The sequence below is a fragment of the Candidatus Kurthia intestinigallinarum genome (assembly GCF_003991225.1).
Classification (GTDB): Bacteria; Bacillota; Bacilli; order Bacillales_A; family Planococcaceae; genus Kurthia; species Kurthia populi.
The window spans coordinates 57480-113931 of the sequence record NZ_JTFC01000041.1; the positions used below are offsets into that span (position 1 = coordinate 57480).

The 56452-nt window shown below is 41.1% G+C and carries 62 protein-coding genes and 2 riboswitches (1 of these 64 running past the window's edge); of the genes, 34 read left to right on the forward strand and 28 right to left on the reverse strand.

All coding sequences use genetic code 11. The features are described 5' to 3' along the window. Window positions 1–76 precede the first annotated feature (76 nt). On the reverse strand, window positions 77–1495 hold the full coding sequence (locus QI30_RS15980; protein ID WP_126991581.1) for a PLP-dependent aminotransferase family protein: 1419 nt from the start codon (window positions 1493–1495) through the stop codon (window positions 77–79). Window positions 1496–1602: 107 nt separating this feature from the next. Here QI30_RS15980 and QI30_RS15985 point away from each other — a divergent pair, with 107 nt between their 5' ends. Then, window positions 1603–2205 carry a LysE/ArgO family amino acid transporter gene (locus QI30_RS15985; protein ID WP_126991582.1) on the forward strand — a complete coding sequence of 201 codons (603 nt, stop codon included), beginning with the start codon at window positions 1603–1605 and terminating at the stop codon, window positions 2203–2205. Between the two features lie 53 nt (window positions 2206–2258). Here QI30_RS15985 and QI30_RS15990 read toward each other — a convergent pair whose 3' ends face one another. Both QI30_RS15990 and QI30_RS15995 read right to left on the reverse strand, forming a co-directional pair. Then, on the reverse strand, window positions 2259–2471 hold the full coding sequence (locus QI30_RS15990; RefSeq protein ID WP_126991583.1) for a helix-turn-helix transcriptional regulator: 213 nt from the start codon (window positions 2469–2471) through the stop codon (window positions 2259–2261). Between the two features lie 77 nt (window positions 2472–2548). Beyond that, window positions 2549–2899, reverse strand: coding sequence for an RNA-guided endonuclease InsQ/TnpB family protein (locus tag QI30_RS15995; protein WP_126991584.1), 351 nt, complete (start codon window positions 2897–2899; stop codon window positions 2549–2551). A gap of 184 nt (window positions 2900–3083) precedes the next feature. Here QI30_RS15995 and QI30_RS16000 point away from each other — a divergent pair, with 184 nt between their 5' ends. Further along, window positions 3084–3593 (forward strand): SH3 domain-containing protein, encoded by a 510-nt coding sequence (locus QI30_RS16000; protein ID WP_126991585.1) that lies wholly within the window; start codon window positions 3084–3086, stop codon window positions 3591–3593. An 88-nt stretch (window positions 3594–3681) separates the two neighbouring features. Here the strand turns inward: QI30_RS16000 and QI30_RS21265 are convergent, their stop codons facing one another. From QI30_RS21265 to QI30_RS16015, 3 genes are read right to left on the reverse strand one after another with little or no spacing between them, the layout of a single operon-like run. Then, window positions 3682–3822, reverse strand: a complete 141-nt coding sequence (locus tag QI30_RS21265; protein ID WP_126991668.1) for an RNHCP domain-containing protein — start codon at window positions 3820–3822, stop codon at window positions 3682–3684. After that, window positions 3806–4042 (reverse strand): DUF362 domain-containing protein, encoded by a 237-nt coding sequence (locus QI30_RS16010; protein ID WP_126991586.1) that lies wholly within the window; start codon window positions 4040–4042, stop codon window positions 3806–3808. Before QI30_RS16010 ends, QI30_RS21265 begins: the two co-directional genes overlap by 17 nt. A 1-nt stretch (window position 4043) precedes the next feature. After that, entirely contained in the window at window positions 4044–4553 is a 510-nt protein-coding gene (locus QI30_RS16015) for a YwhD family protein (RefSeq protein WP_126991587.1), read from the reverse strand. Between the two features lie 272 nt (window positions 4554–4825). Here QI30_RS16015 and QI30_RS16020 point away from each other — a divergent pair, with 272 nt between their 5' ends. Further along, complete coding sequence (locus QI30_RS16020) at window positions 4826–5308, forward strand: DedA family protein (RefSeq protein WP_126991588.1); 483 nt, start codon at window positions 4826–4828, stop codon at window positions 5306–5308. Between the two features lie 101 nt (window positions 5309–5409). Here the strand turns inward: QI30_RS16020 and QI30_RS16025 are convergent, their stop codons facing one another. The 3 genes from QI30_RS16025 to QI30_RS16035 form a co-directional block, all read right to left on the reverse strand. After that, window positions 5410–5823 carry a GNAT family N-acetyltransferase gene (locus tag QI30_RS16025; RefSeq protein WP_126991589.1) on the reverse strand — a complete coding sequence of 138 codons (414 nt, stop codon included), beginning with the start codon at window positions 5821–5823 and terminating at the stop codon, window positions 5410–5412. Between the two features lie 115 nt (window positions 5824–5938). After that, on the reverse strand, window positions 5939–6601 hold the full coding sequence (locus tag QI30_RS16030) for an HAD family hydrolase (protein WP_126991590.1): 663 nt from the start codon (window positions 6599–6601) through the stop codon (window positions 5939–5941). Window positions 6602–6677: 76 nt separating this feature from the next. Then, complete coding sequence (locus QI30_RS16035) at window positions 6678–7502, reverse strand: pirin family protein (RefSeq protein WP_126991591.1); 825 nt, start codon at window positions 7500–7502, stop codon at window positions 6678–6680. Between the two features lie 176 nt (window positions 7503–7678). On the opposite strand from QI30_RS16035, the gene QI30_RS16040 reads away from it, so the two are divergent. The 5 genes from QI30_RS16040 to QI30_RS16060 all read left to right on the forward strand — a co-directional run bounded on the left by QI30_RS16040 (window position 7679) and on the right by QI30_RS16060 (window position 13295). Continuing rightward, a complete protein-coding gene (locus QI30_RS16040; protein ID WP_126991592.1) occupies window positions 7679–8296 on the forward strand; it encodes an alpha/beta hydrolase in 618 nt (205 codons plus the stop codon). A gap of 3 nt (window positions 8297–8299) precedes the next feature. After that, entirely contained in the window at window positions 8300–9118 is an 819-nt protein-coding gene (locus QI30_RS16045; RefSeq protein ID WP_126991593.1) for an aminoglycoside 6-adenylyltransferase, read from the forward strand. Between the two features lie 278 nt (window positions 9119–9396). Beyond that, window positions 9397–10671 carry an HNH endonuclease gene (locus tag QI30_RS16050; protein WP_126991594.1) on the forward strand — a complete coding sequence of 425 codons (1275 nt, stop codon included), beginning with the start codon at window positions 9397–9399 and terminating at the stop codon, window positions 10669–10671. A gap of 99 nt (window positions 10672–10770) precedes the next feature. Beyond that, window positions 10771–11475, forward strand: a complete 705-nt coding sequence (locus QI30_RS16055) for a class I SAM-dependent methyltransferase (RefSeq protein WP_126991595.1) — start codon at window positions 10771–10773, stop codon at window positions 11473–11475. Window positions 11476–12449: 974 nt separating this feature from the next. Continuing rightward, the gene (locus tag QI30_RS16060) at window positions 12450–13295 is read left to right on the forward strand and encodes a DegV family protein (RefSeq protein WP_126991596.1); all 846 of its coding nucleotides are present in this window, start codon (window positions 12450–12452) and stop codon (window positions 13293–13295) included. Between the two features lie 330 nt (window positions 13296–13625). Here the strand turns inward: QI30_RS16060 and QI30_RS16065 are convergent, their stop codons facing one another. Genes QI30_RS16065 through QI30_RS16085 form a run of 5 tightly spaced genes read right to left on the reverse strand, consistent with a single transcriptional unit; the run spans window position 13626 to window position 16819 of the window. After that, window positions 13626–14123 (reverse strand): hypothetical protein, encoded by a 498-nt coding sequence (locus QI30_RS16065; RefSeq protein WP_126991597.1) that lies wholly within the window; start codon window positions 14121–14123, stop codon window positions 13626–13628. A gap of 33 nt (window positions 14124–14156) precedes the next feature. Continuing rightward, the gene (locus tag QI30_RS16070; protein ID WP_126991598.1) at window positions 14157–15002 is read right to left on the reverse strand and encodes an energy-coupling factor ABC transporter ATP-binding protein; all 846 of its coding nucleotides are present in this window, start codon (window positions 15000–15002) and stop codon (window positions 14157–14159) included. Further along, a complete protein-coding gene (cbiQ, locus tag QI30_RS16075) occupies window positions 14999–15787 on the reverse strand; it encodes a cobalt ECF transporter T component CbiQ (RefSeq protein WP_126991599.1) in 789 nt (262 codons plus the stop codon). Before cbiQ ends, QI30_RS16070 begins: the two co-directional genes overlap by 4 nt. Further along, entirely contained in the window at window positions 15774–16073 is a 300-nt protein-coding gene (locus QI30_RS16080) for an energy-coupling factor ABC transporter substrate-binding protein (RefSeq protein WP_126991600.1), read from the reverse strand. Before QI30_RS16080 ends, cbiQ begins: the two co-directional genes overlap by 14 nt. Further along, window positions 16073–16819 carry an energy-coupling factor ABC transporter permease gene (locus QI30_RS16085; RefSeq protein WP_126991601.1) on the reverse strand — a complete coding sequence of 249 codons (747 nt, stop codon included), beginning with the start codon at window positions 16817–16819 and terminating at the stop codon, window positions 16073–16075. The genes QI30_RS16080 and QI30_RS16085 overlap by 1 nt, the downstream gene beginning before the upstream one ends. A gap of 118 nt (window positions 16820–16937) precedes the next feature. Then, window positions 16938–17122, reverse strand: a riboswitch (cobalamin riboswitch). Window positions 17123–17350: 228 nt separating this feature from the next. Then, window positions 17351–17527: riboswitch (cobalamin riboswitch) on the forward strand. Between the two features lie 164 nt (window positions 17528–17691). On the opposite strand from QI30_RS16085, the gene cobJ reads away from it, so the two are divergent. The 16 genes from cobJ (at window position 17692) to QI30_RS16165 (ending at window position 31758) form a co-directional block, all read left to right on the forward strand. Next, window positions 17692–19329, forward strand: a complete 1638-nt coding sequence (gene cobJ, locus QI30_RS16090; RefSeq protein ID WP_126991602.1) for a precorrin-3B C(17)-methyltransferase — start codon at window positions 17692–17694, stop codon at window positions 19327–19329. Window positions 19330–19341: 12 nt separating this feature from the next. Further along, window positions 19342–20106 (forward strand): precorrin-6A reductase, encoded by a 765-nt coding sequence (cobK, locus tag QI30_RS16095; RefSeq protein WP_126991603.1) that lies wholly within the window; start codon window positions 19342–19344, stop codon window positions 20104–20106. Further along, window positions 20096–20791, forward strand: a complete 696-nt coding sequence (locus QI30_RS16100) for a precorrin-8X methylmutase (RefSeq protein ID WP_233600619.1) — start codon at window positions 20096–20098, stop codon at window positions 20789–20791. Before cobK ends, QI30_RS16100 begins: the two co-directional genes overlap by 11 nt. 1 nt (window position 20792) lies before the next feature. Then, a complete protein-coding gene (locus QI30_RS16105) occupies window positions 20793–21926 on the forward strand; it encodes a cobalt-precorrin-5B (C(1))-methyltransferase (RefSeq protein ID WP_126991604.1) in 1134 nt (377 codons plus the stop codon). Then, window positions 21889–23094, forward strand: coding sequence for a precorrin-6y C5,15-methyltransferase (decarboxylating) subunit CbiE (gene cbiE, locus QI30_RS16110; protein ID WP_126991605.1), 1206 nt, complete (start codon window positions 21889–21891; stop codon window positions 23092–23094). The genes QI30_RS16105 and cbiE overlap by 38 nt, the downstream gene beginning before the upstream one ends. Before the next feature lies 1 nt (window position 23095). Further along, window positions 23096–23794, forward strand: a complete 699-nt coding sequence (gene cobI / locus QI30_RS16115) for a precorrin-2 C(20)-methyltransferase (RefSeq protein WP_126991606.1) — start codon at window positions 23096–23098, stop codon at window positions 23792–23794. Beyond that, on the forward strand, window positions 23794–24570 hold the full coding sequence (cobM, locus tag QI30_RS16120) for a precorrin-4 C(11)-methyltransferase (protein WP_126991607.1): 777 nt from the start codon (window positions 23794–23796) through the stop codon (window positions 24568–24570). The genes cobI and cobM overlap by 1 nt, the downstream gene beginning before the upstream one ends. After that, complete coding sequence (locus QI30_RS16125; RefSeq protein ID WP_126991608.1) at window positions 24570–25688, forward strand: cobalt-precorrin 5A hydrolase; 1119 nt, start codon at window positions 24570–24572, stop codon at window positions 25686–25688. Before cobM ends, QI30_RS16125 begins: the two co-directional genes overlap by 1 nt. Window positions 25689–25700: 12 nt before the next feature. Next, complete coding sequence (locus QI30_RS16130; RefSeq protein ID WP_126991609.1) at window positions 25701–27053, forward strand: cobyrinate a,c-diamide synthase; 1353 nt, start codon at window positions 25701–25703, stop codon at window positions 27051–27053. Window positions 27054–27056: 3 nt separating this feature from the next. Further along, window positions 27057–27833 carry a uroporphyrinogen-III C-methyltransferase gene (cobA, locus tag QI30_RS16135; RefSeq protein WP_126991610.1) on the forward strand — a complete coding sequence of 259 codons (777 nt, stop codon included), beginning with the start codon at window positions 27057–27059 and terminating at the stop codon, window positions 27831–27833. Next, window positions 27811–28371 carry a nitroreductase family protein gene (locus QI30_RS16140; RefSeq protein WP_126991611.1) on the forward strand — a complete coding sequence of 187 codons (561 nt, stop codon included), beginning with the start codon at window positions 27811–27813 and terminating at the stop codon, window positions 28369–28371. The genes cobA and QI30_RS16140 overlap by 23 nt, the downstream gene beginning before the upstream one ends. Further along, window positions 28362–28901 (forward strand): cob(I)yrinic acid a,c-diamide adenosyltransferase, encoded by a 540-nt coding sequence (locus QI30_RS16145; RefSeq protein ID WP_126991612.1) that lies wholly within the window; start codon window positions 28362–28364, stop codon window positions 28899–28901. The genes QI30_RS16140 and QI30_RS16145 overlap by 10 nt, the downstream gene beginning before the upstream one ends. A gap of 30 nt (window positions 28902–28931) precedes the next feature. Beyond that, window positions 28932–30413 (forward strand): cobyric acid synthase, encoded by a 1482-nt coding sequence (locus QI30_RS16150; RefSeq protein WP_370323628.1) that lies wholly within the window; start codon window positions 28932–28934, stop codon window positions 30411–30413. A gap of 64 nt (window positions 30414–30477) precedes the next feature. After that, a complete protein-coding gene (locus QI30_RS16155) occupies window positions 30478–31047 on the forward strand; it encodes a hypothetical protein (RefSeq protein WP_126991614.1) in 570 nt (189 codons plus the stop codon). A gap of 4 nt (window positions 31048–31051) precedes the next feature. Next, window positions 31052–31453, forward strand: a complete 402-nt coding sequence (locus QI30_RS16160) for a hypothetical protein (protein WP_126991615.1) — start codon at window positions 31052–31054, stop codon at window positions 31451–31453. Between the two features lie 62 nt (window positions 31454–31515). After that, window positions 31516–31758 (forward strand): hypothetical protein, encoded by a 243-nt coding sequence (locus QI30_RS16165; protein ID WP_126991616.1) that lies wholly within the window; start codon window positions 31516–31518, stop codon window positions 31756–31758. A gap of 39 nt (window positions 31759–31797) precedes the next feature. Here the strand turns inward: QI30_RS16165 and QI30_RS16170 are convergent, their stop codons facing one another. Both QI30_RS16170 and QI30_RS16175 read right to left on the reverse strand, forming a co-directional pair. Continuing rightward, a complete protein-coding gene (locus QI30_RS16170; protein ID WP_126991617.1) occupies window positions 31798–34164 on the reverse strand; it encodes a hypothetical protein in 2367 nt (788 codons plus the stop codon). Window positions 34165–34316: 152 nt separating this feature from the next. Continuing rightward, entirely contained in the window at window positions 34317–35720 is a 1404-nt protein-coding gene (locus tag QI30_RS16175) for a DHA2 family efflux MFS transporter permease subunit (protein ID WP_126991618.1), read from the reverse strand. Window positions 35721–35883: 163 nt separating this feature from the next. Here QI30_RS16175 and QI30_RS16180 point away from each other — a divergent pair, with 163 nt between their 5' ends. After that, window positions 35884–36426 carry a TetR/AcrR family transcriptional regulator gene (locus tag QI30_RS16180; RefSeq protein WP_126991619.1) on the forward strand — a complete coding sequence of 181 codons (543 nt, stop codon included), beginning with the start codon at window positions 35884–35886 and terminating at the stop codon, window positions 36424–36426. Between the two features lie 66 nt (window positions 36427–36492). Next, window positions 36493–37164 carry a GNAT family N-acetyltransferase gene (locus QI30_RS16185; protein ID WP_126991620.1) on the forward strand — a complete coding sequence of 224 codons (672 nt, stop codon included), beginning with the start codon at window positions 36493–36495 and terminating at the stop codon, window positions 37162–37164. Here QI30_RS16185 and QI30_RS16190 read toward each other — a convergent pair. Continuing rightward, window positions 37151–37774 carry a TetR/AcrR family transcriptional regulator gene (locus tag QI30_RS16190; RefSeq protein ID WP_126991621.1) on the reverse strand — a complete coding sequence of 208 codons (624 nt, stop codon included), beginning with the start codon at window positions 37772–37774 and terminating at the stop codon, window positions 37151–37153. The two genes, QI30_RS16185 and QI30_RS16190, sit on opposite strands and share 14 nt — an antisense overlap. Before the next feature lie 88 nt (window positions 37775–37862). Between QI30_RS16190 and QI30_RS16195 the strand changes: the two genes are divergently transcribed. After that, a complete protein-coding gene (locus QI30_RS16195) occupies window positions 37863–39185 on the forward strand; it encodes an aldehyde dehydrogenase family protein (protein ID WP_126991622.1) in 1323 nt (440 codons plus the stop codon). 39 nt (window positions 39186–39224) lie between these two features. Here QI30_RS16195 and QI30_RS16200 read toward each other — a convergent pair whose 3' ends face one another. The 5 genes from QI30_RS16200 to cls form a co-directional block, all read right to left on the reverse strand. Continuing rightward, on the reverse strand, window positions 39225–39761 hold the full coding sequence (locus QI30_RS16200; RefSeq protein WP_126991623.1) for a chromate transporter: 537 nt from the start codon (window positions 39759–39761) through the stop codon (window positions 39225–39227). Continuing rightward, window positions 39758–40327, reverse strand: coding sequence for a chromate transporter (locus QI30_RS16205; RefSeq protein ID WP_126991624.1), 570 nt, complete (start codon window positions 40325–40327; stop codon window positions 39758–39760). Before QI30_RS16205 ends, QI30_RS16200 begins: the two co-directional genes overlap by 4 nt. Before the next feature lie 96 nt (window positions 40328–40423). After that, the gene (locus tag QI30_RS16210) at window positions 40424–41605 is read right to left on the reverse strand and encodes a NupC/NupG family nucleoside CNT transporter (RefSeq protein ID WP_126991625.1); all 1182 of its coding nucleotides are present in this window, start codon (window positions 41603–41605) and stop codon (window positions 40424–40426) included. A 175-nt stretch (window positions 41606–41780) separates the two neighbouring features. Beyond that, the gene (locus QI30_RS16215; RefSeq protein ID WP_126991626.1) at window positions 41781–42272 is read right to left on the reverse strand and encodes a pyridoxamine 5'-phosphate oxidase family protein; all 492 of its coding nucleotides are present in this window, start codon (window positions 42270–42272) and stop codon (window positions 41781–41783) included. Window positions 42273–42378: 106 nt separating this feature from the next. After that, window positions 42379–43842 carry a cardiolipin synthase gene (cls, locus tag QI30_RS16220; protein WP_126991627.1) on the reverse strand — a complete coding sequence of 488 codons (1464 nt, stop codon included), beginning with the start codon at window positions 43840–43842 and terminating at the stop codon, window positions 42379–42381. A 132-nt stretch (window positions 43843–43974) separates the two neighbouring features. Between cls and QI30_RS16225 the strand changes: the two genes are divergently transcribed. Next, window positions 43975–44244 carry a DUF7352 domain-containing protein gene (locus tag QI30_RS16225; RefSeq protein ID WP_126991628.1) on the forward strand — a complete coding sequence of 90 codons (270 nt, stop codon included), beginning with the start codon at window positions 43975–43977 and terminating at the stop codon, window positions 44242–44244. A gap of 244 nt (window positions 44245–44488) precedes the next feature. Here the strand turns inward: QI30_RS16225 and QI30_RS16230 are convergent, their stop codons facing one another. Together QI30_RS16230 and QI30_RS16235 are read right to left on the reverse strand one after the other, a co-directional pair. Next, window positions 44489–45955 (reverse strand): MFS transporter, encoded by a 1467-nt coding sequence (locus QI30_RS16230; RefSeq protein ID WP_126991629.1) that lies wholly within the window; start codon window positions 45953–45955, stop codon window positions 44489–44491. Between the two features lie 883 nt (window positions 45956–46838). Then, window positions 46839–47438: a TetR/AcrR family transcriptional regulator gene (locus QI30_RS16235; protein WP_126991630.1), complete on the reverse strand. Its 600-nt coding sequence runs from the start codon at window positions 47436–47438 to the stop codon at window positions 46839–46841. A 165-nt stretch (window positions 47439–47603) separates the two neighbouring features. Here QI30_RS16235 and QI30_RS16240 point away from each other — a divergent pair, with 165 nt between their 5' ends. From QI30_RS16240 to QI30_RS16250, 3 genes are read left to right on the forward strand one after another with little or no spacing between them, the layout of a single operon-like run. Then, window positions 47604–49118 (forward strand): CoA-acylating methylmalonate-semialdehyde dehydrogenase, encoded by a 1515-nt coding sequence (locus QI30_RS16240; protein WP_126991631.1) that lies wholly within the window; start codon window positions 47604–47606, stop codon window positions 49116–49118. A gap of 11 nt (window positions 49119–49129) precedes the next feature. Beyond that, the gene (locus tag QI30_RS16245) at window positions 49130–50290 is read left to right on the forward strand and encodes an iron-containing alcohol dehydrogenase (RefSeq protein ID WP_126991632.1); all 1161 of its coding nucleotides are present in this window, start codon (window positions 49130–49132) and stop codon (window positions 50288–50290) included. Between the two features lie 12 nt (window positions 50291–50302). Then, complete coding sequence (locus tag QI30_RS16250) at window positions 50303–50704, forward strand: DUF1801 domain-containing protein (RefSeq protein WP_126991633.1); 402 nt, start codon at window positions 50303–50305, stop codon at window positions 50702–50704. Window positions 50705–50745: 41 nt separating this feature from the next. Here QI30_RS16250 and QI30_RS16255 read toward each other — a convergent pair whose 3' ends face one another. Continuing rightward, a complete protein-coding gene (locus QI30_RS16255) occupies window positions 50746–51066 on the reverse strand; it encodes an SCP2 sterol-binding domain-containing protein (protein ID WP_126991634.1) in 321 nt (106 codons plus the stop codon). A 47-nt stretch (window positions 51067–51113) separates the two neighbouring features. After that, window positions 51114–51848 (reverse strand): alpha/beta hydrolase, encoded by a 735-nt coding sequence (locus tag QI30_RS16260; protein ID WP_126991635.1) that lies wholly within the window; start codon window positions 51846–51848, stop codon window positions 51114–51116. Between the two features lie 252 nt (window positions 51849–52100). Here QI30_RS16260 and QI30_RS16265 point away from each other — a divergent pair, with 252 nt between their 5' ends. Further along, window positions 52101–52991: a LysR family transcriptional regulator gene (locus tag QI30_RS16265; RefSeq protein ID WP_126991636.1), complete on the forward strand. Its 891-nt coding sequence runs from the start codon at window positions 52101–52103 to the stop codon at window positions 52989–52991. Window positions 52992–53146: 155 nt separating this feature from the next. Beyond that, window positions 53147–53332 carry a hypothetical protein gene (locus QI30_RS16270; protein WP_126991637.1) on the forward strand — a complete coding sequence of 62 codons (186 nt, stop codon included), beginning with the start codon at window positions 53147–53149 and terminating at the stop codon, window positions 53330–53332. A 157-nt stretch (window positions 53333–53489) separates the two neighbouring features. On the opposite strand, the gene QI30_RS16275 is transcribed toward QI30_RS16270, so the two are convergent. Together QI30_RS16275 and QI30_RS16280 are read right to left on the reverse strand one after the other, a co-directional pair. After that, the gene (locus QI30_RS16275) at window positions 53490–54998 is read right to left on the reverse strand and encodes a PAS domain-containing methyl-accepting chemotaxis protein (RefSeq protein ID WP_126991638.1); all 1509 of its coding nucleotides are present in this window, start codon (window positions 54996–54998) and stop codon (window positions 53490–53492) included. 68 nt (window positions 54999–55066) lie between these two features. Continuing rightward, window positions 55067–55909, reverse strand: a complete 843-nt coding sequence (locus QI30_RS16280) for a phosphotransferase family protein (protein WP_126991639.1) — start codon at window positions 55907–55909, stop codon at window positions 55067–55069. Window positions 55910–56372: 463 nt separating this feature from the next. Between QI30_RS16280 and QI30_RS16285 the strand changes: the two genes are divergently transcribed. Next, a protein-coding gene (locus QI30_RS16285) for a hypothetical protein (protein ID WP_126991640.1) crosses the window boundary here: on the forward strand, window positions 56373–56452 show its beginning. It continues 391 nt past the right edge of the window; 80 of the gene's 471 nt are visible here — the first part of the coding sequence; the start codon lies at window positions 56373–56375; the stop codon falls past the right edge of the window.

A 56452-nucleotide genomic window follows, 5' to 3' on the forward strand; every position in this document is an offset into this window, starting at 1 on the left:
TTGGTACCTTTTTTATATGGCAAATGGTTTAGAAAAAGGGAGCATATTAGGCAAGGAGTATGAGCCTTTTCATGCACTATATCGTCAGCATCGAAGCGAGTTTTTGAATACCTATTTCCATCTGCTCAAAAGTGGCATAGGCATAGGATAAGCGTAGATGATGAAAATCATTTGGCTGATAGACATATCCGGGGTGAATAATGATTTTTTGCTCGAGCATCGTCGTAAATAAAGCTTTTGTAATGACGGGCTCTGAAAATTTCAGCCAAATATAAAAGCCTCCTTTTGGAGATGTCCATGTGGCAATGTGATGGAAGTATTTCACAAGAAGCTGCTCGAGAAAATCAGCACGTATTTTTAATTGCTGTCGAAGGGTAACGAGTGATTTTTCGTATAGGCCCGTCGTTAGCCAATGAGTTAAAATTGCTTGTGAAATCGCACTTGAGCCATAATCCGTCTGCATTTTAATATCTGCCAAGCGTCGAATCACGGTTTTAGGACCGACAATCCAGCCAATACGTAGTCCGGGGCTGATCGTTTTCGAAACACTGCCCACATAAAGCACCTGCCCTGTCTGGTCGAGGGTTTTAATTGGGCGGCTTTTTGCTTCGTCAAATAGCAATTCACCATACACATCGTCTTCAAGTATCGGAATCGACAGCTTACTACATATATCATACACATCTCTTTTTTCTTTCTCTGTCCAGATGCGTCCCGTTGGATTTTCGAGCGTTGGAATCGCATAAAAAAGACCATGACGATTTCGTTTCAGCTTCGCCAATGTGTCGTGAAGATTCGACGGATTATCGACGCCGTACAGATGCATGCCCGCTGATTGAAATGGATGAATCGAATTTAAATAAGAAGCCTTTTGCTGGAAAACAAATGAGCCCGGCTCTAATAATCCAACAGCAGTTAGCTGGAATGCCTGCAGTGCACCGGAAATAATCAAAATATTATCAGCTGTTGTTTCAATACCTCTTTTTTTCAAATGAATACAAAGATTTTCACGTAGCTCCTGATTGCCCTGTGGCTCCGAATAACCGATTGCTTGCGGGGAAAGGGTGATGTTTTTTAGCGAGTTTTCGAGTGCCTGTGTTGGTAAAAGCTCTAATGCAAGTTCGCCTGTCCCTAAGCGTATCATGTCCTGTCTTTGCTCATAATCATTAATTAATTGAATGGTTTCGATGTTTGGCTTATGGATACTGGCGTTAATTTGCTGCTGCCATTTTGGCTGAGAAAGCAAATAAGGCCAAGGATTTTGGGCAATAAATGTACCAGAGCCAACAGCTGTTTCAAGCAAGCCGTTTGCCTTTAATTCCTCCATTGCGGTGTTGATGGTGCTACGATTAACGTCAAATTGTACAGCTAAGGCGCGCTGTGACGGACATTTCATACCGATTGGAAAATCACCACAGGCAATGCGTTCGGTAAACCAATTCACAATTTGTGTATGATACGTTTGATAGCTCTCTTTTGTAGGCTTCCACTCCATATAAGGTCAAGGTCTCCTTTTAAATTGGTTGGGTAAATAACCAACCAATTGGTCGTTTTCTACCAGTATAGCCTGCGATAAAGTAAAAGGGAAATGGAGTGAGAGAATTGGAAACGATTATACATGGATTTATTTTAGCATTGGGTCTTATTTTGCCATTAGGCGTACAAAATGTTTTTATTTTTACACAGGGCGCTACACAGCCGTCACTCATACGCGCATTACCTGCGAGTATTACTGCTTCAATTTGTGATACAATTTTGATTTTATTATCGGTAGGGGGGTTGTCTTTTTTAATTATGCAGCTTGAGTGGCTACGCATGGTGATGATGATTGGTGGCGTTTTGTTTCTACTCTATATGAATGTATCGATTTGGCGTTCAGCACCGAGTGGGGAAATGGATGGTACTGCCTTACCTATCAAAAAACAAATTTTATTTGCTTGCTCGGTGTCTTTTTTAAACCCGTCTGCATTAGTAGATATTATAGGAGTCATTGGTACAAGCTCCTTGCAGTATAGTGGCTCGGAGCTTGTGTTATTTACCGCGAGTTGCATCATCGTGTCATGGATTTGGTTTTTTGCGCTGATGTTGGTCGGCTCACGCATGAAATATTTACATAATCAGCGAAAAGTGATGATCATTTTTAATAAAAGCGCTGCGATTTTTATTTTTGCAATGGCCATTTATTTAATGGCTGGCTCTATATAGAACGCATTCTAAAAAGGGTGCTTGGTCATTGACCGAGCACCCTTTGATGTCATTTATTCGAAATAAAAAAGGTCTTCAAATTTCATCTCCAGTGCGATGCATAAAATTAAGGCTAATTTTGCGGTAGGGTTGAATTGCCCCGTTTCGAGTGAACTGATTGTATTTCTTGAGACGCCGATTAGTTCGGCGAGCTCTCGTTGAGACATTTTTCTCTTTTTTCGTGCAGCGCGAATATGATTTTTTAACAATAATTCCTCTTTATTCATTTCAATCAACTCCACTTATCAAGTTTGGAGGATGTACCCAACAATAAAAGTAATGCAAATGGCTGCATTTAAAATAGTCATATACAAATGACACCGTACTGACGAATGAATGCCGTCGTCAACTTGTGTAAGAAGTCCTCTCGCTGAAATGCCACTTTTTCACGCAAACGCGCCACTTTACGCCGTTGTTTTTGGTAGTTCATGCAGTCTCGTAAAACCCGGTTGTCTTTTTTCGCTTGTTCGTAACGGCGTGAAAGGTTTCGTTGCTCACGTTTTAACTTTTGTTCCATCTTAGCCGTAAAGCGTTGGTTATCCACTTTACGCCCATCCGAAAGAATCGCGAAATCGGTGATGCCTAAATCAATGCCAATTGCTTGATGTGTTTTTGGCAGGGGGTGAAATTTGGGGACCTCGCACGTAATGGACACCGAGAAACAACCACTCGTGTGATAATGATTCTAAAGACATATCATAATATTAATAAATTATTCATCTTTTATTTGAATAAGCATTTTTTATTATAAAAAAGGTTTTTAGGAGGAAAGATAGGGAAACAGAATACTGTAATTAGTTTCCAATAATTACAAAACAATTCTTTCTGGAGGGTATTACATGAAAAAACTAAGCAAGTGGGCAATTGCAACAGCACTCACAACTTCAGCATTTGGATTAAGCTATGCGGCAGCACCATCATCTGCAACACAAGCACAGGCAGCGACGGTGAAATATTCGCAGGTGGACCATCTAAATATCCGTACAAGTGCAAGTACGAAAGCAAAAGTAGTTGGGCAATATAAAAGAAATAGTAAGGTAACGGTTATTAAAAGCTTTAATTCAAAATGGTATCAAGTATCTTACAAAGGCGTAAAACGCTATGTAAGTAAAGCTTATGTGAAAAAACTTCCTGTGGCAGTAGCACTTGGCTACGTAAAAACAGGTGGTGCGAATTTAAATATTCGTTCAGGTCCGAGCACAAAATATAAAGTAATTGGAAGCTATAAAGACGGCAAATTAATTTCATTAACAAGCTATGATAATGCAAAATGGTATCAAGTTGTGTACAAAGGGAAAATCGGCTATGTGTCCGCTAAATATGTACATGGGCCATTTGACGCTCTGTAATAAAGTAGTAGGCCTTCAACAGTTGACTGTTGAAGGTCTTTTTTTGAGGAATGAAAAAAACCCTTTGCAAGAAAGGGGTGGAAATAATCTAGTGTTGATTGTGTGCGGTCAGAAAGTGCAAAATATTATCTTCCTGTACGGTGTTCACAGCGACTTTATTGTGCTGGATTTTCCCGCATCGGAGGCACTTATGGACAAGCTGATACCCTTTTTTACGGTTTAAAATAATTTCTTGCTAAATCAATGGCGCCAAGCTCATCAGCAGGTAGCTCTTCTTGTGGATAAATGGCTTCAACCGGGCACACCGTTTCGCAGGCGCCGCAGTCAATACACACATCTGGGTCAATGACATACTGCGTACCGGCAAGGACAATGCAATCAACCGGGCATGCAGCAAGGCAGGTGGCAGCTTTTTCATTTTGACAAGCACTCGTAATTACAAAAGCCATGTTACGCACCTCCTAAAGAATGTAGCACGTCATGCGGTGTATTGGCATAGTAGTCTGCATTTGTTTGCTGCAAGAAAGCGCGTAGTAATTCCTTGGAACGTGCATCCATATGCGCAATTATCGTTTTGCCTTTCATCGCGTGGTCTAAAAAATTTACTTGCTCCGGTAAGGATTTGTAACCAAGTTTAATGCGGCGCTCGGACTTGGCTACGCGGACTTCACTTGCTGTAATCGCATGATAATAAGGACCTTTGTCATTCAATTCCATTGCCATCCAAACAATCCAGTACGCATAATACTCTTCGGTGGCATGAGCTTTATCTGGTGAAAAGCGCACCTTTTTTTCAATCTGGCTACGACCATGTAAGGCGTCAATATCGATGTAAGCCTCGTCCTTATCACAGTCGATAATGATTGGTGTGATATTGTTTAAATCAATGACCCCAACACCAAAGCCGCCATCTCCATCCGTCGAATCGTTTTTTAAAATTGTAAATGCCATCTTTTTCATGTATCTTGCGCCTCCTTTAGCCTTCTGTTACTACCAACATAGCATGCTGTTAATATGCTTTCTTCGGTCATAGGAATGAAGGTTACAAAGTTCATTCAAAAGGCTGAAAGAGTGGAGCGGTGAGTGTACACTTGCACATTTCGTTGAAAAGAAATGCGAAAATTGTCATCGAAGTAAGTATGACGCTACTAGCTGTGGTACCATTAATAGAGGTAATGTTTATGTAGCTTGTCATGACATATAAAAGTTGCAGGCATTTGTGGAGGTAGAACATGGAGCTTGTTCATGAGTTAATTTCCCAATATGGGTATCTGATTGTTTTTGTTAATTTGATTTTAGGTCTTGTGGGCATCCCTGTGCCAGATGAAATACTGCTACTGGCGGTTGGCTATTTGACGAAGTTTGGATCACTTCATTATGGCTATGCACTGATTATTAGCTTTGCGGGCGCGTTTTCGGGAATGTTTATTAGTTTTGTTGTTGGCAAAAAGGCGGGGCAACCCCTTACAAGAAAGTTGTCAAAATGGCTTAGAGTAAAAGAAAAATCGAAAAAAAGAGTCAAGAAATTTATGGCAAAATATGGTCATCTATCGATTTTAATTGGTTGCTTTATTCCAGGCTTCCGTCAAATTATTAGTTATTTTTGCGGCACATCGAATATGAAAATGAGCGTTTATACAATGTATACGAGTATTGGTGCTTTTTCATGGTGCTTAGTTTTTATTACAGTGGGTCGTCTGATTGGTCACTTATGAGCTTCTGAGACTTTATTGGCGCTAGTAGATTATCGGTTCGTAACAAAAAGAAGGCATCATGTGAGCACATGATGCCTTCTTTTTTATGCCTATTTTTTCGCCTACGCATTCATTTTAGCAAAGGCAACTAGTTCGCCTTTATCACAAGATGTAAAGCCATTTTTTTCATAAAAATGACGTACATCTGGCGCTTCTTCTGTCAATAATACATGCTGGCGTACATGATTGTATTTTTCAAGCGTAAGCTGTAATAAATGCGTCGCGATGCCTTCGTTTTGATGGCTCGTTAACACTAAAATATCCTGAATGTAAAGAATTGTTAAGCCATCACCAATGACACGTACAAGGCCAATCAGTTTATCTTCTTGCCATGCTGAGAAGATGGCGAGTGATTGACGGCAAGCCTGCTGTAATAAGTCAAGGTCGCATGTGTAAGCTGTCCAGCCAACATCGCTGTATAAGGCTTCTAGCTGGTTAACTGGAATATTTTTGTCTTCTTTTACTATAAAATTCATTGATTTTCCTCCTCTTTCATTATGCTGTAGAGGAGTTAGCGTAATTTCACCATCAGTAAGACCACCTTTTTTAAAGTTGTCCTTAGTTTAATTGGAAAATTTAAACATGTCAATGCTAGTTAAACAACGCCGTTAGCATTGATGGCAAGGTCGCATAATCCGTTAGTACAGCGTCCGCTTCTATCGTTTTTTGCTGCGCGTCTGTTTTCAAAATGCCCTTCATACCTACCTGTTTTGCGGCCTGCACATCATTTAGCGGATGGTCGCCAATAAAAACACTTTCTAAAGGCGTGACATGTAGCTTTTCAAGCGCGCGTAAAAAAATGGCGGGATTCGGCTTTTTAATGCCTTGTGACTCTGATATGAGGATAACGTCAAAATAATGTGCAATACCGAGTGCCTGAATATTCGCTAGCTGAAAATCATGATAGCCGTTCGTAATAATACCGAGTGCGATTTGCTGTTGTGTGAGATGATACAGCATATCTTCAAGGTGAGGAAAGGCGATGCAGTGACGCGGAAAATTGGTTACATAATCTGCCAGTAACATCTGCCATGTAAGCGTAGAAGGGGGGAGTTCACTGAGAAGTTGCTGATATACGCGGTCTTTCCATACATAGCCGTAGTTGTCGAGCTCGATAAAACGCGTGCAATAGCGCTCCTTTGAAACAGCCTTTAATGCATCGAAGCGGTCATATTGGTCATCGATGAATGCTTTAAGAGAGGCCTCCCGGTTTAATAAAGTGCCATCTAAATCAAATAATACAGCTTTTAGCATGAGCAGTCCTCCAACAGAATTTTCGCCATTATAACATGAAAAAACCAGGAATTCGTGGATTCCTGGTTTTTATTTCTTAATACGGAGCGCCTTCTAAAAATGTACCATTACGATAGCTTGCGAAGGCTTCGTGTAATTCTTCTTTCGTATTCATAACGAATGGACCTTGTGCTTCAACAGGCTCTTTGATCGGTTCGCCACTGAAAATAACAAGTGTCATATCTTCTGCTGCATCAATTGAAATCGTTTCTGCATGGTCTACTGTATCAAATTGTACGGTATCAAAGGCTTTTAATGCTTCGCCGTTAATGTTGAAGGCACCATCTAAGCCGTAAAGATACGTGTTAAAGCCTGCTTGTACAGGGAAGTCATAGTGTGCGCCTTTTTCAAGCTGTACTTCTGCAAAAACGAATGGTGTTACTAATTCAAGTGGTGAAGTCGTACCATCTACGTCACCTGCAAATACTTTCACATGACCACCAGCGATGTCTTTTACAGGGACATCTGTGCTTGGTAAATCTTGATAATTTCCCGGTTGTTTTTTGTTTTCTGATGATAAATTAACCCATAATTGAAGGACACGTACTTCTTCGCCTACATCAGGATTTTCATTGTGAATAATCCCACGACCAGCCGTCATGATTTGGAAGTCGCCTTCTGTTAAGCGACCGCCGCCACCTGTTTTACTATCAAAGTGAGTTAAGCTACCTTCTAACACATACGTTACCGTTTGCATCCCTTTATGTGGATGATCCGCACATGTGTTATGTGCGAATTTATCATCCGCTAAAATGATAAATGGGTCACTTTTCATTGGGTCTTGAAGTTGTAATACGTAGCGTAAATTGCGTCCGTCACCACGTTGTAATGGGATTGATTGAATTGTATGAATACCTAACATTTGAATTCCTCCTCTAGTTTCTCGGACAGATGTTTTATAAGCAACACCTGTTGTATATCTATACTATCGTCGCTTTTGTAAAGGGTATCAACAGACAGCTACCGGTGTTTGTTGTTTAGGCAACACATTTTAAAAGATGTTGTGGAAAAATGGTATAATGAATTGGAGGTGAGGATATGCAATCAAAAACAGGAATTCACTATACATATGAGAAACGAGGCGCAAAGACACTTTGTGTGATGCTTTCAGGAACAAATTATACATACGACAAGCCATTAATGTATTACGGTTCTATGCTAATGAAAGAGAAAAACATCGATACCGTGCAGGTGCATTATGAGTATGATGACGCTTTTTTTACACAAGCTACAGCGACGATAACTGAGCGAATTACCGCAGATGTATCCTCTGTTATTGATGAGGTACTTGAAGCGGGGCAGTATGAGCGCATTTTATTTTACGGGAAATCGCTTGGTACGCTACCGCTAAGTTATGCATATGTGACAGCACAGTGGGATGTCGAAGTCGCTTTTATTATTTTAACGCCATTACTACAATTTGAAGGATTTACAGAGGGCTTACTTGCGAGCGACAAGCCCATGTTTGTGGTCATTGGAACGGAGGATGGGCATTACCGTGCGGATCATGTGAAGCGGTTAGCGCAAAAGGCGACGCTTTTAGAAATACCCGGGGCGAATCATTCGCTAGAACAGCGAGAGCCAAATGTCGACGTAGCGCTACAACATCTGCTCGACATTCAACAGAGGATTCAACAATTTATGAAGGAATGGTAAGGAATGCTCGATAAGGTTTTAAACTTTGCGAACGCGGATGAGCGCGTGCGTATGGTAGCGATGAATGGCTCGCGGACGAATGATAACGCGCCAAAGGATGCATTTCAGGATTATGATATTGCTTTTTTAGTGACGGATATGGCGAGTTTTTTAGCAGATGCGCAGTGGATCGATATTTTTGGTAAGCGCCTGATAATGCAAACGCCTGAAAATATGACGCTATTTCCTCCAGAGCTAGGTGGGCGCTTTAGCTATTTAATGCTTTTTGAAAATGGCGAGCGCCTTGATTTGATGCTCATTCCAATAGAGGAAAAACAGGCGTATTGTCACGAGGATAGCTTGACGCAGATTTTGCTGGATAAGGATGAAGAAATATCTTTAACAGCGCCTAGTGACCGCGACTACTGGGTGAAACAGCCGAGTGCGCTTGAGTTTGGAGATTGCTGCAATGAATTTTGGTGGCTGACGACCTATGTCGCAAAGGGCGAAGCGCGCGGTGAAGCGTTGTATGCGCTCGATCATCTAGCGAGCTGTCGTGAGATGCTTCGACTCATGATGACATGGCATGTTGGCATCGATACGAATTTTTCGTGCAGTGTTGGAAAAAATGAAAAATATTTGGCGCGCTATGTATCAAAGGAATGGTGGTCACGCCTCATAGCAACGTATAAGGACCCGCTTCATACGAAGGAAGCGCTTGAGATAATGATGACATTCTTTGAGGAAGTTGCTGCGCAGGTGGCGGAAAAATTAGCCTTTTCTTATGACGCACAGGAATTTTCTACGGTGCGATGTTATGTGATGGATGTTTTGAAAAGATAATGATGTTCGTAAAACGTTATATCGTCAATGGGACGTTTTTTATATTCATTTAATATGCATGTTATGTAACTAGTTACACGCGGGTTTTTTGCTGACAAAATTCGACTTCATTCTTCATTTTTACGCTATTTTGAACTATTAAGACGTAGTAAAAAGGGATTTTTATGCTATATATTTCAGAATAATATATGTGTAACATTGTATATATATAATTTATATATGATAAATATGTATTTAAGCGTATATGTGTTATAAATGAATGAATAAGGAGTTACAGCATGAAAGCAGAAAAACTATTTTTGATTCTGGGCATTCTTGGCTACGGCTTATTTATTGTATTATTCAATGGGCTTAGCATTACAAGCTTGACGATGCGTTTTGCATCAACACAGCCCGTGGAGAATTATGAGCTTTTCTTTTTTGGTATTAAAACCATTTTTATTTTTATTGTGCCGTTGATTTTAACAATCATTGCGATAAAGGGCTATAAAAAAGTAGATACAGAAGGTTTATCTAAAAAATGGGGAGTTTATTTTACAATCTCTGGCTTCTTAGGAAATCTATTTACGATGATTGCGGGCATTATCGTTCTTATGAAACAAGGAAATCAACCCGTATTAGCAGGTGTAGACGCTATGGAATCTATCAGTGAACAGCCAGAACCCGTGGAGCAAGCACATGAAAAAACAGAGGATACGACAGAAAAAACAGGTGTGACGTATAATCTTTTAGGCTTTCCGCATTTTGAAGGCGATGCAACAAAGTTTAGCGCACATCTACCAAAAGAGCTCTATCATGCGACCGATTTAATGCAAGCACAGGCCTGCGTTGAACAACTACAGCAAGCGCTTGATTCAGGTGAGCTATCAAAGGATATTTTTACTGCGCGTCAGTTAGCGGATATCCAACAAGGAAAATTGAAAATTCACGAATTAGTGTGGCATCATCATGAGGTCTCAGGAAAAATGGAGCTCGTTAGTTCCGCTTTTCATACAGTTCCACATGTCGGTGGACGTATTATATGGGGACATAAAGAACAGCCTGTTGAGCCGCAGTATTCTGATGAAACCGTGTCCTTTATTGATTCAAATGACGAAGTACCAATTGCGTCAGTTAGAGAGATTGAGCAGGACTTAGTTGTTCATTTACCAGAAATGTTTAAAGTAGTATTTTCAAAACATCATGGTTCCAATCTTTCTCTTTATCGCTTCCAGGTAAATGGCTATGAACGTGTATTTGGTAATTTTTTATCAGTCAAGGGAAATGAAAGCATCATGCTCTTTATGTATAGACTGGCAGGACCTCGTATCCTTCCGGCAGGGATTGTACCATTTGCGATTGACCCATTTGGTAATTTAATATGTTTCTGTTACACTTCAGAGGAGGATATACATCCACAGATTGTCTTTTGGCGACACGAGGAAGCAGTGCCAGAAGAGCATTTATTAGAAGACTTTGATAATGATCTAGAGGCAGTGGAATTATTTATGAGACGTAATAATTTATCATTTGTCGCAAAAGATTTTGATACGTTTATCAGTTTATTATATTAATAAAAACGAGCAACCATCACAAAATGGTTGCTCGTTTTTTATTGGAATAAACTATTGTTTCATTGTAAAATAATGGAGAAAAGAATGGGAGGCGACAAAATGATTCCGTTAGTATATGATGTGCTCAATCGCTGGGCAAAAGATGATGATTTTTTTAGTGGACTTGTAAAACGCTATGAACCAGAAACGATGGCTGACCTTGGTTGTGGGACAGGCCGGTTGACTTTACGCTTTGCAGAAGATTCGAAAGTGACTGGCATTGATCCAAACGAGGAGGCATTGGCTGTTGCACAAACAAAGCCACATGCAGAAAACGTCACATGGCGTGTGGGCGATAGTACGACGCTTGAAACAGCGGCATATGATTTGGTCGTAATGACAGCTAATGTATCGCAAGTATTTTTAACGGATGAAGCCTGGCAGCAGGTCGTAGAAGATGCATATCGTTCACTGAAGCCAGGTGGTCGCTTCGTATTTGATACGCGAAATCCTACTGTGCGTATATGGGAGCAGTGGATGCGTGATAGCTCACCAGATATCGCGCATGTAAATGACAAAACATATGAGGTTCATACAACATATGGCGGCTACAAAAATGAGATCTTTTCATTTAATGAAGCGGTATTTGATGGAGAGCAGGAAATTGAATCCGTTGATTTACACTTGCGGTTTCGTCCAATTGATGTGTGGCAAGCATCACTAGAGGAAGTAGGTTTTCATGTAGAAGTGTACGGTGATTTCACTTGGCGTACCGCAGATAGCCATTCAGAAAATGTTGTCTTTATTGCACAAAAAACGTTATAGCGTAAAAGGATTCCGTTTTGGAGTCCTTTTTTGTTTCCATTAAAGTGACTGCTAACAATTTGAATCGAGTGATTGCGAATGGCCGATCACCCCAAGGAGCGTGTTTTAGCTACGACATATTTTTAAATAAGTGCAAGGCATAAGTGAAATGACCTGTATTTGTGTTAGTCATTTGCTTTTAAGAATTAGTATCGCAAATCATTATTATATATTTGGCGATAGTTACAATTATTTTGTCTGAAGAGCTAGTAAAAAGCATCCTTTACGGCGTCTCTAGCGGGTGTTTTTTGCCCGTTTTTACGCTTTTAAGGGGCTTTTTCACACGAAGGATATGGCGATTAGCGGACGAAATTGTCTGATTGTCGTTTTTTCAATAAATTTTATTATGCGAGCGAATTTTGCTTTTTGAAGTGAAAAAAAGGGGCTGCTTTTTGCTCGAAATGGCCCCTTAGAGCCGCTGTTTTAGCATAAAAACCCCTTTTTCGGGAATCAAAAATAGTTATTATTTGCTTGCGTGTCGCGAAATGACTGTTTTTGTTGACGGATTATGCAAAATCATTAATAAAAGCTGCTCGTTTCATCAGACAATAGTTGTGCGTTGGCACTTATTTTTGAATATGTTGTATTCAAAACCCGCTTCTTGAGAGAATGAGCGATTTCTAATCATTCATTTGCTGCTATGTAATTTTGTCATACCAATAATGCTGAAAATTTTTAGAAAACGGATAGGCTGTCGCTTGACGAGTGAAATGGACTGAAATACTGCTTAAACGCATTAGAATTTGTTTTAAACGATGAAGTTGTTTGGGAATAGTGCTTTTTTTATTTAATAGAAATCGCAAATCGACTAATTAAAAATGTCTAAAAAATGACGGTAAAAATAGACAACTAACATGACATGACATTTGTCACTATAGGAAAACGCTTTCAGAAAATATCATGGAGTTATCTAGAGAATATGAGGAGTTACTGAAATGAAAATTGCTTGGATTACAGATACAGCTGCCTTCTTGAGCGCACAATTTATTAAAGATCACGCCATTCACGTCTTGCCACTGAACGTTGTTTTTGAAGAGGGCGCCTTGCGTGAAACCATTGATATGACGGAGCAGCAGTTTTATGAGAAATTACGTACAGCAGCAAAGCATCCGAAAACATCACAGCCGAGCTTTGGAGAACATGTGGCATTATACGAACAATTAAAGGCGGAGGGCTACGATTGTGCGATTGCGGTTCACACATCAGCGAAGCAATCAGGTACTTTTGCGAGCGCGACGATGGCTGCTGAGCAGGCTGGATTTAAAACATATCCAATCAATGCAAAAATTGGCTCGTACCCAATGCAGCGTATGCTTGAGTATGGTATAGAGCTTGCGGCAGCAGGTAAATCCCCTGAGGCCATTGTGTCATTGATTGAGGAAATGGTGACTCGCTCGGAGCTCGCGTTTATTCCAGCGAGCTTAGAAAATTTGCATAAGAGTGGTCGTGTGTCAGGGACAGCGATGTTTTTAAGCAATTTATTAAATATGAAATTAGTTATTGCGTATGATGATGAGGGTGTATGCAATGTTATCCATAAAGTACGTGCGACAAAGCGTGCGAAAAAAGCCGTTATGGAAAAATTAGATGCGGCGATTGCGAAGTCAGATGTAAAAGACGTAGCGATTATTCATTGCAACAATGATGAAGAAGTAACGAAATGGCAAAGTGAGCTTGAAGCGAGCTATCCAGCCATTCATTTTATGAAAACACCATTATCAGCAGCAGTAGGTGTTCATGCAGGCGAAGGTACGATTGGTCTTGCGTGGGTACGAGAATAGCGTTGTAAAACACTTTTGCTTAATAGGCAAAGGTGTTTTTTAATTCATTAAACTGAAAGGAACGAAATGGGGATGCAAAATCACCTACTAGACGGTCGTTAACTGAACGTATCATTCTACAAATGTAATTTAGTTAATATGTAATTTTGTTTATATGTTTACAAAAAATAACTCAGTCAAATTATTCGAAATCGATTGCATAATAGTGGGAACTTAATAATTCCATTTTAAGTGCTCTGTAGTAGTCTTATTTTAGGATACTTTAATGAGGTAAATGATAATCAATGAAATCGACTAGAATAAAAAAACGGCTCACAGGGAGCCGTTCTTTTATTTCACTTTTTTAATATGATAATACATACGTGTATCCATATCTACAGTAGGCCGGATTGAACGACCATTAATGACAACCGTTTTTTTATCCTTAGGCATAATCCCGATATACAGGCGATAATGCACACCTTCAGGGCTATGGAATGTCGTTTGACTATTGGCGGTCTGTCCGTCTGCAAAGCGAACGGTGAGCTTATTCGATACACGCGTCCACGCGAATTTTTCGTCGTTTTCTTGCTGCATCGCTGCGACGCCAATGCCTTCACCCTGTGTAGTTGTGGCGTGATAAATAATGAGTTGCTCATCGCCAAATTGCTTTGTCTCTAAAATATTTTCCTTCCGTGTGCCTTCTTTTTTTAAGCCTTTAAGGAGCGCTTCCTCGCGGCTATCATACCAAGTCAGCTTTTGGTTTGTTGGTGTGGGTGTTTCAGTTGGCGTGGTCGTACAGCCTGCGAGAATAGGAATCATCAGTGCAATTGCGAGTAGTTTTTTCATGCGGCCATCACCTCAGTATCCTATACCCCAATTTTAGATGAATTGCACTGCGCGCCCTGTTGGTAACAGCTCAAAAAGAGCCTCCTTTGAGCGCGGGAAGTGTTCGAGTGGCTTGATAATCTGTTTTTGAATTAAGGCCATCGTCGTTTCAAAAAGCCACGGTGTGTCGAGATGGGCCTTTTTTAAAATCGTATCATGCTTGAATAAATGAACTGGGTCCCCTTGATAAAGCAGCTGGCCATCACTGACGACAATAATTTCATCTGCCCATTCATAGGCAAAATTCACATCATGCGTCGATAAAATAATCGTGCGCTCAGGCGTGTGCAGTGTCGATAAAATCTGCATGATTTGCTGTGTATAATAGCCATCAAGTCCAGCAGAGGGCTCATCCAAAATCATCAATTCTGGCTCCATTGCTAGAACACCCGCAATGGCCACGCGTTTTTTCTGGCCGAGACTTAGAAAATGAAGGGGCTTTTTGCGCAAGGCTTCAATTTCAAGAAGATCAATAACAGCATCGACCTTTTGTTTAACGATTTTCTTATCCCAGCCAAGATTGGTCGGTCCAAAGGCGATATCCTGCTCAACCGTACCAGAAAAGAGCTGCGAGTCCGGGTCTTGAAAGACAATGCCCACTTTTTGGCGTAATGTTTGCAGGCCTTTACGTTTATAGTCTAGCGGCACGTCGTTGTATAAAACGGTGCCATTTGTTGGCTGTAAAAGGCCATTCATATGCTGAAAAAGAGTCGATTTCCCGGCACCGTTATTGCCAAGAAGGGCGATTTTTTTCCCCGTTGGAATGTCGAGGGATAAGTCATGTAATGCGGTCGTCCCGTCTCCGTATTGAAATGTGACGTGCTGAAAAGAAATCGTCATGTAAGAAGCCCTCCTAATGTGAAGTAAATAATAAATAAACCGCATAGACAAGCGGCAACACCGTACCAATTACGACGACATACACTATAGCCGTACAATGTATCGGTAATTGTATCATCATAGCAGCGCGCCTGCATCGCATTGTTGAGCTCATGTGCGCGCTTGAAGACATCCTTAAACATCGAAGTAATCAAAAAGCCAATTGACTGAATCCATCGCTTTTTATTTTGATAGCCAAGACGTGACTGCTGTGCCTGATAAATGCGCTGCATACTCGCTAAGAACACGAAAATAAAACGGTATGTTAATTCACATAAATCAACAAATACAATTGGGAATTTTAGTTTTCGCATCGCATAGGTAATGGCGGTAATGGGTGTCGTCAGCGTTAAAAAATACAAACAGCTAATGCTTGCGAGCACTGAAAAAAATAAATGATAGGCCGTATGAATACTTGCGGTGCCGATGAAAATCGTCACACCAAAGACGGTCCAATCCGCAACATGGCTCGGTAAATGAGTGGCGGTTGTAAAGGAAATTAAAATTCCTGCAAGGCTCGATAATAAGAAGAAGCCGGGTAGAAGGAGCAGTTTAAGATACGTTATTAGCGGAATTTTTGCGGCAATTAAAATGAAAACACTCATTACGAAAAACGTAATGAGTGAAATCAGCACATCTTTTGTTGAAATGGCAAATAATAAAAATACAAATGAAAAGGCCATTTTTTCAAGTGGATGCACCGTCGCTAAACGATTAACGTAGGCGTATTGATCAATGGGAATCATGCAGATCCTTGTCCACTTTTTTTGAGCGTCCGCGCATTAAACCGCAGAAGTAACCGATAAATCCTGCACCAATTGCCGCTTGTAGTGCAAATAATAAACTTTCAATTTCGCCACTTGGTGGTTCCCAAAGGCTTGAAAACCATGGCTCATAATCTTTGTTGATTTCAGTAATGGCCGCTTCCGCTTCACCATCAGCGCCGCCAAACTCAGCGCCTTTTTGAAGGAATAGTGGCACAATGGCTAAAATAATAACGATGGCGATTAATAAGAGATTTTTTTTGAACATTATGCCGCCTCCTTATTTTTTTTGAAAATATTTAATGCTTTTAATTCAGCAATATTGTATTTACGTAAGAAGTTCATGACAACAACGGTTAATAACCCTTCGCTAATCGCAAGTGGAATTTGTGTGAAAGCGAAAATGCTCGCAAATTTACCGAATGATGCGAAAATACCACCAGACTCAGCTGGGAAGGCAAGTGCTAATTGGAAGGATGTCACTACATATGTACCGAGGTCACCAAGCATCGCTGCTAAAAAGACCGCAACAGAGAACGACCAACCAACTTTTTGTGCGCCTTTAAAAACATACCACGCAATGATTGGACCAGCGACTGCCATTGAAAAAGCATTGGCGCCAAGTGTTGTCAGGCCACCATGCGCAAGTAAAAGTGCTTGGAATAGTAGAACGATAGAGCCGACAACACTCATCGCAAGCGGTCCGAATAATACCGTACCAAGGCCCACACCTGTTGGATGTGAACAACTTCCTGTCACAGATGGTATTTTTAGTGCAGATAAGACGAATGCAAACGCGCCAGATAAACCAAGCATCATTTTTGTTTCGGGATGCTCCTTAATCGTTTTCGTGATTGAACGAATCCCTAAAATAATGAATGGTAGCGCGAGTACCCACCAAAAGATGGCCCATTCGACTGGTAAAAAACCTTCCATAATGTGCATCGCATTCGCCCGCGTTGGTACGAGCAGTAAAATGGGCGCGAAGTACATTAATTTTAATAATTTTTTCATGCAAAATCCCCCTTATAAAAGTAGAGGAATGTACGAAAAAAGCCTATCTCCATAACGGAAATAGGCACAAAAAGACAGCATTCATCGTAAGTTTGTCTTTCGTACACCTATCCTCGTAGGCCGAATTGATTTTACGGCAGGTCTCCTGGCTTCGCGTCAACATTTCATTACACCTTCCCATCGTCTAGACAGTGGCATACGCAATGAAACTCAGCATCACAGTTGCGGGACAGCACTTGTTTTTCACAAGTTTCCCTTTTAAGCGAATAATTGATTATCCGCACCGTAAAATTGTATATAATTTTTCGACATTTCGTAAAATAGCTTATCATTGTCGTGGGAATTTGCCAATAACAATTTTTATTTCAATTTATTTGAAATCAAAAAAACTGTATCAATACAGAGAAAATGCTGTGATTTCAAGCGATTTATGCGAATTTTCTTTTGTACTATAACATCATAGTAAAAAAAGATTTGAAAAGTAAGATAATTACCGATATGATGAAAATAAGATTTTTTAAAAACTAAATACTAACGATACATTTTAGAAGTGCCTCGTTGTGAGGATAATAGGGAAAATGGTGAGAAGCCATTACAGCCCCCGCTACTGTAAGAGTGTTGAGGTCATCAAATCCATTGGCTAAAGCTGAGAAGGGATGACGTCATAGACACTTGAGTCAGGAAACCTGCTTTTAAAATCGGACAAAACTTTTCGGAGGGAGAAGCTTTTGGACAAACTTTATTTGCAGTATTTTTTAAATTTGCGAATTTTCAGTATGTTCAGCCTTTTATTCTCCGGAATAGAGGGCTTTTTTTGTTGTCTTCATTGTCCGAATGGGGAGTTGTGAGTGACAAGAAATGGAGGAAGTAGCATGGCACAGGGTAAATTATTCGTCGTCGGGTTTGGACCAGGGGACTTTCAACATATTACGAATCGTGCAGTCGATGTACTGAAAATGAGTGATGTGGTGATCGGGTACAAAACGTATGTCGATTTAATCAAAGATTTAATTACAGCAAAAGCAGTTGTCAGTACAGGGATGACGGAGGAAGTATCACGTGCACAGGAAGCGGTGAAGCAAGCAGAGGCCGGCGAAATCGTATCCGTTATTTCAAGTGGTGATGCGGGTGTATATGGTATGGCAGGGCTTGTGTATGAAGTGTTAATCGAAAAGGGCTGGACGGAAGAAACGGGTATACCGGTTGAAATCGTGCCAGGTATTTCGGCAATCAACTCATGTGCATCCTTACTTGGCGCACCGGTCATGCATGACTCATGTACGATTAGCTTGAGTGACCACTTAACACCATGGGATTTAATTTCAAAACGAATTGAAGCAGCCGCAATGGCGGATTTCGTTATTGCACTGTACAACCCGAAAAGTGGTCGTCGTACGCGCCAAATCGTTGAAGCACAGCGTATTTTACTTGAATATCGTCATCCAGATACACCAGTTGGCCTGGTAAAAAGTGCGTATCGTGATTCACAGCATATTACGATGACGACTTTATCGGAAATGCTAACGCATGACATTGGCATGTTGACAACCGTTGTTATCGGGAATTCATCAACATTTTTCTATGATAATAAAATGATTACGCCTCGTGGCTATCAAAAGAAATATACATTAGGCGAAGAAAAGCAACCGCTGAAGCCGCATCAGCGCTTGAAGAAGGAAGCAGAACCATGGGCAATGGATCAGGAGACAGGGCGTTCTTATGAGCCCGTAGCACCTGCACCAGAAAAAAAGCCTGAGCCATTAAAGCCTGCCGAGTCGGCCCTATCTTTAGCGGAGGAGGCACTTGGTTGCTTAGGTGTCGAGGTTTTTGAGCCAAAGCACTATGTGCATCAGAAAATGGAATCGATTTTTGAATTAGCCGTTAGTCCAGGTGTGGCTAATAAAAAAATTACGCCGCAGCAAATGATGACACTCGCAGATGTTGTCGGTGAAAAAGGCACGATGGAATATACGCCAGAGCATGAATTTATTTTGCGCATTCCAACGACGGCCCCTGAGCTTATTACGGACCGTTTGAAGGAATCAGGCTTACTTGTTTCACCATACGGCGACGTGGCACGTATTAAAGCGTGTGATTTCTGTGATGGTGAAAAGGCGGATTCAATTCCATATGCAGAGGAGCTACACAGCGTTCTTGGCGGTATGAATTTACCGAAGGAATTAAATATTGGCTTTAATGGCTGTGGGATGGCATGTTACCGCGCGGTGATGGATGACATTGGGATTGTCTACCGTAAAGGGGCCTTTGATGTCTTTATCGGCGCGAAGCCAGTAGGTCGCACCGCGCATCCTGGTCAGCCCGTTGTCGAAGGCTTATCAAAAGAGCAGCTTGTGCCAATGGTAGAAGGGCTTGTGGCGGAATATAAAGAGAATGCGCATCCAAATGAACGATTATTTAAATATTTCAAGCGCGTGAAGAAACTAGGCAACTTCGTCTATCAGGATATTGCACCAAAAATTAAAATTGCTCCTGCACCATGCGGAGATTAGGAGATAAAGCGTATGTTATTTTTAGCTGGAACAAGTGATGCTCGTGCACTCGCTGTTCGTCTAGCTGCACACTATGATGTGCTTGCAACCGTCGTAACCGATTCGGCAGCGAAAAGCTTAACAGATGAGGGCATTCCTACCTTTGTTGGGCGTTTAACAGCTGAGGAAATGGCTGCAAAGGTGAAAGAACGTGGTGACGACATGATCGTTGATGCGAGCCATCCATTTGCAGAAGAGGCGTCAAAAAATGCGCAGGAAGCTGCGAAGTTAGCGGGTGTACCGTATTGCCGCTATGAGCGTACATCAGAGGATTTTACAAATCCACTCATTACAGCGGTTGAAACGTATGAACAAGCGGCAGATGTCGCACTCGCTCGTAAGGGGAACGTTATGCTACTAACAGGCAGTAAGACGCTGCAAATTTTTGCAGATAAATTAGTTGGTGTTGACGGTATTCGCATGATTGCGCGTATGCTACCGCGTCTAGACAATATGGAAAAATGCGCCGCACTTGGCGTTGAACAAAAAAATATTATTGCGATGCAAGGACCGTTTTCTCGTGAACTGAATGAGGCGTTATATAAGCAGTTTGACACGACGCTAATGATTACGAAGGAAAGCGGAAAAGCTGGCTCCGTAGATGAAAAAATTACGGCGGCGCTTGATTTAGGCATCGAGGTTGTGCTCATTACACGACCAAAAATTCAATATGACAATGCATTCGACACATTTGAAGCAGTCGAACAATTTATAGGGGGAATTTTACATGACAAATGATACAGAGCAAAAAGAATTATTTATCAATACCGATAACTTCAATACGGATTTTACACCGCTTACAGTTGAGCCAAACCGTATTTATGACTATAGCTTTGAAACGATTTTAGAAGAGTATGGTCCACATGATTACAATGACGATGAATGGTCAATTATTCGCCGTATCGTCCATGCTTCAGCGGATTTTGAATTAGGAAAAAGTGTAATTTTACATCCAGATGCGATTCGTGCAGGTGTGGAATCAATTCGTGCAGGTCGTCCGGTTATTGCTGATGTGCAAATGATTCAAAGTGGCTCAGGACGTAAACGATTCCAAAAACATGGCGGCGACTTATTCTGTCATATCGCCGATGAGGACGTATCAAAAATGGCGAAAGAGCATAATACAACGCGTGCGATTATTTCGATGCAAAAAGCGGCTCGCTTACATGAAGGTGGTATTTATGCCATTGGGAATGCGCCAACTGCTTTACTTGAACTGATTCGTTTAATTCGTGAAGGCATCGCGAAGCCAGACTTAATTATTGGAATGCCGGTTGGTTTCGTATCAGCAGCTGAGTCAAAAGAGGAGCTTGCGAAAGTAACAGAAGTACCATTCATTACAAATGTAGGGCGTAAAGGCGGTAGTACGGTAACTGTTGCAGCGCTAAATGCGATTTCGATTCTGGCGGATCGTCAAGACTAGCGTGGAGAAACGAAAGAAAAAAGACCCGAAAGATATGCGCTCGGGGTATACGACCGGCGCCTGTGCAACGGCCACCACAAAGGCTGCACTTATTGCACTACTGACGGGCGAGGAGCAAGAAACGGTAACTATTTTTTTACCGGTCGGCAAGTATGCGACATTTACGATGGAACATACCGTACATGTTGGGGATGCGGTGCGATGCGGCACAATTAAAGATGCGGGCGATGACCCGGATGTGACGCATTTAGCACTTATCGAATCGACCGTATCGTTTATCGATGGGGAAGACGTTGTACTAGATGGTGGCATCGGTGTAGGGCGTGTCACAAAGCCTGGTTTACCGGTGCCTGTAGGGGAGGCAGCCATCAATCCAGTACCACGAAAGATGCTACATGAAGTCGTAAATGAAACACTTGCACAATTTGGTGTGAAGCGTGGGGTGAAGGTCGTCATTTCTGTTCCGACAGGAGAGGAATTGGCGAAGAAAACACTGAATGGACGTCTAGGAATTCTAGGCGGCATTTCGATTTTAGGCACGCGTGGCACCGTCGTACCATTTTCAAGCGCTGCGTATATGGCGAGTATTTCCGAAGCGGTCAGCGTGGCACATGCTGCCGGTCAGCAACATTTAGTGCTGACAACCGGTGGGCGTAGTGAACGCTATGCGATGGCGCTGTTTCCGGAGCTTGCAGAGGAATGCTTTATTGAAATGGGCGATTTTGTAGGACATGCACTGAAGCATTGTAAAAAGCATGACATTAAAAAAGTAACGCTCGTTGGCATGATGGGGAAATTTTCAAAAGTCGCACAGGGCGTCATGATGGTGCATTCAAAAAGCGCGCCGATTGATTTTAACTTCCTTGCAGAGCTTGCAGGCGATGTTGGAGTACCAGAGAATCTGCAAGACGAAGTACGCGCGGCAAATACGGCTTCACATGTTGGCGAAATTATGTCCGAGCATGGCTATGATATTTTTTTCAATCATTTATGTGAGGCATGCTGTTACTCGGCGATTCATCATACCGGTGGCGGCATCGAATTAAGTACCTTTATTTATTCCATGAAGGGCGAACAACTAGGAAGGGCTGAGAACATTGACAACATCGATCAAATTGATTGGCATCGGGGATAGTGGTGTCGATTCATTAAGCACAGAAAAGAAACAATTCATCGAAGACAGTGATGTGTTAGTCGCAGGAGAGCGTGTTCTCGCCTTCTTCGATACATATAACGGCAAGAAAATTGTTATTAAAGGCGGGCTAAAAAAGGTCGTCGCAGACATTTTAGCGTCACAGGGCAATATCGTCATTTTAGCCTCAGGTGACCCATTATTTTACGGCATTGGCAACTATCTTGCATCAAAAATGACACTAGAGGTATACCCGCATTTAAGTTCGGTTCAATTAGCGTTTGCGCGTCATCAATTGTCATGGCAAGACGCCAAAGTTGTGAGCTTACATGGCCGGTCAATAAAAGGCCTCGCACAAAAAATAAATGGTGAGAAAAAAGTTGCGCTGCTGACAGATGACATCAATACACCCAATGCCATTGCCGATTATTTACTTGATTTTGGCTTTCACGAATACCGCGCCTTTGTTGCAGAGAATTTAGAGGGGGCCGATGAGCGCTGTCGCCATTTTTCATTAGAAGACATGCGTACAGCTGAATTTTCACCGCTAAATGTCGTTATTTTACACGCCACAGAAGCGCCGAAAGTTTGGCCACTTGGCATTGAAGATGAGGAATTTTCACAGCGTAAGCCCGATAAAGGCTTGATTACGAAAAAGGAAATTCGTGTGTTATCGATTCAGCAGCTAAATGTCAAAGAGGATTCGATTGTGTGGGATATTGGTACATGCACAGGGTCGATGGGCATTGAAGCCGGACGCATCGCGAAAAACGGTGCGGTGTATGCTATTGAAAAAAATGAGCCTGACTTAGCCAATTGTTTAGAAAATCAGCGCAAATTCCGCGTGGATATGACCGCTATTCATGGCAAGGCACCGGAGCGTTTGGATGAATTTCCAAATCCAGATGCCGTATTCCTTGGCGGTACAGGCGGCAATATGAAAGATTTACTCGCGACGATTGCGGGCCGTTTAAATGAAGGTGGACGCATCGTTTTAAATGCAGCAACGATTGAAAACTTAGCAAAAGCTGTTGAAACCTTTAAAGAATTAGGGCTTACTGTATCGATTATTCAAGCGCAAATTTCTCGCAGTAAACCAATTTTAAATATGACACGCTTTGTGCCATTAAATCCAATATACATTATTACAGCAGTTAGGGAGGAAATTTAACATGGCAACATTGTACGGCTTAGGGGTAGGACCTGGGGATCCAGAATTAATTACCGTAAAAGCATTCCGCATTATGAAAGAATCACCCGTCATTGCGTATCCGAAAAAGATGAAAGGCAAAAAAAGCTATGCACAGCGCATCGTTGATGTGTACGTCAGTGGCATGGATAAAGAAATGCTAGGCCTTGTATTCCCGATGACAAAGCATCAGGAAACATTGGACCGCGAGTGGAATAAGGCAGTCGATGAGGTATATGCGCGCATTGCGGCTGGAAATGATGTGGCCTTCGTGACAGAGGGTGACCCGATGCTTTATAGCACATTCATTCACTTAATGAACTTGATGAAGGAGCGTCACCCAGAAGTTGATATTAAAATGGTGCCGGGGATTTCATCATTCAATGGCTCGGCCTCTCGTCTAGGCATTGCGCTAGGTGATGGCGATGACCATATTGCGATGATTCCAGCAGTGGATGATTACGACCAAATGCGTAAAGCAATCGAAGACCATGATGCCGTTGTGTTCATTAAAGTCGCAAAAGTCATTGATTTAATGTTACGTGTGTTACGTGACTTAGATTTACTAGAAAAAGCACATGTGGTGACAAAAGTAACGTCTGATGAGGAAGTCATTTGGAAAACATCTGAGCTTGATGGTGTCGAGCTTGAATACTTAACATTAATGGTGGTGCGTAAATAATGAAGAAAATTTATATCGTAGGTGCTGGCCCTGGGGATCCAGATTTAGTAACAGTCAAAGGCTTAAAAATGATTCAAACGGCAGATGTCGTCATGTATACCGATTCACTTGTTAATCAAGAATTAATCGCAAAAGCAAAGCCAGAAGCGGAAGTCGTGAAAACAGCGGGCATGCATTTAGATGAAATGGTACAAGCCATCGTCGACCGCGTTAATGACGGCAAAGTCGTAGCACGTGTGCACACGGGTGACCCGGCAATGTACGGCGCTATTATGGAACAAATGGCGATTTTAAAACAGCATGATATTACATGCGAAATCATTCCAGGCGTTAGCTCGGTATTCGCTTCAGCAGCTGCAGTGGGTGCTGAATTAACAATTCCAGACCTGACACAAACGCTTATTTTAACGCGTGCAGAAGGGCGTACGCCTGTCCCCGAAATGGAAAAATTAAAAGACTTAGCAAGCCATCATTGTACGATTGCGTTGTTCTTAAGTGCCACTTTAACGAAAAAAATCGTCAAAGAATTGCAAGCAGCTGGTTGGAGCGATGATACACCGATTGCCGTTGTGCAACGTGCTACATGGCCCGACCAAAAAATCGTGCGGACAACGCTCATTAACTTAGACGAAGATATGCGTAAAAACGGCATTCGTAAACATGCGATGATTTTAGCGGGCTGGGCACTTGATCCAAACATCCACGAAAAAGATTATCGTTCAAAATTATATGATAAAACATTTACACATGGCTTCCGTAAAGCGGTGACAGAGTAATGGTCATCGAACTACAAGAAGACGTCCTAGCGCCGATTGAGGTGAAGCACCAATATGCGGTCGTAGCGATTACAAAGCATGGTGTCGACATTGCACGTCGTTTGCATGCTAATTTTCCAAATACAGATGTTTATTATATGAGTAAATTTGAGCGCGGTGATGAGCGTGAGCATAATGTGCAGCTGTTTAAAAACAGTGTACGTATGCTTTTCCCGGCACTTTTTAAACATTATGATGGCATCATTACGATTATTTCACTTGGTGCGGTCGTACGTATGATTGCGCCGCTTCTTGTTGATAAAAAGGTTGACCCGGCGGTTGTGGTCATTGATGACCGCGGTGACAATGTCATTAGTATGCTGTCGGGTCACTTAGGCGGTGCTAATGCACTGACTCATACCGTAGCAGATGCACTTGGCGCCAATGCGGTTATTACAACGGCATCGGATGTACAAAAAACGATTCCCGTTGATTTATTCGGTGCAAAATTTGGCTGGCAGTGGGATTCGGCAGAGAAGTTAACGCCTGTATCAGCCGCTGTTGTGAATGAAGAGCATGTCGCAATTGTACAAGAAGCGGGTGAGAAAAATTGGTGGATGCACGATGCCCCGATGCCGCCGAGCTTAGTGGAATATGCGTCACTTGAAAGCGCTATGGCCGCAAAACCAGATGCGGCACTGATCATTAGTCATCGTTTACTGAATGAGGACGACTTAGTTGAAAATCATGTTATTTATCGCCCGAAATCACTCGTCATTGGCATGGGCTGTAATCGTGGTACATTGGCGGAGGAAGTCGATGCCGTAATCAAGGAAACTTTACAGGAGCTTGGATTATCGATTAAAAGCGTCAAAGCACTTGTCACATTTGAGCTAAAACGTGATGAGCCATGCTTCCACGACATTACATCAAAATATGATTGGCAATTTAAATGGTATACAAAGGACGAGTTAAACAGCCAGCTTGTGACCGATCCTTCCGATACCGTCTTTAAATACACAGGAGTTTACGGCGTGAGTGAGCCAGCAGTACGACTTTACAGTGGCAATGATGAGCTCCTACTCGTGAAGAAAAAATCAGGGAATACAACCATTTCTGTTGCAGAAATTTTATTTTAAGGAGGGGACCGCATGAAGCGTTTTGTCATTGCAGGGACGAATAGTGGCGTCGGAAAAACGACACTGACAATCGGTTTAATGGCCGCATTGCAAAAGAAAGGATTACGTGTACAAGGATTTAAATGTGGACCCGACTATATCGACCCATCATTTCATAAGGCAGTAACCGGGCGTCCATCGCGTAATATCGACAGCTTTATGTTTGAAGCGGATGTCGTGCGTGATATCGTACGCCGCGCGACACAGGGCAGTGATATTGGCATTATTGAAGGTGTGATGGGCTTTTATGATGGTAAGGACCCACTATCGAATGTCGGTTCCACCGCAGACATTGCGGTCATAACAGAAACACCGGTTGTCCTAGTCGTCAACTGTGGTGCAATGGCGCGTAGTGCAGCGGCGATTGTGAAAGGCTTCCAGCTATTATCAGATAAGCCGAATATCGTCGCCGTTATCGCCAATCAGGTCGGGAGTGCAAGTCACTTTAAGATTGTTAAAACAGCTATTGAAGCGGAGTGCGATGTGCCGGTCATTGGCTATTTAAAGAAAAATAGTGAGCTGCATATGCCGAGTCGTCATTTAGGGCTCATTCCAGCGCTTGAACGCGGGGAAATGCAAGGCTACTTCGATGACCTAGCGGCACTTGTGACGGATACGATTGATATTGATGCCCTACTTGCACTAACAGAGGTACCGGAATTAACGGTTCCAACATCGATTTTTGATGAAAAAAAGGCGGCTTGCTGTACGATAGCGGTTGCACATGATGCGGCCTTTAACTTCTATTACGAGGAAAATATCGAGTTACTGCAAGCAAATGGCGCAAATATCGCCTACTTCTCACCGCTTGCAAATGAAGAGGTACCAGCAGAAGCGGATGGTCTTTATATCGGTGGAGGGTTCCCAGAGGAATTTGCGAATATTTTAGCTACTACTACACAAGCGAAAGAATCGATTCGCTCCTTTATTGCCGCGGATAAGCCTGTATTTGCAGAGTGCGGTGGCTTTATGTATTTAACGGAGGCCATTGAGACATTAGATGGTAGACGATTTGATATGGTTGGCGCGATTCCAGGTGTCACCAAAATGCAGGGCAAACGTGTAGCGCTCGGTTATCGTGAGATTTTTGGTAAAAAGGACAACTTCTTATTAGACGAGGGGATGCTTGCGAAGGGGCATGAATTCCATTATTCAACGTATGAGCAAGGGCCAGAGCAATTTGCTTATGACACAAAAAGTCGATTTAAGGCGAAGGGGGAAGGCTATATGCAGGGGAATATCGTCGCTGGTTATACGCATTTCCACTTTGCTTCAAATCCAGAAGTTGCAGCGCGCTTTGTTCGTGCCTGCGTAAAAGGGGAGTAAGACATGTACGGAACAGTTTATTTAGTTGGCGCAGGTCCAGGGGATCCAAAATTAATTACGGTCAAAGGTTTAGAATGCATTCAACAGGCAGATGTTATTGCATATGACCGCCTTGTCAATAAGGAGTTGTTAGCACAGGCGAAGCCAGATGCTGAGCTTATTTATTGTGGTAAGGAACCTGGACGTCATCATTTTATTCAAGAGGAAATTCATCAATTACTCGTTGAAAAGGCAAAAGAAGGTAAAACCGTGACCCGTCTAAAAGGCGGCGATCCATTTGTTTTTGGGCGCGGTGCTGAGGAAGCGGAAGTATTACGTGCGGCAGGTATTCGCTATGAAGTCGTGCCTGGTATTACGGCCGGGATTGCAGCGCCAGCTTATGCGGGCATTTCGGTGACGCATCGTGAAATGGCCTCAAGCTTTGCGATTATTACGGGGCATGGCCGCGATTCAAAGGGCCAAGATACGATTAAATGGGAGCACATCGCCACAGGTATTGATACATTAGCCTTTTATATGGGCGTTGGAAACTTGCGCTATATTGCAGACCAATTAATGACATATGGTCGCCCGCGTACAACGCCGGTTGCGATTATTGAAAAAGGTACGACTGCCCAGCAGCGTACAATTACCGCCACACTAGAAACAATTGCTGACGAGGCAGTAACACAACAAATTAAAAACCCAGCAATGGTACTTGTCGGTGAGGTTGCGAGTCTACATGACACACTTGCCTGGGTCGAGGAGGAAGCACAATATGTCAATCATTCAGGAAATTAAACAGCGTCGTGCCATTCGTAATTACGAAGACCGCCCTGTTGAAAAAGAAAAAATCGAACAATTATTAGATGTAGCAACGTATGCCCCAACGGACCGTTTACGTGAGCCTTGGCATTTTTACGTGCTTGGTGCGGAAAAGAAAAAAGCATATGAAGCATTAGCTACAGCTTATTTAGAAGAACGTTTTCCAACGAAGCCACATCTTGTTGAAAGTTCAATGAAAGTTGTGTTAACAACACCGACCGTTATCGTTGTGACAGCGAAGCAAGTAGCAGGGGATGCGGATGCGACCGAGGATGATATTTTCGCGACAAGCTGTGCTGTACATGCGATGTGGCTAGCAGCGCGCGAATTAGGACTTGGCTTTGTATGGCGCACACGCGGCGTTGGGCTTGTCCATGATGCACGTCTACCCGAATTTATTGGTGCGGCGAATGATGAAAAAGTGATCGGCACAATTTTCATTGGTTACCCAGCGGATGAAGAAGTAAACGTAACGAAGCGTACGCCATTTGAGGAGAAAACGACATGGCTGTAAGACGCGGCTTATTTTTACTATACACTGGCGATGGCAAAGGGAAAACAACGGCTTCACTTGGCGTGACATTACGCGCTATTGGACGAGGCTTACATGTGGAGTATTTACAATTTATTAAAAATCCACAGCGTACATACGGGGAGCAACTTGCGCTACAAAAACTCGGTGTCGACATGAAGCAGATGGGCATTGGCTTTACATGGACGAAAACGCCTGAGGAGCATCGCGAGGCGCTACAAAAAGCATGGGCCATTACAAAGGAAAAGCTTGCGGATGAATCAATTGATTTACTCGTATTAGATGAGCTCAATAATGCATTAGCTATTTCAAAATTCCCAGTAGACGACGTGCTACCACTTGCGGAAGTTGTTGAGGCGATTCGAAATCGTCCGGCATCGATGCATTTAGTTGTCACAGGGCGTAGTGCGAAGCAGGAGCTGATTGATTTAGCAGATCTTGTATCAACGATTGATGCAACGAAGCATTATTATGAAGAAGGCATTCCGGCAGTAAAAGGGCTCGAATTCTAAGGGGGAATTCAGGTGAAAGCAAAGGCGGTTATGATTCAGGGAACGTCATCAGATGTCGGGAAAAGTATGCTAGCGACAGCGCTTTGTCGGCATTTTTCGAATGCAGGATTTCGTGTCGCACCGTTTAAATCACAAAACATGGCGCTGAATTCATTTGTGACGACAAGTGGTGGCGAAATCGGACGTGCGCAAGGGGTGCAGGCGGAAGCAGCGCGCGTCGATGCAACAACGGATATGAACCCGATTTTATTAAAGCCAAAGCATGATATGATGTCAGAAATTATCGTCCATGGTAAGCATCACTTAGATATGACGGCGCGTGATTATCGTCATAAATTTGTTGATGAGGCCCTGCCGATTGCAGAGGCTGCGATTCAACGTCTCCAGGAGCAGTATGATGTTATCGTCCTTGAAGGAGCAGGGAGTCCTGCGGAAATAAACTTAAAGGCGCGAGATATTGCGAATATGAAAATGGCGCATGCGGCGGATGCCGATGTGTTGCTTGTAGCTGATATTGACCGAGGCGGTGTGTTTGCGTCGATTGTCGGCACATTGGCCCTGTTAGATGACGACGAACGTGCACGCGTAAAGGGCATTATTATTAATAAATTTCGCGGCATGAAAGAACTGCTTGATGATGGGCTCGTGTGGCTGGAGGACTATACAGGCATTCCGGTTTTAGGTGTTGTACCGTATATGAATGTTCAAATTGAAGCAGAGGATTCGCTCGCCTTATCGGCACTACGTTTTAAAAAGCCGAAGCGGGATGAATTCGCGATTGATGTGGCGGTCATTCAGCTACCGCGTATTTCAAACTTTACCGATATAGATCCACTGATGGATGAGCCGGGTGTTGGCGTACGCTTTGTGAAAACTACTGCGGACTTTGGAAAGCCAGATGTCGTCATTTTACCCGGCACGAAAAGCACGATTTACGATTTACGCTGGCTACGTGAAACGGACCTTGATGCATGCGTATTACAGCATGCACGTCAGTCGAAGCCAGTCATTGGCATTTGCGGCGGCTATCAAATGCTAGGTGAGCAGTTGCTTGACCCACATGCTATTGAAGGCGATGGTCGGGACGAGCTTGGACTCGCATTATTGCCGATTACGACGACATTTGTCGGTGAAAAACGAACCGTTCAAATGTCCGGCACACGCTATGGTACAGAGGACATCTTAACCGGTTATGAAATTCATCTAGGACGTACGGAGCGCACTGCAGATTGTGCACCATTTTTATTATTAGACAATGGACGAACAGATGGTGCCGTTTGTGAGCATGTGCTAGGCACGTATTTCCATGGAATCTTCCATAATCGCGCCTTTACACGTGAGCTAGTGAATACCTGGCGTACCCAAAAGGGCCTCGCACCGCTATCAGAGGAAGTTCAATCAGAAAAAGAACTGCGCGAGCAGGCGTATAATATTGCGGCTGAGCATTTTGAGCAAGCTATCGACATGGACAAACTGTACCGCATTATGGGCTTAGAGCGCGTAATGCAATAATCTGGGAGATTACGTGAAAACGTAGTCTCTTTTTTATATAATGGAAAATAAAGGGGTTGGTGAAATGTTTACAGAAGCGCAGTTAAAAGCATTGATTCGTGGCGAAGTTGTAGGGGATAGGTATCCATATGATACACCAGAAGAGCAGGTACTTATAAATTATTTAAAACCGATTCAAGAAGAAATGAAGCGACAGCATATCCAATGTCGCCTTGCGAGTGACTATTTTGATAGTGGCTATGCCTCGTATATCCAGCTACTTTGCTATGAAAAAGAGCATCAGCTAATAGAGGGAAATGAAGTGACAATCAAAGGATTACATGTCTTAGTGAGCCGCCTCGCACCGGTCGTTGTCATCGGACAAGCTGAAGAGACGAGCTGTTATGATGAGGACGGCGAAGAAGAGACTAGTAGCTATACGCTTTTAAGTCATCCGCAACAGCTAGAACTTGAAACAACGTCACTTCAACAATTAGCGCAAAAACTAGAGCGCTTGTTCATGAAATATCACTTAACGATTTTACATAAGGAAGATGTCGACAAGGCATTACCTTTTAAAGCAAAAATCCCAACTATTTTTCGTAAGCCAAAAGATTATTTAATATGGGATGCTATTTTTTACTGGAAGGATTGAGTAGATGCGGAGTACATTAAAATCTTTATGGATGAGTAGTATCGCGGCACTTACCGCATTTATGATTGTAGAGCTGGTCATCAATGTGTACCGATTAAGTCGCCTATTTGCATTAGAACTCACGTATACGCTGTTATTCATCGGTATAATAAATGGTGTGTTGCTCATTGGCGCAGCCGTTTATTTGTATCGAATTTTAAATTATACGACCAATGCATGGCTCACTACAGCTTTGGCATTGATGCTATTTTATACATTGCTTCAACTGTTCACATATTTCTGGCCGCTCCATCATGCCGAAGCACTGTTTCCGATTTTTAATGTGTTTATCTATGGCTTTATCGCGGTTTATTTTCTTGCTCTTTTCGGCATGCTTTCTTTTTTAAAGCGACAACAACTAGCCTAAATTAATTATGAAACATTTCCCGGAGTTATCCGTAGAATAATTACTGGTAAGGGAGGTTTCCAATGAAGTTATTTCAATCAATAGGGTTGGTGTTAATGGGCGCGCTAACGCTCTATATCGTCGTGTCCTTTTTCATGTTGCAAAAAGGCTTTAATTTGCCGATGTGGGGGCAGCTTGTATTAGCGCTCGTATTATTAATTGTTGTGCTAAATCAATTCCGCGTCAAAAATAAAATGATGGGCGCTATTAGTATCGTCGGCTTTATTATTATTGTAGCGAGCATTATTGTAACTGCTATTTATTAAAAAAAGGAGAAATCGCGTGGATGGCGATTTCTCCTTTTTTTATTTTAAAATTTTTGTTGTGATAGTGAGATTATCACCATATACACTATAACGTCCTTTTTTTACAGTATAAACAAAATCACGAGTATTTCGTTCAGGGGTCAACGTTATCTTTTTAACAAGTTGATTTTGATCATTATAAATTCGAAAGACATTGTTATTTTGTGTTTTTGTAGTTAAAGAAAATTTAATTTTTGTATCGTTTGCTGTATTTAATGTATACGGCTTGCGATCGGAATGGCTTAAAGCAATTGTTTGATTGAGCGGTAATATATCGCTTAATAAATAATAGATGCTTACATGGCCAGGAACACCTTTTTTATCTAAATCTAGCGTTAATGTATATGTCCCATTCGGTGCGCTTATACCATATTTCATACCGCTACCTTTATAAGTACTTTTATATTGTTTACCAGTCTTATCATTTGTTAAAATGACTGCCTGAATATGCTGGTCTGTTTGGGACGTATAATTAGCAAAGAATGTCGCATGTTGATTCGTTGTCAATTTAACTTTTGTAGAAGGTATTGAATAGGAATAATACGGGATGTCAATCCGATGTTTATGCGACATAAATGCATCATTTGGTGCAAGTACAGCAGGTAAATCATACGCATGTTTCTTTAATTTAAAGCGGTAATCACTCATCGGCTTACCTTTTACTGCGACATAATAATGTCCTTTTTCAACATACATATCTTTATTAGCAGCGCGTACGGGCATATCTTTTAGATTGCTCTTTATTGGATTCATGTACAGTTTATATTTTGTGACGGCTGCATTTCCAACAAATTTATAATTTCCTTCGACATCTGGTACCGTGATTTCAAAGTAAGCAAAACCATCTGCATTAAATTTGCCTGTTGCGACTTCATTAATTTGAAGTGACATGAAATCAGCCTTTTCATCTAATTCCCCAATACTTTCATCACTATCAATTGCAAGGAGAGCCGCACGTAATTGTGAATCGAGAGCCATTGTATCAAGCGTCCATTGATGTTTTTTTAATGTCGTTAATAAAATCGCCCGCTGTTCAATGGCATTGTGAATCGCATTTTTTGCATCTGATGTACTATAAAGGACATTTTCATAAGAAGGTTTATTCGCTGCTTCTATTACCGCTTGTGCACGTGAAATAATAGTCATGACCTGTGCTTGATAATTTGCTGCTTCCTCCGGCGTTGTCAATGTTGTAGATAATGATTTTATCGCATCATCGAGTTGCTTATTTTCAATTGAACTCAGCAAACGCCCCTTTTCATAAAAATTCCCTTTGTATGCGCCATCGACAAGTTTGCCATCTGCATATAATAATTGCTGCCATTTATAAAGCGTCGTAATTGTTTCTTCGACTAAACCATTCATTTTTTGTGCGCTTTGGCTATCGCCTGCTTGTTCGACCATTTTTGAGACGTCTTGAATATGACGCAAATCGCTAATAATTGCAGGGTAAGAAGCTAAATCGTAATTTTCTAGTTCATGACCAACAACGATTTTTTGTTGCTGTATAGTAAGGTCCACAAGTTTTGGTGCGACATCGGCTACATGCTCAGGAAGCTGCTCAGCAAGTGTGTCCATCATTTTTATATTTTCGCGAAAATGCTTCGTACCTTCTTTTTCAACATAGATACCGTCTTTGTAGAACTTGCCATCATATATACCGTTTGCAAGCTTATGATTGTAATACATTTTGCCATCGTAGCGAATAAGACGATCTACTGCTTCTACACCATCTTTATAAAGGAGTCCTTTATATAAATGTACCCCAACTACACGGCCATTTTTAAATAAATATCGTCCTTTTTTAAACGTAGAATTAGAACCTGTAAATTCCGCGAATCCAAAGTCTTTTGCAAGAACCCCATTATGGAAATAAAATAAATCGTCAACGGTATCATATTCATTTCCTATATCATCTACCATGACAAAATCACCTTTTTTTAATTTTCCATTTTCATAAAGTTTGTTGTCCTTCATTTCAATAAGGGATGTGATTCGTCCATCTGTATATGTCATGTGCTTTTGATAGAGTCCATCGCGTACATAGATACCTTTGATTAAGCTGCCATTTTTAAAGGCATATTTATTATCTTTCGTAAAATAGAGTCCACTTTGTAAGAAGCCATTGTGATAAAGACGTAGATTATCGCCTGTACCATATTTAACACGTCCTTTTGCAAGTAGGCCATCCTTATATAGACGCTTTTTATATACTTTGTAGCCTTTTACTATTTTTCCTGTAGATAATGTTACAAGTTCACCTTTATCATTGATTCCGATTGTTGCTGCCTGTACTTGTTCAGGTTTCATCTGTGTAGTAGTGAAGAGCATTGTTAGCGCTAGTGCGCCAGTTACCATTTTTTTCATCTAATTCCCCCCTATATATGCCACTTTACTCTTGGAATGCCAATATTTAAAGGGCAAATTCATATTTTGATGAAAATAAGGATTTATAGTGTATATAAAAAGAAAAATCCTCTTTTTCAATAAGAGAAAAAAGAGGATTTTTCACAATTTCTTTAAGCTTCCTGTTGTCGTTTTTTCTTTTCTGCTGGAACGAATAAAATAAGCACAAACGCAACAACAGCGACCGCGAGCATAAATAAATACGTATCATTAGCGCCCATAATCGGTGCAAGTGCTTTCGCATCTTCATGAGCAGTTGATTGAATCGTATACACCGTCACAATAACCGCCGTTCCGACTGCACCGGCTAATTGGCGAACGGTATTGTTTACAGCTGAGCCATGTGAGCCAAGTTCGAGTGGCAGTGCATTTAATGCAGCTGTATTAAGTGGCATCGTAATAAAGGATAAACCAATACGAAGGATAATCGTACGCATCATAATGTAGACGAAGCTTGTTGTTGCAGTTAAATCCGTGACCATCCACATCGAAATCTCAATTAACAGCATACCGATAATAAATAATGGTCGTGCGCCGTGCTTATCATAGAGCTTCCCGGTAACAGGGGATAAGAAGGCGTTAATAACAGCCCCTGGTAATAGCAGTAAGCCCGCTTCAAAGGCGCTAAAGCCGCGACCTGTTTGTAAATACATCGGTAATAAAATTAAGTCGGCATACATTAAAATCGTTACTAAAATATTGACAAGCGATGTCATCGTAAACATTTTGTATTTAAAGACGCGTAAATTAAGCATCGGCTCATTTGAAAGAAGCTGCATTTTACAAAATAGCGCAATGACGATTAAGCCGGTGATGATACAAGTAAGTACTGCCCAGTCAGACCAGCCACGACTACCGGCACTACTAAAGCCAAAGAGTACAAGGCCAAAGCCAACTGTTGAGAAAATCATGCTCGTCATATCTAGCTTGACATCCTTTTTTTCGCCGACATTAAATAAATACTTCGCTGCTAATAAAATGACGATAATTGAAATCGGAATCATCATAATAAAGAGCCAGCGCCAGGATACGAAATCTAGCATAAAGCCAGCAACTGTTGGCGCAATTGCGGGCGCGAAAATAATCGCAAAGCCGATTTTACCCATGACCGCACCACGCTCATTTTGTGGATATAAATAAAGAATAACGGTCATCATCAGTGGTAAAATAATTCCCGCTCCAGCCGCCTGAATCATACGGCCAGCTAATAATACGCCAAATGTTGTCGCACATGCGCTGACAATCGAACCAATCAGTAAAAAGAGCATTGAGGCGATAAAAAGCTGACGTGTTGTGTAGCGCTTCATCAGAAATGCCGTAAGTGGTACAAGCACCCCATTGACAAGCATAAAGCCTGTCGCAAGCCATTGAATCGTATCCGGTGTCACCTTAAAAATTTCCATTAAGTCACTAAGCGCGACGTTTAAAAGGGTTTGGTTAAGTGTTGAGAAAAAACAGCCGATGATCATAATCGTAATTAAAATCTTTTTCGTGCTGTTAGGTATTTCGTTTTGCATCGTACATCTCCTTACGCTACTATTAATTTTATAGACACTTTGTCTATGAAATATCATAACAAGGAATGAATTTTGTTGACCATGCACAATTTTCATCAAGTTGTTGACTAAAAGACAAAAATAAAAAAGATGTAGATAAAATCGAAAAAGATGGACGAGGAGAATGAATATGTCGAAAAAAGAAGACCCGCGCGCCATACGCACGAAAGAAATGCTGAAACAAGCTGTGATTGAGCTGTTACAGCAAGGCATTCCCGCCGAAAAATTGTCGATTCAAAAAGTGTCGCAACAAGCTGGGCTTAACCGGACGACCTTTTATTTGCATTACGAGGATATTCACGATCTTTTGCAAAAATTAACTGATGAAATCGTCGGTGAAATTACGAAACAAATTGAAGAGCTTATGCAGGTGCGCGAATTAAGCGAGAAATCCCAGTTGATCCGCTTACTCGATTATTTATACAATCAGCGCCAACATTTGCTCGTCTTATTTCAAAAGAATGATTTTGAAGAGAAATTATATGAGCAAATGAAGCGTCTTATTAGCGTGCGCCGCGAAAATAGCGTCACACAAACGCCACGTCGTGACATTGATATCGATATTAAAACAGCCTCGCTCGTTGGTATTATGATGTGGTGGCTAAAACGAGGGCTCCATTATAGCTCAGACTATATTGCGACAGAAATTTATAAAATGTACCGCTGAAATATGGATTGAGATGGTTTCGAGCCGGGAATTGATGTAATAAGAAGAGAACTAGGGGGCTTTTAAATGGACGAACAGACCTTACTACAACAGCATATTGATGTATTATTTCAGCAAAATGAAGTGGGCGATTTAACGGTACTAAATGAGTCGCCATATGATAAAGCACCTCAGTTTTATGTAGGGGTGACACGTAAAAAAAGCATCACCAAATATCAAGAGCATATGGCACCAGAGCTTCGAAAGCAGCTAGAGGCCATCGTGAGCGACACACCGAATGAGCAGCTATTACAGGCGATTCAATTATTTTCAGCCGAGCAAAAGCTGCAACATTTTCATTTAGGCCCATTTTATGAAATCCCAACGATTGCATCACAAATTGAAGGCCCAATTGAAATTACAGAGGACAATAAATATTTAATTAAAGAGGCATTTCCGTACACGCATGATGAATTAGCTGAACGTGCACCAGTATTTACAGTTATTGAAGCAGGCGTTCCGGTGTCCCTTTGCTGTAGTGCACGCCAAACGACCGAAGCGGCAGAGGCCAGTGTCTTTACAAATGAGCATTACCGTGGACGTGGGTATGCGGTCGATGTCGTACGTGCATGGGCTAAAAAAGTGCAACAGCAAAATCGAACGACCTTTTATTCAACATCATGGGACAATTTTAGCTCTCGTATGATTGCGGAAAAGCTCGCAATGAAACGCATTGGCATTGATATTACACTGGATTAACAGGTGCTAATGCTCGTAGTAACATATCTTTTAAAGCGCTCATTTGAATGTCAAAATGAGCGCTTTTTTGTGCGAACGGCAACGTCTGATCTTTTTCAATTTTCATATTCATATAGCTAAATGTCGTGACGGCTGTATGAATCGCTACTTTTAAATCGATGGTTGTATGAAACGACTGATCTTGCTTACCTGTTTCAATAATATGGTCGACTACTTCACTGAACATCGTAGTAGAAGAAGGCACCTCAATGCCTTCAACCGCTGCTAAATATTCAGTAGCTTCAAGATAGCGGACGAGCTTTTGCGTTACCTCGGGCGTTGTCGCCATAAAATAAGTGAACATTTTTTCGAGCTTTTCATAGGCCGTCAAAGGCATGGTCGTAATTTTTTGCATATCGCGCCCGGCATCCTGCATAAAGCGGTCCATTACTGCTAAAATAATTGCGGCTTTATTCGCAAAATAGCGGAATAACGTCGCGTTACTGACACCCGCTTCCTTTGCGATTTCGAGCATTTGGACGGAGCCAATGCCTTGCGCTAAAAATAATGTATACGCGGCATCGATGATTTTTTCGTGACGTGCGTTTTTTGCTTGCTGTCTAGTTGTCATATTTTTTCCTCATTTCGTATAATAAAACTTGAGAGTCGACTCTCTTTATTTTATAATAAATGTAAATAATTTGAAAGGGTGAGCTAAAATGGTACAAGTTGCAGTAGAAAAGATCCATGATATTTTTAATCAACAAACGAAACATCAATGGGAGATGCGTCAAACAAACGCTTCTGAACGTGTGGAGATGCTACAACGTTTAAAGACAAATATTTTAGCCCGTTTAGAAGATTTAATTGCGGCGAGCATCAAGGATTATAAAACACCACGCATGACCGCAGAGCATCAGGTATATGCTGCAACAGAGGCGATTGATTATGCCTGTGAGCATGTGGCACAGTGGATGGAACCAGAGCGCGTCGAGCAGCCAAAAGATGGCAAGGGTGCTTATATTGTATACGAATCACGTGGCACTGTCTGTATTTTTGGTACATGGAATTCCCCGATGTCGGTAACGATTCACCCATTAACAGAGGCACTTGCGGCAGGAAACTGCGTTGTCATCAAGCCAAGTGAGTTTAATCCACATTATAATGCCGTACTACAGCAAATTATTGAGGCGACATTTGATGAGCGGCAAGTAGCATTTGTACAGGGCGAGGCGGAGACATCTGAGCAGCTATTAAAATTACCATTTAGCCACTTTTTCTTTACAGGAAGCCCACGCGTCGGCAAAATTGTCATGCGTGAAGCAGCGAATCATCTATCAGCCGTTACATTAGAGCTTGGCGGTAAATCACCGTCAATCATCGATAAAGGCTATGATGTAGCGAAGGCAGCACAGGCACTTGCATTCGGCAAAGTATTAATGAGTGGTCAATTCTGTATTTGCCCCGATTACTTATTTGTTCATGAGCAGGATGTCGAGGCTTTTGCGGCTGCGTACCGCGCAACAACACAAGGCCTATTATATGAAAACGGCGAAATTCGTACAACCGAGCGTACACAAATTGTGAACGATGCGCATTTCAATCGTTTAAAAGGCTTATATGACGACGCGATGTCAAAAGGTGCGGTCGTATTAAGCGGTGGAACATTCGATGACGTCAATCGCCTAATTGAGCCGACGTTACTTGGCAATGTCACAGAGGACATGCATATTGCACATGAAGAAATCTTTGGACCGTTAACATTTTTGAAAGCGTATACATCGCTTGATGAGGTGCTACACTATATTCAGCAGCGACCAAAGCCACTTGCATTCTATGTATTTAGTGACGACGAGGCATTCCAAGAACGTTGCCTACGCTATACGTCTTCAGGTGGTGTGACGATCAATGGTATCGTCCAGCATAATACGTATTTAGAACTACCTTTTGGTGGTGTCAATAACTCAGGGCTTGGTAGCTTTCATGGCATTCATGGCTTTAAAACATTCTCACATGCTCGTTCGGTATTTGAAGCTTATTAAAAAAACACGCCATTCGCAGTTTGCGAGTGGCGCGTTTTTTTATGTCATGAAAAACGGTAGTACAATCCCACCGTATAAAAAGGCGCCTGCAATGACGAAGGCGGGGTGGAATTTTCGAATCATCAAAGCCCAGTAGGCCACACCGCCAATGAGTAAAAATTGTAGTGTGCCAATCGTTTGCAGAGACTCACGAGACATTTGCACGATAATCACAAACATCATAACTGCTAAAATTGGTTGAATCAATAGCGTCATCCCTTTAATGACTGGAGAAGCACGATGCTTTTGCAAATAATTCATTAAAATAATTAAGAGCACCACCGTCGGCACAATTGTCGCCGTCAACGCAATGAGGACACCCCATATGCCATATGTATCGTAGCCAACAAAGGCGGCAATTTTCGTCGCAATCGGACCTGGGAGTGCATTACCGAGTGCTAAGACATTTGAAAAGGCCTCATTACTAAGCCAGTGATAACGTTCAACCACCTCCTCGTAAATGAGAGGGATAGACGAGGGCCCGCCACCATAGCCTAAAATATTCGCCACAAAAAAGCCGATAAAAAGCTGAATCACGAAGCGTCGCCCCCTTTACGCCATCTCTTAACGCGCTCAACTAGCTTAAAGTGTGCCGCACCATATATTAAAAATAAAATGACTGCCACACCTGAATGAATATGAAGTACTTCAAGTAATAGAATGGCTATCGCGAAAAATACAATGCTCATAACAATGCCAAGCCCCTTGAGTGATTTTTGTGAGAATTGTAACGCCATTTCAAGTAGCATAATGACTACGACGGGCATTACGGCTGCAATCATACCAATCACAATTTTTGAGCTACTGAGCCAACCAACAATTGAGAGAAGCGCAATCATTAAAATAGAACTAGGGAGAATGTGGCAAATAACGCCCCAGATCGCACCGAGGGCACCATGCAGTCGATAACCTAAATAACCTGCCATTTTTGTGGCAATCGGGCCGGGTAGTGCATTCGCAATCGCTAATATTTCACTAAATTCATCATCATCCATCCAGTGATATTTTTTCACCGCTTCATGGCGAAATAGCGGCATGACGGATGGACCGCCGCCAAAACCAAAAATCCCAGCGCGTAGCATCGCTAGTGATAATTCCTTCATGCAATCCCTCCTTTAGTGTTTATTTTACATGAACTGGAAACGGGCGAATAGTAAAAAAAAGCGAGAATCGCATAATCGCGACGCTCGCTTTTTGTATTAAATAAATAAACCAACTAATGTAGCTGTGAATACAGAAACTAATGTAGCAGCGAATAAGATTTTTAAACCGTTTTTAGAAACGATTGCTGCTTTTTCACCGCTGATTGCTTGTAAAGAACCGGCGATGATACCAATTGAACTGAAGTTAGCAAAGCTAATTAAGAATACAGATACGATACCAACTGTTTTTTCAGATAGGTTCGGAATATGATCCATAAATTGAAGCATTGCAACGAATTCATTGGTTGCTAATTTAGTACCCATTGTTTGACCAGCTACTAAAATGTCTTGTGCTGGAACACCCATGATCCAAGCGATTGGTGCAAAGATGTAACCTAATACTTCTGTAAATGAAATACCGATTACTGCACTGAATAGACCATCGATTAAAGCCATTAAACCAACGTATGCAATCAGCATCGCGCCTACGATTAATGCAACCTTACCACCATCTAATGCACCGATAGAAATGGCTTCAAATAAAGATTTCGCTTCAGTAGCGTCTTTAATATCCACTTTTTCAGTATCTTTTTCAACATCTGGTGCAATCATAATACCGATAATTAAGCTTGATAATGCATTTAATGCCATCGCACCTAATACGTATTGTGCAGGAAGCATCGTAATGTATGATGCCATGATTGAAGCAGATACTGAAGCCATTGATGCAACAGAGATAACGATAATTTTGTTTGAATCCATTTTTAGGATTTGAGATTTGATTGCTAATAAACCTTCAGATTGACCGAAGAAAATATTATTAATCGCATGGAATGTTTTGACTGGAGAAACACCTGTAATTTTTGATAAAAATCCACCTACATATTTAATTAAAATAGGTAGAACGCGGATATAAGTCAAGATTGAAAGCAACATAGACGTAAAGATAATAATTAATAAAACATTAATGAAAAATGGTGAACCACCTTCTGGAATCCAACCGTCAACAACGAATGAAATCCCTTCACGACCATAGCTAATTACTTTCGTAATCCCGTTACTTACAGATTCGATTACTTTTAACCCAACCGATGTTTTGAACATCACTAATGTCAGAAGAATTTGTAATACGAACATAATACCTACCGCTTTAAAGTCAATCGCTTTGCGGTTATTACTCATTAGGTATGCGACGCCAAGAACGACGACTAAACCTAAAATTCCGATTAAAATAGACATGTTGATACCTCAATATTTAAGTTTTAAAATCTTACATTTCTTATCGTAGAGGTACGGACCATAAGTTGCAAGCGTTTTCTAGAAAAAAACATAAATATGATAAAAGTAAATATTTTTCATAAATAAACGCTATTTTAAAGATTTTTTATATTCTAATAAATTGAAGTTGTATGGACTATAAATCAAGTGATTGGTTGGTATCTTTTGAAGGTTTTACAGGTTCTTCCTTTCCGACAACTTTTTTCACAAAATTGTACACTGATTTTACTGTTGAACCAGTTTCCCAGTATTCCGCAGACTCTGCATGTACTTTTATTAATACAAGTTGAGGGTCGTCATAAGCTACATCAAACATTTTTTCATAGATAGGATTCCAAAATTCTTTTTTACGTGCTTCGTCATCGACAAATTCAGCAGTCCCGCTAATTGAAGCATACGATTTACTAGCAATTGCGACATTCACACGGTTATTGACATTAATTTCATCATACTTATCTGTATCTGTACGCGTAAGTAGCCAAATATCCCCATCAAATTCTACTTTTTGTAGTTGCATTGGTCGTGATACAAGTTTTCCATCTTCCTGCTGCGTTACAAGCATCGCAACAGATGCATCCTCAATAATCGATGTTAAATTGTCTCGAACTTTTTGGTATTCTTCTGTCATCGTAAAAACTCCTTTTGTTTTTGTCGTCTCTTAATTTGTTTGCCCTTTAGAAAATGGATTAAACAAAGTAATAAAAAATCACCGCCCATAAGACGATGATTTGAGTTTATAAAATAGGAGATAACATGCGCGAAACAGATTCTTTAAATTTCACCCATAACGAGCGAGATTCATACGATTCCTTCGTCATCTCAACACATACATTTAAATCTTCATGGAACATATCTGCCAGTTCTTTCGTGATTTTTTCATTGTACATGAAGCCATTAACTTCAAAATTTAAACGGAAACTGCGGTTATCCACATTTGCTGTCCCAACAGAAGCGATTTGGTCATCAATGAGCACGACTTTTGAATGAATGAAGCCATTAGCATAGTGATAAACCTTTGCGCCTGATTCCATTAGATCGCCTGCATACGAGCAGGTCGCCATGTAAACAAATGGATGGTCCGGTTTATCAGGAATCATAATGCGTACATCAATACCAGATAGTACCGCAATTCGTACCGCTTCTAAAAATGCTTCATCAGGAATGAAGTAAGGCGACTGGATATAGACATAGCGTTTTGCTTGTAAAATCATTTTAATATAACTGTTTTCAATACTTGAATATGGTGTATCGGGCCCACTAGAAACAATTTGCATCGCAACATCTCCTGTAATGTAATGAGCAGGGAAGTAATGCGGCGCAAAGGATAAATCAAGTGAATTACCAGCTTGGTTCCAGTCCAGCATAAAGCGCGCCTGAAGTGCATGAACAGCTGCCCCTTGAATACGCATATGTGTGTCGCGCCAGTAGCCAAACTTTTTGTCTAGCCCTAAGTACTCATCGCCGACATTAAAGCCACCAATATAGCCGATTTGTCCATCGATAACGACAATTTTTCGGTGATTACGATAATTCATTCGGGGATTAATAAGCGGTAAGATGGATGGGAAAAAGACCTCAACCTCTCCACCCGCTTGAATCAATTCCTTAAAATGCTGTTTGCGCACATTTCGTGAGCCGAGCGCATCATAAAGGATACGCACCTCAACGCCTGCCTTGGCACGTTCGATTAGCGCAGCAGTAATTTTTTTGCCGATGCCATCTAGTTTGAAAATATAATATTGCACGTGGATATGATCTGTCGCATTAGCAATATCACGCAGTAGCGCGTCGAATTTTTCATGACCATCATTAAAAAGTTCCACATGATTGTTTTTTGTTACGAGTGCATTATTCGTTTGTAAATTCATATGAATTAACTCACGTGCATTTTCGAAGTTTTCTATATTCAGCTCATCTTTTAAAACACGTGCTTTTTGATCATCAATCATTTCCTGAATCCCAATGCTATCCTTTGGCATCCACCTACGTAAATGTTTTTGACGCAATGGTTTACCGATAAATAAGTAGAGGATAAAACCGATATACGGTAAAAAGAATAGCACGAAAACCCAAGCCCAGGCAGCTGATGGTTTTTTACGCTCCAAGAAAATAATGGTGATAGCAAGGATAATGTTCACCACAAGTAAAATGGCACTTATCGTACTCGATTTAAAAAGATAAAGATAAAAATCAGTCAATGTCTCACGCCCTTTTTATGCATATTTTTTCATATAGTATATAGTTTAACAGGAAAGCAGCTATTTGGAAAAAAACGCCGCGTTTTATTTTTATTGAATAAAGGAAAAGAGAGTAATAAAGGAGGGAAAAAAATGAAAGTATATAAATATCCAGTACGCGTTAATACAGTGGAAACAATTGATTTGCCTTTAGGAGCCAAGCCACTTTCCATTGCATTTCAATATGACAAGGTATATATTTATGCGCTTGTAAAACCAGAAGAGCAAAAAACAGCATCTGTTCAAGTTATTGTAGCAGGAACGGGAGACCCACTACCAGAAGACATTGACACATTTACCTACTTGAATACGATACAAATGTTTGACCAGCAGTGGAATTTGCATGGGTTTTATAAAAAATAAATAAAATACATATCAAAATACCTAATTTATAAAAGAAAATTAGGTGTACATGCCGATATGGTTTTTTAGAGGCTTCCCATATAATGAGTATAGTATGTTCATAGAAATGTACATTATCCTTTAAAAAAGAGATACCCGACGCCTGGGTATCTCTTTTTTTATGTGAAAAGACGTAATAACTTCGTCACTCAAAATAATTAAATCAACAAAAAAGCCGTGCCTTTAGACACGACTTTTTTTATTATTAAGATATTGTTTTCGGCGGTTGAGTTTGCTCAGTTTCGATATCTGGCGCTTCTTCATGCCACCATAATGCATCTTCAGGATCTTGTTTCATCACTTCGCGTACTTCTTTTTTCGTTTCAACTGTTGGGTACGAGCCTTTTAATGCGCGACCTGACGTTTGAACGAATAATAAGCTAAAGACGATTAAGCCAATGATGCTGACCGCTGCTAAATAGTACGCTGGTGCAAGTGGATCGCCTGTTACATGGACTAAATAAGCCGATACAAGTGGTGTTGTCCCACCAAATATTGACACCGATACATTAAAGGTCAATGCCAGTGCACGATAACGAACATCTGAGAAGAATAAACTTGGTAGTAATGAAGGAAGTGTCCCTTCATAAAAACTTAATAGGAAACCTAATAAGAAGACACCGGCGAAAATAAAGCCGACTTGGCCAACCCCCATTAACATAAATGCAGGGATTGATAGGAAGGTTAACCCAACAAGGCCAATTTGAACAACACGTTTATTACCAAATTTATCACTCATGCGACCAAAGAATAATGCGAGTGGCATCATTAAGACCATTGTGATTAATAAAATGACTAAACTTGTTGTGTTATCAATGCCGATAACTTCGGTTAAATACGAAGGCATATATGACAGTACCATATAGTTGGTAATGTTAAAGAATGCCACGATAACAACACTTAATATTAAATCTTTTTTATAATGCTTTAAAATTTCTTTAAATGTTAACGGTTCTTCGTCACTTTCTTCTTGTGCTTGCTCCATTTCTTCAAAAATTGGTGATTCGTCAAGATGACGACGTAAATATAAACCAATTAGACCGATTGGTGCAGCGATGAAGAAAGGAATACGCCAGCCCCAAGACATCATTTGAGCATCAGATAGGGCGAACGTTAAAATGGTAACGAGACCTGAAGCGGCAATGAAACCAGATAAAGAACCGATTTCTAAGCCACTACCAAGCATCCCACGTTTTTTATCGGGAGATGATTCGGCGATATAGACCATCGCGCCTGAGTACTCCCCACCAGTAGAGAAACCTTGAATCATACGAGCGACTAATAATAAAATAGGCGCCCAAATACCAATTTGCTCATACGTAGGTAATAAACCAATCATTAATGTAGCAATTGCCATAATAATAATCGTTGTACTTAAGACAATTTTACGACCGTATTTATCGCCGATCTTACCAAAGAAGATGCCGCCAATTGGGCGAACTAAGAAGGCCACAGCGAATGTAGCGAAGGTGAAGACAAGTTGAAGACCACTATTATCAACACCAGCGAAAAATAACTGACTAATGACAACAGCTAAATAAGCATAAAGACCAAAGTCAAACCACTCCATCGCGTTACCGAGACCGGTGGCGACAACAGCCTTACGTGCTTTCTTGGAACTCACAACATTAATATCTTGCGGTTCCATATCTAAATTATTATTTTGTTGCATATTCTCTAAACAGCTCCTTTTGGGTTTGCTATTTTCGAGGATTGCAAAAGATATGTAGTACTTTAATTGTTGGGAAATAAAATAGCGGAAAAGTAAAACAACAATCTCAATCTTTTAAATCCTGATTTTGTTGTCGACAAAACAAAAATAAATCTACTCGAGGTTGTTCATATGTAGTAAAAAACTTTTTACGTGAACACTCTATCTATTCCCCACTGTTTTACTTTGAAACATAAAATATAGAAGTTTTTATTTTCAGAAAATTAACCGGCTATTTTCATATAAATAAGAAGAAACAGAGGAAATTGAACTTAAATACAGTTACTTTCATTAATAAAATATGATTTTTTTTGAAAAAAAATAAAAAAATAATAAAAACAGGTTTAAGCTTTTATAAAAAGGGCTACATTATAAATGTACTTTTCATATTCTTCTCTTTGACCCCCAGTGGAAACATTGGGGGACTTTTTATTTTTACGCTAACAAAAGGTTATGATGAATCTGAGTGAGTACGTGCTTATATACGCACTCATTTTTACGCTTTAATATTTTTTTACACGTAACAAAAGTAGAAAATGCTGCTTTTGTTACGTGTATTTTTGATGGTGAATTTTTTAGTAAACTCGAGTAAAAGCTCATTCTACTTTTTATTTAGCTTATATTGGCAATTTGGATAAATGCACGAAGTAAAATGGGCTATTTTCAGTTTTGAGAGGTGAATTGGTGTCATTTACGCGAAACAAACTAGATGTCATTGAAAGAACGTTGATATAAAGATTAGCGGAAGAAATAATAAATAGTCTAGACTATATAAAATTGGGCAAAGTAAAACCAGCTCTCTGCGGCTGTATACCGAAAAAAGCTGGCGAAATAAAGCTAGTTTTTACGCGCGTATGCCATCAAGTAGCGTTGTTGTAAAGACATGCATCTCTTTTATTAAATCAAAATCCTCTGCATGAATAAGCCAATCATACACATTGGCACGCATCGCCCGTTGAATCATTTTTTCAATCGCTTCAAATGACAGATCCTTACGGAAAATATTTTGTTCCACGCCTTCTTCTAAATAACGACGAATCAGTTCAAAAATCGTCCGCTGTGGGTGAATTAAATAATGCACATGCTCGACTTGATTCGTCATCGCTGCTGTATAGACAGTGCGCATAATGTCTTTGCCAACGACAGTTGTTAAATAAATCATTTGTTCATCGTATAGTGCAATAATTTTCTGTGGTGGACTTAAATTTTCATCGATTTTTTTTGCGGCCTCTACATAATGTGCATCAAATTCCTGAAATTTTTCGAGCACAATATCGTATTTCGTTGCAAAGTGAGTGTAAAAAGTTCCTTTTGAAACGCCACAAGTTGTCGTAATTTGTGCAATCGATACATGCTCAAATCCTCGTTTTGCAAAAAGTTTTAATGCGGTATCTAAGAGCTTTTGACGCGTCTCTAGCGCCTTTTTCTTTCGGTCGGTTGTCAAAAAATCACTCCTTTTCTCTAAAAAGTTAAAAAATTATCGTTGACGAATGAATTTTCTATCGTTTATGATTTAAGTGACCGAGGTCAGTGAAATAATCATACGAGAAATTTATATTTTTTTCTAGTGTATTTTCAGAATTTTTTAAAATTTAGGGAGGCGAACGATATGGAAACAACAGGAATTCAAACATTAACGCATTTTATCGGAGGACAAAACGTAGAAGGGCAGAGCGGACGATTTGGTGATGTCTTTAATCCGACAACTGGAGAAGTCATTGCGAAAGTGCCACTCGCGACTAGAGAGGAAACACGTGAGGCCATTGCAGAGGCACAGGCAGCATTCCCGGCATGGCGTGATGTCTCTGTCGCAAAGCGTGCGCAGGTTTTGTTAAATTTCCGCAATTTATTAACACAACATTTAGATGAGCTCTTAGCTATTATTTGTCGTGAAAGCGGAAAAACGATAGAAGATGCGAAAGGCGAAGTGACGCGTGGTATTGAATCTGTTGATTTAGCAATCGGCGCTCCGCATTTAGTGAAAGGGGAATATTCGGTCAATGTTGGTGGAAATATTAATGCGTATTCTGCAAAATATCCACTAGGCGTTGTCGCGGCAATCTCGCCGTTCAATTTCCCAATTATGGTACCGCTTGCACAAACAAGTATGGCAGTAGCAGTCGGGAATGCGGTCATTTTAAAAGCTTCTGAAAAAGTCCCAATGACAGCATTATTTATTAGTGAGCTATGGAAAAAAGCCGGCCTTCCAGATGGCATTTGGACGGTAATCAATGGCGATAAAGATGCGGTTAATGAATTACTCGAACATAAAGCGGTTAAGGCGATTTCATTTGTTGGTTCAACACCTGTTGCAAAATATATTTACGAAACAGGGGCAAAATACGGCAAGCGTGTCACAGCACTTGGCGGCGGCAAAAATAATATGGTTGTCATGCCAGATGCGGATTTAGAACAGGTGGCAGAAGCCTTTATGGGCGCGGCATACGGTGCAGCATCACAGCGCTGTATGGCATTATCAACGATTATGCCCGTAGGACAAGAGACGGCTGAGCGCTTAGTCGCTATTTTAAAACAAAAAGTAGCAGCGTTAAAAGTAGGCTCCTATGAAGAGGCGGATACCGATTTCGGCCCGGTGATTTCAGCGCAGGCGAAGGAAGCGATGCTTGCGGCGATTAAGAAGGGGGAAGAAGAGGGCGTCGAAATCGTTTGTGATGGTCGAGAGCTTCCTATCGTCAACGAATCAAAAGGTTTCTTCATTGGCCCGACCTTATTTGACCACGTAAAGCCAGGCATGGATGTGTATGAGCAAGAAATCTTTGGCCCGGTGCGTAATATCGTACGCGTGGAAACACTTGATGAAGCCATTCAGCTCATTAATGAGCATGAGCTTGGCAATGGCGTGACGATTTTCACAAATGATGGCTATGCTTCACGTAAATTTACGACAGAAATCGATGTGGGCATGGTCGGTGTCAATGTGCCAATTCCGATTCCAGTTGGCTATCATAATTTTGCAGGCTTTAAAGATTCACGCTTTGGCGAGGGGCATATGTTTGGCCCAGATCAGGCGCGCTTCTTTACAAAAACAAAAACCGTATCGGAACGCTGGCCAGAAGCGGGCTCTCAAATGGGCTCTACATTCGCGTTCCCAAGTAATGATTAGGAGGGTTTCAGATGGCATACACAGTACATTCTCCGGCAAAAATTGTTTATGGTAATGGCGCCTTTCAAACTCTTGGGGACCATGCGCAAAAATTAGGGACGACCGCGTTAATTATTAGTGACCCGATTATGGAAGATTTAGGGGTTGTGGCACAATGTGCAGCGCATTTAAAGCAAGCCTCTGTAGCGTATACAGGGGTGACATCAGAGCCACTAGACGTTTATGTAAATGAGGGACTTGCGCTTTTACGTGAACATCAATGTGATGTCATTGTCTCTATTGGTGGCGGTAGCTGTATTGATACGGCAAAGGCCATCTCGGTTGTGGCAACAAATCGCGGCTATATTGGGGATTATATGCACGGTGCGACGCCCATTACCGAGCTACCGATTCCGCATATTGCGATTCCGACAACAGCGGGAACGGGTAGTGAAGCAACCGATGTGACGGTTATTACGAATACTGCAGAAGACATTAAAATGATGATTAAAGATGCAGCCTTTATGCCAGATGTGGCACTTGTTGATGCACAGCTAACAGTATCGTCGCCACGGCATATTACCGCTGCAACCGGCGTTGATGCGATGAGCCATGCGATTGAGAGTTTATTATCACGCAAAGCGCATCCATTTTCGAATCAATTGGCGCTGTCTGCTATTGAATTAATTACCGCGAACTTACTGCCGGCATATCGTGATGGTCACAATTTGGCGGCACGTGAGGCGATGTCACTTGGCTCGTTGCAAGCGGGGATGGCATTTTCAAATGCTTCTGTGGCGCTTGTACATGGCATGTCTCGCCCAATCGGTGCACTATTCCACGTCCCGCATGGTATTTCAAATGCGATGCTGTTACCAGCGGTGCTTGAATTTTCAAAGGAAAACTGTACGCCGCAACTTGCAAAAATGGCGCCGTTTTTCATTGAGCAAACAGCCGATCTGAGCGAGGAGGAGCTTGCTGAGGAAGTCATTCAGGCTGTAAAAGCATTATGTCGTAGCTTAGACATTCCAAATTTAAAGGGTTATGGCATTGAGGAATCGGCGTTTTATGCAGCGATTCCAAAAATGGTCGTTGATGCGATAGCCAGTGGCAGTCCAGCGAATAATCCGCGCATCCCGACAGAAGAAGAGCTAGCGCAGCTGTATAAGGATGTTTATCATTATGTGTTTTAATGAGGTGTTGTGATGAAGGACCAACAGCAGGCATATGAGCAGCTCATCGCTGTTATTGACAAATCTATTCCCGTAGGCTTTGAAAAATGTGAAGAGCATGGCGGCACTCACTATGTTGTGCCACTACGTGATTACCCAAAAGGTTATCATGTGACGCCCGGTACACCGCTTCCTTTTTTAAGCGTGATTCCGCAAAAGCATCATATTGGGGTGTATCATATGGGCATCTATGCCAATCCGGAGCTACTACAATGGTTTACGACGCGCTACAAGGAAGAAGTGACAACGAAATTACAAATGGGAAAAAGTTGTATTCGTTTGACGAATGCGACGCATATTCCGTATGAGCTATTAGGCGAATTAGTCGAGAAGATGACGCCTGATGCGTGGATTAAAGTATACGAGCAACACTAAATAAAAGCCTTCTAAGGAGTGTCCCCTAGAAGGCTTTTTGTTTATTTATAATACGTTAAGAGGCTGCTTAGGCGTAGTAGATGACTCATATCACCCTTTGATTTCAATTTGCCCATTAAAAAAGCTGTTTGTGGATTCATTTGCCCCGTTGTAAGCTTTTCAAAATTTTTACTAGAAATTGATACGGTACAGTCGGGTGCCTGCGCATCCTTTGCGACATGTGCATTATTGCCATCAAATGAAATGAGCGTACTTTCTGCTGTATCGGTAAAGTCAAATTGAATACGTGCATTGTAACCTTTTAAACCAGCTGGGTCTTGCTGAATTTTTGATAAAAATTGTTCTATCGCTTGATTTGTCATCTAACTACCTCCCTGTTTCCTCTCATCATAAAATGATTTCTAAAAATTTACAATTCATCCGCAAGGAAATCGACAATATCGTCATGAATTTCAGGAATACGCGCTAATGATAAAAGATGCCCGGCCTCCTTATAGCCACGTAACTGCTTCGTTGTAGAGGCAAGTCCGTCATAAATTAACTGGGCACTATGCTGATAAATGTGCGCGTCCGCTTCGCCGTACAAGATAAGGGCAGAACAGTTAATATTCGCTAGTAAATCAGATGTCGCTAAAATAAATTGCTGCAACGCATGTAATTTATGCTCAGGACGAGGGAAGTGCGTCGCCACAAAATGAAAGGCTTCTGGCTCAGGGATGTCGCGCATGCGTAAATAATATGTTGTATAGGCTTTTACGCGTGACTCTAGGCCGCTAAGTTCCCGTTCGACAATGGGCGATGACATCGTCACAAGTGCTTGCGGTGCCACTTCATCTGCTAAATGGAGTGCAATGACGCCACCGAGTGATTGACCGACAATCGTAATTTTTTCATAGCCTTGCTGTTGTAAAAACAAATACGCCTCGCGCGCTGTTTGTAGCCAGTCTGCAATACCTGTTTGGAAAAATTTTTCTGGATGCTGCCCATGTCCTGCATAAATTGGTGCAAGACAAGTAAAGCCTGCTTTATGTAAATGTTTTGCTGTACGTTTCATTTCATTGGCTGTGCCCGTAAAGCTATGAAGCAGTAGCACTGCATGTTTACCGCCTTCTAAAAATAAGCGCTCAGGGGATTTAATGTTCATGTTGTAACCTCTTTTCTAAAAAAAGCCTATCACACAATGAAATGAACGTATAATACATTATTTTTAATAAAATCATGCGAAAAATGCATAAGTGAAATGTGTATATATTTTCTAATCTAGTACTAAAAATCTAGTATCTATGAGCTGTTCGCCCTGAATTAAGCAAAATTTCTAAATGGAAGCGCTTTAATGGAGTATAATACATCGTAATCATAAAAATCATGCGCAAGTTACATAAGGGGTGACGTGATAATGGAATGGCATCATTTTCATTATTTTAAAGTTTTAGCAGAGATGGAACATATGACGCGAGCAGCAGAGAAGCTTTCGGTATCACAACCAGCATTAAGCCGTGCTATTATGCGAATTGAAGAGGAATTGGATGTGTCATTATTTGATCGTAATGGCCGTTCCATTCGATTAAATAAATTTGGCGAGCTCTTTTTAGAAAGTACCAATCGCATCATTTTAGAAATGGAAACAGTCAAAACACGTTTGTCAGAAATGAGTGGTGTTGAAACCGGTGAGGTAACGCTTGGATTTCTTCATACGGTTGGTGCGACTTATTTATCGCTCTTTATGAAGCAATTCAAAGACACACATCCGAATGTGCGCGTGAAGCTCGTTCAAAACAATTCACAGGCACTCAAAAATTTATTAGCACAAGGTATTATTGACCTATGTGTCACAACGCATGTAGCCACTGAAAAAAATATTGAATGGCAACCGCTATTAACAGAGGAATTATTTGTGACGTTGCCACGGACACACCGTTTCGCAGGGCGAGAAACATTGACCGTAAAAGAATTACAAGACGAAACGTTTATTTTATTAAAAGAAGGCTTTGCGCTTCGTCATTTATCAAATGATTTATTGAAAGAAGCGGGCATCCAAGTAGCCATTAGCTTTGAAGGAGAAGAAGTTCAAACGATTGCAAGCTTCGTTGCAGCAAATCTCGGTATTTCATTTTTACCAAAATTAACGCATTTAGCCTTTAATGATCTCGTGCAAATTCCGATTGAAGGAAAAAAAGCAGCGCGTCATATCGGCATTTGCTCAAATAAGGAAGTCGTCGAAACAGCTGTCGTGCGGGAAATGAAAGAGCAGCTTGTTCATTATTTTAAAGGGTTTCCAGAGCTGTAAGAGATGCTAAAGGGTAGCTGCTCTTAAAGAAAAGGCACTCAAAAACAGTATTTTGGCCGTATTTAAAACTGCATTGAAACGTTCCTCATTTCATTATTTCCTTAAAAGAAGTATGATAAAAATAATACTTTTTTGATATTTAAGGGAGGCATACAATGAGTAAAAGTTTAAATACGCCAGAAGCCATTTTACTAACCGGCTCTTTTTTGATGGTTTTATACATTTTCGATGAATTAGTGGAAGATTATCACGTACCATTTTTATGGCTTGTTTTTCCGCTTATTCTATTGGTCTTAGCGATTTTTTCATACGTTAAACGAGAGGCCACCGATGACAAGTAGATACATACTAAAAAGAGGCTTTGACATACGTATAAAAACAACCGTTCCTATGAGCATAAGAAAAACCGGAATCGCGCTATAGTGCGGTTCCGGTTTTTCGTTGCGAACGCTAAAAAAGGAACATGACGTGTTTTATCCCAGCCTCTTTTTACATATATTAGCCGTTTAAAGTCGCAACTTGTGCGAGCTGTGTGCTCATTTCCTGAATATGCTCAACCGCTGTTGTGACAGAATCACTCAAGGCTTTTTGTGTAGATACAAGGGAATTAATACGGTCCATATGCATTAAAATCGTATCAATTTGCACTTTTAAATCGGTTAAACTTTGCTCAATATCTTCTGTAGCACCCGCACTATTTAGCGCTAGTTTACGCACTTGATCCGCAACGACGGCAAAGCCTTTTCCTTGTTCACCCGCACGCGCAGATTCAATTGCGGCATTTAAGCCCAATAAATTCGTTTCATCTGCAATGCCACGAATCATCGATGAAATATTTTGGGTATTGTCCGCACGTTGATGAGCATCAATTGCGGCATTCGCTGATTGCTGCTGAGCATTCGTCAATTCGCCTACATGATTGTGCATATCCTGCATAGCATAGGTCATTTCATCAATGCTTGCATTTAATTGTTGAATGCCTGCTTTCATATGCTCTCCGCGTTCCTTTTCCTGACTTTCTAATGTAATATCACGCATCACACCGACAATATGTTCCACGATGCCATTTGTATTACATGTAATAATAATCCGATTGCTCATCGCAATATAACGTCCGTAGCTATCTCGTACGCGGTAAAGTAACTCGCATTGTGCTTTTCCGTTTTGCTTCGCTTCTCTAAAACATATTTTAAATATAGGATTTGTGCCATCGCGGTCTGTTGGATGGATGAGATTTGCAAAATCCTTATACGTTTGTGGCTGTGTCGTTTTCGTATAACCAAAAGCTGTTAAAAATTGCTCTGAAAACCACACGGTATTTTGAACATCTGCTAAGTTTTGTGGATTTTTCACTTGGACATGCCAAGGTGATTCATACATGACTTCGGTAATTAATCCATGTTTTTCAAGTAGTTGCACTGAGCGCTGCTTTTCAATATGTTGAGCGGTTAGATCGTGAATGACGCCATAGCATTTACTAAGTTTTTGCTCCTTATAAAGAAGCTGAATATGACAATCGATATAGCGGATTTCTCCCAGTGGTGTCACAAGGCGACATTGCTCTTCAATACGCTCTGCTGTTGTTTGAAGCGCAGTCGCGAGTGCATTTTTAATATGTACGACATCATCTTCATGAATAAAATGCATAATGGAACGCTTTGTATCATCGCCAAGCGTTCCTATTAGCGCTTTCAATTCATCGCTCATTATTAACTTTGTGTCCGTATGCATCAAATCACCATGCATAACATCTGCAACCCAATAACCAATGTTTGCTGTATTACAAATTGTTGAAAATAACTGATCATGCTGTGCAAGGCGTTCATGCTGTTGTGTTATATAAGAAGTTAGTTTTTGAATAAGTTGTTGTTCGTGAGGAGAGAGGTGTTGAATCGCAGCGGTAAGGTTAAGGTTTCCACCCGCTTCGAGATTTTCGACCAATGATTCGATAACGGCTAAAAGTGGAGAGGAACTAGCCTTTGCTGTTGTTTGTAAAAATGAGAACATATTACCCCTCTTTTCTAAGTTTGTTTATGAATAATTTACTATATTTTGGCATAAAAAACAATAAAAGTTTAAAATTTTATCGATTTAAACCACGAAGGAATGATATGTTGAAAGCCATGGGGGTCCTGAATCATCTGCTCAACATGAGGCAACGTTGTTTGTAATTGGCCGATATTATCCGCCCAAATGATAGAAGAGAAGGCAAGCATACCGGCATATAGCGTGTAAAGTGTCCAAAAATCATCAGGCAAGTGGTGATCATAATAGCCTTCAAGTAATCCAATGCAAAAAGGAATGCTATGCTCTCTACTAAAGAGGCCGAGTTTTACAAAATCCCAAACCGGGTCACCCCAATCAAAGCGCCCAAAATCGATAACACCCGCGTAGTGGCGGTTATGAATAATTAAATTAGGCAAATGAAAATCATCATGCTGTAAATGGGTAGGGCGCCCGTTTAATAAATGGAGATGTGCATTGATAAATTGCTCGACTGCAGGCATAAAATCATATGTGTACCCTCGTTCATGATACGTTTTTCGGTAACGCTCATATTTAGCTTTTTGATAGCTTGCCCATGTATTTTCCTTTGCTTTAATCGCATGAATGCGACGTAAATCAGCGCTTGCATCCACACCGACTTGATATTGCTCTGTCGCTGTAAGCGTGCCAATTGTATCCTCTGCATCCAATCCTTCTAAAAAGCTCGTTATCATATAATTTGGTCCAATTTCTAGCGGCTCATAGGTCTGTGTACCAGTAGAAAAAAGTTGCTGTAGCAATGAAAATTCCTGCTTTTTTTGTGTGTATTGCTGCGGATCAAATTGTCGATAAAGGCATTGTTTTTGCTCATAATGCACGAGCCATTTTTCTTCTCCAGAAAATCCTTTGGTTATTTTTTTGATTTTTTCCATGTCTACCCCCCGTTATCATTAAGTTGGTCTTATTCTAACGAGAATGATAAAGAAATTCAATAATTGAATAGTGGTTCATAAGGAATTAGCATTAAATGGAATATAAAATATATGTCATACGGTATATTTTTTAGAAAAAAGCTACACAAAGTAGAAAAAATGAGTTAATATGTATAAGAACTAGCGAAAGTGGTTTTTTTATGGAGAAAACTCTACAGGCGTTATTAGGAAATGAAGCGGAAACATTTTCTATGCTCCTTTGCTAGTCAAATCCCTATTTTTAAATGCCTAACCAGTTGGGCGCTGGTGCTAGCCTAAGCAAAAACGTCCAATGCAATTTGTTACACGGTAAATCCCTTACCGCATACCAAACCTCTATCACAAAACAAAGGCGCCTTTTCCATGAGAAAGGGCGCTTTTGTTCCTGTTATAGAGAAAAAAACTGTTAAAGGAGGACACATAAATGCAGCGGGAAATTTCTTTTGCCAATCTACAAACGCATTTACATAGTTGTTCTTTTACACAATTAAAAATGAATTGGAT

Excerpts from the sequence above, each read along its gene's own strand:
- QI30_RS15980 (WP_126991581.1), bottom strand. The coding sequence starts at position 1,495 with ATGGAGTGGAAGCCTACAAAAGAGAGCTATCAAACGTATCATACACAA.
- QI30_RS15990 (WP_126991583.1), bottom strand. The coding sequence starts at position 2,471 with ATGAATAAAGAGGAATTATTGTTAAAAAATCATATTCGCGCTGCACGA.
- QI30_RS16000 (WP_126991585.1), top strand. The coding sequence starts at position 3,084 with ATGAAAAAACTAAGCAAGTGGGCAATTGCAACAGCACTCACAACTTCA.
- QI30_RS16010 (WP_126991586.1), bottom strand. The coding sequence starts at position 4,042 with ATGGCTTTTGTAATTACGAGTGCTTGTCAAAATGAAAAAGCTGCCACC.
- QI30_RS16015 (WP_126991587.1), bottom strand. The coding sequence starts at position 4,553 with ATGAAAAAGATGGCATTTACAATTTTAAAAAACGATTCGACGGATGGA.
- QI30_RS16020 (WP_126991588.1), top strand. The coding sequence starts at position 4,826 with ATGGAGCTTGTTCATGAGTTAATTTCCCAATATGGGTATCTGATTGTT.
- QI30_RS16025 (WP_126991589.1), bottom strand. The coding sequence starts at position 5,823 with ATGAATTTTATAGTAAAAGAAGACAAAAATATTCCAGTTAACCAGCTA.
- QI30_RS16030 (WP_126991590.1), bottom strand. The coding sequence starts at position 6,601 with ATGCTAAAAGCTGTATTATTTGATTTAGATGGCACTTTATTAAACCGG.
- QI30_RS16035 (WP_126991591.1), bottom strand. The coding sequence starts at position 7,502 with ATGTTAGGTATTCATACAATTCAATCAATCCCATTACAACGTGGTGAC.
- QI30_RS16040 (WP_126991592.1), top strand. The coding sequence starts at position 7,679 with ATGCAATCAAAAACAGGAATTCACTATACATATGAGAAACGAGGCGCA.
- QI30_RS16045 (WP_126991593.1), top strand. The coding sequence starts at position 8,300 with ATGCTCGATAAGGTTTTAAACTTTGCGAACGCGGATGAGCGCGTGCGT.
- QI30_RS16050 (WP_126991594.1), top strand. The coding sequence starts at position 9,397 with ATGAAAGCAGAAAAACTATTTTTGATTCTGGGCATTCTTGGCTACGGC.
- QI30_RS16055 (WP_126991595.1), top strand. The coding sequence starts at position 10,771 with ATGATTCCGTTAGTATATGATGTGCTCAATCGCTGGGCAAAAGATGAT.
- QI30_RS16060 (WP_126991596.1), top strand. The coding sequence starts at position 12,450 with ATGAAAATTGCTTGGATTACAGATACAGCTGCCTTCTTGAGCGCACAA.
- QI30_RS16065 (WP_126991597.1), bottom strand. The coding sequence starts at position 14,123 with ATGAAAAAACTACTCGCAATTGCACTGATGATTCCTATTCTCGCAGGC.
- QI30_RS16070 (WP_126991598.1), bottom strand. The coding sequence starts at position 15,002 with ATGACGATTTCTTTTCAGCACGTCACATTTCAATACGGAGACGGGACG.
- cbiQ (WP_126991599.1), bottom strand. The coding sequence starts at position 15,787 with ATGATTCCCATTGATCAATACGCCTACGTTAATCGTTTAGCGACGGTG.
- QI30_RS16080 (WP_126991600.1), bottom strand. The coding sequence starts at position 16,073 with ATGTTCAAAAAAAATCTCTTATTAATCGCCATCGTTATTATTTTAGCC.
- QI30_RS16085 (WP_126991601.1), bottom strand. The coding sequence starts at position 16,819 with ATGAAAAAATTATTAAAATTAATGTACTTCGCGCCCATTTTACTGCTC.
- cobJ (WP_126991602.1), top strand. The coding sequence starts at position 17,692 with ATGGCACAGGGTAAATTATTCGTCGTCGGGTTTGGACCAGGGGACTTT.
- cobK (WP_126991603.1), top strand. The coding sequence starts at position 19,342 with ATGTTATTTTTAGCTGGAACAAGTGATGCTCGTGCACTCGCTGTTCGT.
- QI30_RS16100 (WP_233600619.1), top strand. The coding sequence starts at position 20,096 with ATGACAAATGATACAGAGCAAAAAGAATTATTTATCAATACCGATAAC.
- cobI (WP_126991606.1), top strand. The coding sequence starts at position 23,096 with ATGGCAACATTGTACGGCTTAGGGGTAGGACCTGGGGATCCAGAATTA.
- cobM (WP_126991607.1), top strand. The coding sequence starts at position 23,794 with ATGAAGAAAATTTATATCGTAGGTGCTGGCCCTGGGGATCCAGATTTA.
- QI30_RS16125 (WP_126991608.1), top strand. The coding sequence starts at position 24,570 with ATGGTCATCGAACTACAAGAAGACGTCCTAGCGCCGATTGAGGTGAAG.
- QI30_RS16130 (WP_126991609.1), top strand. The coding sequence starts at position 25,701 with ATGAAGCGTTTTGTCATTGCAGGGACGAATAGTGGCGTCGGAAAAACG.
- cobA (WP_126991610.1), top strand. The coding sequence starts at position 27,057 with ATGTACGGAACAGTTTATTTAGTTGGCGCAGGTCCAGGGGATCCAAAA.
- QI30_RS16140 (WP_126991611.1), top strand. The coding sequence starts at position 27,811 with ATGTCAATCATTCAGGAAATTAAACAGCGTCGTGCCATTCGTAATTAC.
- QI30_RS16145 (WP_126991612.1), top strand. The coding sequence starts at position 28,362 with ATGGCTGTAAGACGCGGCTTATTTTTACTATACACTGGCGATGGCAAA.
- QI30_RS16150 (WP_370323628.1), top strand. The coding sequence starts at position 28,932 with ATGATTCAGGGAACGTCATCAGATGTCGGGAAAAGTATGCTAGCGACA.
- QI30_RS16155 (WP_126991614.1), top strand. The coding sequence starts at position 30,478 with ATGTTTACAGAAGCGCAGTTAAAAGCATTGATTCGTGGCGAAGTTGTA.
- QI30_RS16160 (WP_126991615.1), top strand. The coding sequence starts at position 31,052 with ATGCGGAGTACATTAAAATCTTTATGGATGAGTAGTATCGCGGCACTT.
- QI30_RS16165 (WP_126991616.1), top strand. The coding sequence starts at position 31,516 with ATGAAGTTATTTCAATCAATAGGGTTGGTGTTAATGGGCGCGCTAACG.
- QI30_RS16170 (WP_126991617.1), bottom strand. The coding sequence starts at position 34,164 with ATGAAAAAAATGGTAACTGGCGCACTAGCGCTAACAATGCTCTTCACT.
- QI30_RS16175 (WP_126991618.1), bottom strand. The coding sequence starts at position 35,720 with ATGCAAAACGAAATACCTAACAGCACGAAAAAGATTTTAATTACGATT.
- QI30_RS16180 (WP_126991619.1), top strand. The coding sequence starts at position 35,884 with ATGAATATGTCGAAAAAAGAAGACCCGCGCGCCATACGCACGAAAGAA.
- QI30_RS16185 (WP_126991620.1), top strand. The coding sequence starts at position 36,493 with ATGGACGAACAGACCTTACTACAACAGCATATTGATGTATTATTTCAG.
- QI30_RS16190 (WP_126991621.1), bottom strand. The coding sequence starts at position 37,774 with ATGACAACTAGACAGCAAGCAAAAAACGCACGTCACGAAAAAATCATC.
- QI30_RS16195 (WP_126991622.1), top strand. The coding sequence starts at position 37,863 with ATGGTACAAGTTGCAGTAGAAAAGATCCATGATATTTTTAATCAACAA.
- QI30_RS16205 (WP_126991624.1), bottom strand. The coding sequence starts at position 40,327 with ATGAAGGAATTATCACTAGCGATGCTACGCGCTGGGATTTTTGGTTTT.
- QI30_RS16210 (WP_126991625.1), bottom strand. The coding sequence starts at position 41,605 with ATGTCTATTTTAATCGGAATTTTAGGTTTAGTCGTCGTTCTTGGCGTC.
- QI30_RS16215 (WP_126991626.1), bottom strand. The coding sequence starts at position 42,272 with ATGACAGAAGAATACCAAAAAGTTCGAGACAATTTAACATCGATTATT.
- QI30_RS16225 (WP_126991628.1), top strand. The coding sequence starts at position 43,975 with ATGAAAGTATATAAATATCCAGTACGCGTTAATACAGTGGAAACAATT.
- QI30_RS16230 (WP_126991629.1), bottom strand. The coding sequence starts at position 45,955 with ATGCAACAAAATAATAATTTAGATATGGAACCGCAAGATATTAATGTT.
- QI30_RS16240 (WP_126991631.1), top strand. The coding sequence starts at position 47,604 with ATGGAAACAACAGGAATTCAAACATTAACGCATTTTATCGGAGGACAA.
- QI30_RS16245 (WP_126991632.1), top strand. The coding sequence starts at position 49,130 with ATGGCATACACAGTACATTCTCCGGCAAAAATTGTTTATGGTAATGGC.
- QI30_RS16250 (WP_126991633.1), top strand. The coding sequence starts at position 50,303 with ATGAAGGACCAACAGCAGGCATATGAGCAGCTCATCGCTGTTATTGAC.
- QI30_RS16255 (WP_126991634.1), bottom strand. The coding sequence starts at position 51,066 with ATGACAAATCAAGCGATAGAACAATTTTTATCAAAAATTCAGCAAGAC.
- QI30_RS16260 (WP_126991635.1), bottom strand. The coding sequence starts at position 51,848 with ATGAACATTAAATCCCCTGAGCGCTTATTTTTAGAAGGCGGTAAACAT.
- QI30_RS16265 (WP_126991636.1), top strand. The coding sequence starts at position 52,101 with ATGGAATGGCATCATTTTCATTATTTTAAAGTTTTAGCAGAGATGGAA.
- QI30_RS16270 (WP_126991637.1), top strand. The coding sequence starts at position 53,147 with ATGAGTAAAAGTTTAAATACGCCAGAAGCCATTTTACTAACCGGCTCT.
- QI30_RS16275 (WP_126991638.1), bottom strand. The coding sequence starts at position 54,998 with ATGTTCTCATTTTTACAAACAACAGCAAAGGCTAGTTCCTCTCCACTT.
- QI30_RS16280 (WP_126991639.1), bottom strand. The coding sequence starts at position 55,909 with ATGGAAAAAATCAAAAAAATAACCAAAGGATTTTCTGGAGAAGAAAAA.